Source organism: Ralstonia sp. UBA689, assembly GCF_002298975.1.
Lineage (GTDB): Bacteria > Pseudomonadota > Gammaproteobacteria > Burkholderiales > Burkholderiaceae > Ralstonia.
Genome location: NZ_DBMV01000008.1, coordinates 1 through 57,671, shown reverse-complemented (window position 1 = coordinate 57,671; position 57,671 = coordinate 1). Strand labels below are relative to the sequence as shown.

44 protein-coding genes and 3 pseudogenes (1 of these 47 running past the window's edge) are annotated in these 57,671 nt (G+C 62.7%); 27 read left to right on the top strand and 20 right to left on the bottom strand.

Going from position 1 to position 57,671, the window contains the following annotated elements; all coding sequences use genetic code 11:
• The 5 genes in view from B4F51_RS03700 to B4F51_RS03680 are tightly spaced (at most 31 nt apart) and all read left to right on the top strand, a layout consistent with a single transcriptional unit that may run on beyond the window.
• A protein-coding gene (locus tag B4F51_RS03700; RefSeq protein WP_296223736.1) for an enoyl-CoA hydratase family protein crosses the window boundary here: on the top strand, positions 1-804 show its 3' portion. Its footprint begins 48 nt before the window's first position; 804 of the gene's 852 nt are visible here — the last part of the coding sequence; its start codon lies beyond the left edge, outside the window; it ends in the stop codon at positions 802-804.
• A 1-nt stretch (position 805) separates the two neighbouring features.
• Positions 806-1,981: an acyl-CoA dehydrogenase family protein gene (locus tag B4F51_RS03695; RefSeq protein ID WP_296223735.1), complete on the top strand. Its 1,176-nt coding sequence runs from the start codon at positions 806-808 to the stop codon at positions 1,979-1,981.
• Positions 1,982-2,012: 31 nt separating this feature from the next.
• Positions 2,013-3,629, top strand: a complete 1,617-nt coding sequence (locus B4F51_RS03690) for an AMP-binding protein (RefSeq protein ID WP_296223734.1) — start codon at positions 2,013-2,015, stop codon at positions 3,627-3,629.
• Complete coding sequence (locus tag B4F51_RS03685; protein WP_296223733.1) at positions 3,626-4,042, top strand: acyl-CoA thioesterase; 417 nt, start codon at positions 3,626-3,628, stop codon at positions 4,040-4,042. The genes B4F51_RS03690 and B4F51_RS03685 overlap by 4 nt, the downstream gene beginning before the upstream one ends.
• 19 nt (positions 4,043-4,061) lie before the next feature.
• A complete protein-coding gene (locus B4F51_RS03680; RefSeq protein ID WP_296223732.1) occupies positions 4,062-4,454 on the top strand; it encodes a RidA family protein in 393 nt (130 codons plus the stop codon).
• Positions 4,455-4,517: 63 nt separating this feature from the next.
• On the opposite strand, the gene B4F51_RS03675 is transcribed toward B4F51_RS03680, so the two are convergent.
• The 4 genes from B4F51_RS03675 to B4F51_RS03660 all read right to left on the bottom strand — a co-directional run bounded on the left by B4F51_RS03675 (position 4,518) and on the right by B4F51_RS03660 (position 8,891).
• Positions 4,518-5,822, bottom strand: a complete 1,305-nt coding sequence (locus B4F51_RS03675) for an MFS family transporter (RefSeq protein WP_296223731.1) — start codon at positions 5,820-5,822, stop codon at positions 4,518-4,520.
• 211 nt (positions 5,823-6,033) lie between these two features.
• Positions 6,034-7,254, bottom strand: coding sequence for an MFS transporter (locus B4F51_RS03670; protein ID WP_296223730.1), 1,221 nt, complete (start codon positions 7,252-7,254; stop codon positions 6,034-6,036).
• Between the two features lie 101 nt (positions 7,255-7,355).
• The gene (locus B4F51_RS03665; RefSeq protein ID WP_296223729.1) at positions 7,356-8,189 is read right to left on the bottom strand and encodes a GntR family transcriptional regulator; all 834 of its coding nucleotides are present in this window, start codon (positions 8,187-8,189) and stop codon (positions 7,356-7,358) included.
• Positions 8,190-8,348: 159 nt separating this feature from the next.
• Complete coding sequence (locus B4F51_RS03660) at positions 8,349-8,891, bottom strand: winged helix-turn-helix transcriptional regulator (protein WP_296223728.1); 543 nt, start codon at positions 8,889-8,891, stop codon at positions 8,349-8,351.
• Between the two features lie 133 nt (positions 8,892-9,024).
• Here B4F51_RS03660 and B4F51_RS03655 point away from each other — a divergent pair, with 133 nt between their 5' ends.
• Positions 9,025-9,603: a GNAT family N-acetyltransferase gene (locus B4F51_RS03655; RefSeq protein ID WP_296223727.1), complete on the top strand. Its 579-nt coding sequence runs from the start codon at positions 9,025-9,027 to the stop codon at positions 9,601-9,603.
• Between the two features lie 100 nt (positions 9,604-9,703).
• Here the strand turns inward: B4F51_RS03655 and B4F51_RS03650 are convergent, their stop codons facing one another.
• The gene (locus B4F51_RS03650; RefSeq protein WP_296223726.1) at positions 9,704-10,180 is read right to left on the bottom strand and encodes an Lrp/AsnC family transcriptional regulator; all 477 of its coding nucleotides are present in this window, start codon (positions 10,178-10,180) and stop codon (positions 9,704-9,706) included.
• A 173-nt stretch (positions 10,181-10,353) separates the two neighbouring features.
• Between B4F51_RS03650 and B4F51_RS03645 the strand changes: the two genes are divergently transcribed.
• The 7 genes from B4F51_RS03645 (at position 10,354) to modA (ending at position 17,145) form a co-directional block, all read left to right on the top strand.
• Complete coding sequence (locus B4F51_RS03645) at positions 10,354-11,562, top strand: amino acid aminotransferase (protein ID WP_296223789.1); 1,209 nt, start codon at positions 10,354-10,356, stop codon at positions 11,560-11,562.
• A gap of 63 nt (positions 11,563-11,625) precedes the next feature.
• On the top strand, positions 11,626-12,018 hold the full coding sequence (locus B4F51_RS03640; RefSeq protein ID WP_296223725.1) for a RidA family protein: 393 nt from the start codon (positions 11,626-11,628) through the stop codon (positions 12,016-12,018).
• Between the two features lie 91 nt (positions 12,019-12,109).
• Entirely contained in the window at positions 12,110-13,180 is a 1,071-nt protein-coding gene (locus B4F51_RS03635; RefSeq protein WP_296223724.1) for a porin, read from the top strand.
• Between the two features lie 96 nt (positions 13,181-13,276).
• Positions 13,277-14,716: an amino acid permease gene (locus B4F51_RS03630; RefSeq protein WP_296223723.1), complete on the top strand. Its 1,440-nt coding sequence runs from the start codon at positions 13,277-13,279 to the stop codon at positions 14,714-14,716.
• A 187-nt stretch (positions 14,717-14,903) separates the two neighbouring features.
• Complete coding sequence (locus tag B4F51_RS03625) at positions 14,904-15,338, top strand: VOC family protein (protein WP_296223722.1); 435 nt, start codon at positions 14,904-14,906, stop codon at positions 15,336-15,338.
• 52 nt (positions 15,339-15,390) lie between these two features.
• The gene (locus tag B4F51_RS03620) at positions 15,391-16,257 is read left to right on the top strand and encodes a LysR family transcriptional regulator (RefSeq protein ID WP_296223721.1); all 867 of its coding nucleotides are present in this window, start codon (positions 15,391-15,393) and stop codon (positions 16,255-16,257) included.
• A 114-nt stretch (positions 16,258-16,371) separates the two neighbouring features.
• On the top strand, positions 16,372-17,145 hold the full coding sequence (modA, locus tag B4F51_RS03615; RefSeq protein WP_296223720.1) for a molybdate ABC transporter substrate-binding protein: 774 nt from the start codon (positions 16,372-16,374) through the stop codon (positions 17,143-17,145).
• On the opposite strand, the gene B4F51_RS03610 is transcribed toward modA, so the two are convergent.
• Positions 17,146-18,444: an MFS transporter gene (locus B4F51_RS03610; protein WP_296223719.1), complete on the bottom strand. Its 1,299-nt coding sequence runs from the start codon at positions 18,442-18,444 to the stop codon at positions 17,146-17,148.
• Positions 18,445-18,611: 167 nt separating this feature from the next.
• On the opposite strand from B4F51_RS03610, the gene B4F51_RS03605 reads away from it, so the two are divergent.
• The 6 genes from B4F51_RS03605 to B4F51_RS03580 all read left to right on the top strand — a co-directional run bounded on the left by B4F51_RS03605 (position 18,612) and on the right by B4F51_RS03580 (position 25,644).
• Positions 18,612-19,262 carry a TetR/AcrR family transcriptional regulator gene (locus B4F51_RS03605; protein WP_296223718.1) on the top strand — a complete coding sequence of 217 codons (651 nt, stop codon included), beginning with the start codon at positions 18,612-18,614 and terminating at the stop codon, positions 19,260-19,262.
• Between the two features lie 97 nt (positions 19,263-19,359).
• A complete protein-coding gene (locus tag B4F51_RS03600) occupies positions 19,360-20,340 on the top strand; it encodes an AAA family ATPase (RefSeq protein ID WP_296223717.1) in 981 nt (326 codons plus the stop codon).
• A gap of 9 nt (positions 20,341-20,349) precedes the next feature.
• Positions 20,350-21,435: a DUF58 domain-containing protein gene (locus B4F51_RS03595; RefSeq protein WP_296223716.1), complete on the top strand. Its 1,086-nt coding sequence runs from the start codon at positions 20,350-20,352 to the stop codon at positions 21,433-21,435.
• Positions 21,436-21,651: 216 nt separating this feature from the next.
• The gene (locus B4F51_RS03590; RefSeq protein WP_296223715.1) at positions 21,652-23,700 is read left to right on the top strand and encodes a transglutaminase TgpA family protein; all 2,049 of its coding nucleotides are present in this window, start codon (positions 21,652-21,654) and stop codon (positions 23,698-23,700) included.
• A 351-nt stretch (positions 23,701-24,051) separates the two neighbouring features.
• Positions 24,052-25,179, top strand: a complete 1,128-nt coding sequence (locus B4F51_RS03585; protein ID WP_296223714.1) for a collagen-like triple helix repeat-containing protein — start codon at positions 24,052-24,054, stop codon at positions 25,177-25,179.
• A gap of 156 nt (positions 25,180-25,335) precedes the next feature.
• Positions 25,336-25,644, top strand: a complete 309-nt coding sequence (locus B4F51_RS03580; RefSeq protein ID WP_296223713.1) for a putative quinol monooxygenase — start codon at positions 25,336-25,338, stop codon at positions 25,642-25,644.
• A gap of 80 nt (positions 25,645-25,724) precedes the next feature.
• Here B4F51_RS03580 and prpF read toward each other — a convergent pair whose 3' ends face one another.
• The 4 genes from prpF to prpB all read right to left on the bottom strand — a co-directional run bounded on the left by prpF (position 25,725) and on the right by prpB (position 31,915).
• Entirely contained in the window at positions 25,725-26,909 is a 1,185-nt protein-coding gene (gene prpF / locus B4F51_RS03575) for a 2-methylaconitate cis-trans isomerase PrpF (RefSeq protein WP_296223712.1), read from the bottom strand.
• A complete protein-coding gene (gene acnD / locus B4F51_RS03570) occupies positions 26,906-29,503 on the bottom strand; it encodes a Fe/S-dependent 2-methylisocitrate dehydratase AcnD (RefSeq protein WP_296223711.1) in 2,598 nt (865 codons plus the stop codon). The genes prpF and acnD overlap by 4 nt, the downstream gene beginning before the upstream one ends.
• A 309-nt stretch (positions 29,504-29,812) precedes the next feature.
• Complete coding sequence (prpC, locus tag B4F51_RS03565; RefSeq protein WP_296223710.1) at positions 29,813-30,982, bottom strand: bifunctional 2-methylcitrate synthase/citrate synthase; 1,170 nt, start codon at positions 30,980-30,982, stop codon at positions 29,813-29,815.
• Positions 30,983-31,018: 36 nt separating this feature from the next.
• Positions 31,019-31,915: a methylisocitrate lyase gene (gene prpB / locus B4F51_RS03560; protein WP_296223709.1), complete on the bottom strand. Its 897-nt coding sequence runs from the start codon at positions 31,913-31,915 to the stop codon at positions 31,019-31,021.
• 215 nt (positions 31,916-32,130) lie between these two features.
• Between prpB and prpR the strand changes: the two genes are divergently transcribed.
• Positions 32,131-34,113 carry a propionate catabolism operon regulatory protein PrpR gene (prpR, locus tag B4F51_RS03555; protein ID WP_296223708.1) on the top strand — a complete coding sequence of 661 codons (1,983 nt, stop codon included), beginning with the start codon at positions 32,131-32,133 and terminating at the stop codon, positions 34,111-34,113.
• 126 nt (positions 34,114-34,239) lie between these two features.
• On the opposite strand, the gene B4F51_RS03550 is transcribed toward prpR, so the two are convergent.
• The 4 genes from B4F51_RS03550 to panB all read right to left on the bottom strand — a co-directional run bounded on the left by B4F51_RS03550 (position 34,240) and on the right by panB (position 38,312).
• Positions 34,240-34,815 (bottom strand): isochorismatase family cysteine hydrolase, encoded by a 576-nt coding sequence (locus B4F51_RS03550; protein WP_414706666.1) that lies wholly within the window; start codon positions 34,813-34,815, stop codon positions 34,240-34,242.
• Positions 34,816-34,892: 77 nt separating this feature from the next.
• Positions 34,893-35,591 (bottom strand): YceH family protein, encoded by a 699-nt coding sequence (locus B4F51_RS03545; RefSeq protein WP_296223707.1) that lies wholly within the window; start codon positions 35,589-35,591, stop codon positions 34,893-34,895.
• 130 nt (positions 35,592-35,721) lie between these two features.
• Positions 35,722-37,245 (bottom strand): GGDEF domain-containing protein, encoded by a 1,524-nt coding sequence (locus B4F51_RS03540; RefSeq protein ID WP_296223706.1) that lies wholly within the window; start codon positions 37,243-37,245, stop codon positions 35,722-35,724.
• Positions 37,246-37,469: 224 nt separating this feature from the next.
• Positions 37,470-38,312 (bottom strand): 3-methyl-2-oxobutanoate hydroxymethyltransferase, encoded by an 843-nt coding sequence (gene panB / locus B4F51_RS03535; RefSeq protein WP_296223705.1) that lies wholly within the window; start codon positions 38,310-38,312, stop codon positions 37,470-37,472.
• An 84-nt stretch (positions 38,313-38,396) separates the two neighbouring features.
• Here panB and B4F51_RS03530 point away from each other — a divergent pair, with 84 nt between their 5' ends.
• Positions 38,397-39,230 carry a helix-turn-helix domain-containing protein gene (locus B4F51_RS03530; RefSeq protein WP_296223704.1) on the top strand — a complete coding sequence of 278 codons (834 nt, stop codon included), beginning with the start codon at positions 38,397-38,399 and terminating at the stop codon, positions 39,228-39,230.
• A gap of 142 nt (positions 39,231-39,372) precedes the next feature.
• On the opposite strand, the pseudogene B4F51_RS03525 reads toward B4F51_RS03530, so the two are convergent.
• The 3 genes and pseudogenes from B4F51_RS03525 to B4F51_RS03515 form a co-directional block, all read right to left on the bottom strand.
• A pseudogene (locus tag B4F51_RS03525) lies at positions 39,373-39,792 on the bottom strand (transposase); the annotation flags it as partial.
• Positions 39,793-39,917: 125 nt separating this feature from the next.
• A complete protein-coding gene (locus B4F51_RS03520; protein WP_296223703.1) occupies positions 39,918-40,694 on the bottom strand; it encodes a hypothetical protein in 777 nt (258 codons plus the stop codon).
• Positions 40,695-40,792: 98 nt separating this feature from the next.
• Positions 40,793-41,623, bottom strand: coding sequence for a DUF2242 domain-containing protein (locus B4F51_RS03515; RefSeq protein ID WP_296223787.1), 831 nt, complete (start codon positions 41,621-41,623; stop codon positions 40,793-40,795).
• A 737-nt stretch (positions 41,624-42,360) separates the two neighbouring features.
• Here B4F51_RS03515 and B4F51_RS03510 point away from each other — a divergent pair.
• Positions 42,361-43,722, top strand: a pseudogene (locus tag B4F51_RS03510) (S8 family peptidase); the annotation flags it as partial.
• Between the two features lie 111 nt (positions 43,723-43,833).
• On the opposite strand, the gene B4F51_RS03505 reads toward B4F51_RS03510, so the two are convergent.
• Positions 43,834-44,427: a metallophosphoesterase family protein gene (locus tag B4F51_RS03505; RefSeq protein WP_414706665.1), complete on the bottom strand. Its 594-nt coding sequence runs from the start codon at positions 44,425-44,427 to the stop codon at positions 43,834-43,836.
• 78 nt (positions 44,428-44,505) lie between these two features.
• Positions 44,506-45,762, bottom strand: coding sequence for a hypothetical protein (locus B4F51_RS03500; RefSeq protein ID WP_296223701.1), 1,257 nt, complete (start codon positions 45,760-45,762; stop codon positions 44,506-44,508).
• Positions 45,763-46,267: 505 nt separating this feature from the next.
• On the opposite strand from B4F51_RS03500, the gene B4F51_RS03495 reads away from it, so the two are divergent.
• The 5 genes from B4F51_RS03495 to B4F51_RS03475 all read left to right on the top strand — a co-directional run bounded on the left by B4F51_RS03495 (position 46,268) and on the right by B4F51_RS03475 (position 57,262).
• A complete protein-coding gene (locus tag B4F51_RS03495; protein WP_296223700.1) occupies positions 46,268-48,109 on the top strand; it encodes a DEAD/DEAH box helicase in 1,842 nt (613 codons plus the stop codon).
• A 220-nt stretch (positions 48,110-48,329) separates the two neighbouring features.
• A complete protein-coding gene (locus tag B4F51_RS03490; RefSeq protein WP_296223699.1) occupies positions 48,330-53,237 on the top strand; it encodes a hypothetical protein in 4,908 nt (1,635 codons plus the stop codon).
• Between the two features lie 612 nt (positions 53,238-53,849).
• On the top strand, positions 53,850-54,128 hold the full coding sequence (locus B4F51_RS03485) for a hypothetical protein (RefSeq protein WP_296223698.1): 279 nt from the start codon (positions 53,850-53,852) through the stop codon (positions 54,126-54,128).
• 354 nt (positions 54,129-54,482) lie between these two features.
• On the top strand, positions 54,483-56,081 hold the full coding sequence (gene acpA, locus B4F51_RS03480; protein ID WP_296223697.1) for an acid phosphatase: 1,599 nt from the start codon (positions 54,483-54,485) through the stop codon (positions 56,079-56,081).
• A 362-nt stretch (positions 56,082-56,443) separates the two neighbouring features.
• Complete coding sequence (locus B4F51_RS03475) at positions 56,444-57,262, top strand: FkbM family methyltransferase (RefSeq protein ID WP_296223786.1); 819 nt, start codon at positions 56,444-56,446, stop codon at positions 57,260-57,262.
• Positions 57,263-57,463: 201 nt separating this feature from the next.
• On the opposite strand, the pseudogene B4F51_RS03470 reads toward B4F51_RS03475, so the two are convergent.
• Positions 57,464-57,671 (bottom strand): annotated as a pseudogene (locus B4F51_RS03470) (hypothetical protein); the annotation flags it as partial.

Below are 57,671 nucleotides of genomic sequence, written 5' to 3'. Positions count from 1 at the left end.
CTCGCGGGCTATCAAGCCAAGCATTTTCTGTGGAGTGTGGAAGGCGGCGTTGCCACCATCACGCTCAACCGGCCGGAGCGCAAGAACCCGCTCACGTTTGATTCGTACGCCGAGCTGCGCGATCTGTTCCACCAGCTCAAGTGGGCCGATGACATCAACGTCATCGTTCTGGCCGGCGCGGGCGATAACTTCTGCTCCGGTGGTGACGTGCACGAAATCATCGGCCCGCTGGTGCACCTGAAGGCGCCGGAACTGCTGATGTTCACGCGCATGACCGGTGAGCTGGTGAAGACGATGCGCGCGTGCCCGCAGCCAATCGTCGCCGCCATTGATGGCGTGTGCGCCGGCGCTGGCGCCATTTTGGCGATGGCGTCCGACCTGCGCCTGGGCACCGCACGCAGCAAGACGGCTTTCCTCTTCAACCGCGTTGGCCTCGCTGGCTGCGATATGGGCGCATGCGCGATCCTGCCGCGCATCATCGGCCAGGGCCGCGCGAGCGAACTGCTCTACACAGGCCGCTCGATGGGTGGTGAGGAGGGCGAGCGCTGGGGCTTCTTCAACCGCCTGTGCGACCCCGCCGAGGTGCTGACGCAGGCGCAGGCCTTGGCCGCCGATCTGGCTGCCGGCCCGACCTTCGCCAACGGCATCACCAAGACCATGCTGCATCAGGAATGGACCATGACGATTGAACAGGCGCTGGAAGCCGAGGCTCAGGCGCAGGCGATCTGCATGCTGACCGAAGACTTCTCGCGTGCTTACCACGCGTTCGTCGCCAAGCAAAAACCGGTGTTTGAGGGCAACTGACATGAGCGACAAGGATTATCTGCAATGGCCGTTCTTTGACGACAAGCACCGCCAGCTCGAAGCGGAGTTGGACGCCTGGGCGACCCAACATATCCCGCACGACCACGGCCCCGATGTCGATGCCGAATGCCGCGCGTTGGTGAAATCGCTGGGACAGGCCGGCTGGCTGCGCCATGCGGTGGGCGGCACAGCAAATGGTGGCGCGGGCGAGACCATCGACACGCGCGCCATCTGCTTGATCCGCGAAACACTCGCGCGCCATTCCGGCTTGGCCGATTTCGCCTTTGCGATGCAGGGGCTGGGCTCGGGCGCCATTTCTTTGCATGGCACGCCCGAGCAGCGCGAGCGCTATCTGACCAAGGTTGCGCGCGGTGAGGCCATCTCCGCATTCGCGCTGTCCGAGCCTGATGCCGGTTCCGACGTGGCCGCCATGGCCTGCGCCGCGCGTGAAGATGGCGACAGCTATGTGCTCGACGGCGAGAAGACCTGGATCTCCAACGGCGGCATTGCGGATTTCTATGTCGTTTTCGCACGCACTGGCGAGGCGCCGGGCGCGCGCGGTATCAGTGCCTTCATCGTCGAGGCTGGCACGCCAGGTTTCGAGATTGCCGAGCGCATCGATGTGATTGCGCCGCACCCGCTCGCGCGCCTGCGCTTCACCAATTGCCGCATCCCGGCCAGCCAGCGCGTGGGCGCGGCGGGCGAGGGCTTCAAGGTGGCAATGCGCACGCTGGATGTGTTCCGCACGTCCGTGGCCGCCGCCGCGCTCGGTTTTGCGCGCCGTGCACTGGACGAGGCACTGACACGCGCCACCACGCGCAAGATGTTCAACGGCGTGCTGGCCGACTTCCAGCTCACGCAGGCCAAGCTCGCGCAAATGGCCACCGCCATCGACAGCGCCGCGCTGCTCACCTACCGTGCCGCATGGCAGCGCGACCAGGGCCGCACTGTCACGCGTGAAGCCGCCATGGCCAAGATGACCGCCACCGAAAACGCGCAACAGGTGATCGACGCCGCCGTGCAGATGTGGGGCGGCCTGGGCGTGGTGAGCGAGCAGCCGGTCGAGCGCCTTTACCGCGAGATTCGCGCGCTGCGCATCTACGAAGGTGCGACCGAAGTGCAGCAACTGATCATCGCGCGCGACCTGCTGCGCGCGGCAGCACCCACCAAGCCCTGAATACGCCAAAGCCAGAGACGGAGATCTCGCCATGCCCAGCGCCCATATCGACACCTTTGCTCGCGACCGCCTGCCCCCGGCGGAACTGCAGCCGGTCTACCGTTTCGACCTGCCGGCACTGCAGTTTCCAGCGCAGCTCAATTGCGCGACGGAACTGCTCGACCGCCGTGTCGCCGCAGGCGAGGGCGATCGTCTCTGCATCCAGGCCCCCGGCGTGCGCTGGACGTATGCCGATCTGCAGGAACACGCCAACCGCATCGCGAACGTGCTTGTGCACGAGTTGGGCGTGGTGCCGGGCAACCGCGTGCTGCTGCGCTCGCCCAACAGCCCCATGCTGGCGGCGTGCTGGTTTGCCGTGATGAAGGCAGGTGCGATTGCCGTGACGACCATGCCGCTGCTGCGCGCCAAGGAGCTTGGGCAGATTCTGGACAAGGGCGAGGTCGGTTTCGCGCTGTGCGATGCGCGGCTGATCGACGAGTTGCGTGATGCCGTAACTCAGTTGGCCAAGCCGATACACGTGCGCTGCTTTCACGATGACACCCCCGACGGCCTGGAAGCCGCGATGGCGCGGCAGCCGGCCACCTTCACCAACGTCAACACCGCAGCCGACGACACCTGCCTGCTCGCTTTCACCTCTGGTACCACCGGCGTGCCTAAGGCTACGATGCACTTTCATCGCGACATCATGGCCATCTGCGCCTGTTGGCCGCCGCACGTGCTGAAGGCCCGCGCCGACGATATCTTCATCGGCAGCCCGCCGATGGCGTTCACGTTCGGGTTGGGGGGGCTGCTGTTGTTTCCGATGAGCGTGGGTGCGTCAACGGTGCTGCTGGAAAAGGCTTCGCCCAACGATTTGGTGGATGGCATCCGTGCCTTCGGCGCCACGGTGTTGTTCACCGCGCCGACCACCTACCGCAACATTGCTGCGCGCGGAGAAGAACTGCGGGCCACGCCGCTGCGTCGCTGTGTGTCGGCCGGTGAAGCGTTGCCGGCCGCCACGCGCGCACTGTGGAAGCAGGCCACCGGCATCGAGCTGATCGACGGCATCGGTGCAACTGAGATGCTGCACATCTTCATCTCCGCCGCAGACGAGAACGTGCGCCCCGGCGCGACCGGCAAGGCCGTCCCTGGCTATGTCGCGCGCGTGGTGGACGACCAAGGCAACCCCGTGCCGCAGGGCACGGTCGGCCGCTTGGCCGTCCAGGGTCCGACCGGCTGCCGCTACCTCGCCGACGACCGCCAGCGCGCCTACGTCAAGAACGGCTGGAACCTTACCGGCGATGCCTACGTGATGGACGAGGAAGGCTATTTCCACTACCACTCGCGCACCGACGACATGATCATCTCGTCGGGCTACAACATCGCTTCCCCCGAGGTGGAAGATGCGCTGATGCTGCACCCGGCCGTGGCCGAGTGCGGCGTGATCGGCGTGCCGGATGAGGAGCGTGGCCAGATCGTCAAGGCCTTCGTGGTGCTGCGCCCGGGCCACGAGCCGGGGCCGGAGATGGTCAAGACGCTGCAGGACTTCGTCAAGCAGACGGTGGCACCGTACAAGTACCCGCGTGCCATCGAGTTTCGTCCGGCTCTCCCGCGCAGTGAAGTCGGTAAGCTGTTGCGCTACCGACTGCGCGAGAACGACAAACCATGAGTTACCACTTCGAGCGCGCCACGCGCATCCGCTTTGCCCACTGCGATCCGGCCGGCATCGTGTACTTTCCGCAGTACCTAGTGCTGTTCAACGGGCTGGTCGAAGACTGGTTTACCGATGGCCTGGGGATCTCGTATGCCAACATGCTCGGCCCGCGCCGCATCGGCCTGCCCATCGTCAAGCTGCACTGCGAGTTCAGCGCCATCAGCCGCATGGGCGACGACGTGCAGTTCAAGCTGAAGCTGGAGCGGTTGGGCAACGCGTCCTTGTCACTGGCGCTCGACTGTTGGGCCGGCGACGAGCAGCGCGTGCACTCGCAGCAGGTGCTGGTGTTTACCGATCTCAACACGCATCGCGCGATTGCGGTGCCGCCCGACGTGCGGGAGGCATTGGCCGCGAGCGTTCAACAATAAAAGCCAAAGGAACCAAACCATGCAAGCTCTTCTCCCTCCCGGCTGGCCACGTCCGAAAGGCTACGCCAACGGCGTGTCAGCACGCGGACGCATGATCTTCGTGGCTGGCATGATCGGCTGGGATGCGCAAAGCGTGTTCCACACCGATGACCTCGCAGGCCAGGTACGCCAGGCGCTGCAGAACATCGTCGAGGTGCTGGCCGAGGGCGGTGCCAAGCCTGAACATATCGTGCGCATGACCTGGTACGTGACCGACCGACGCGCCTATGTGGCCGCCTACCCCGAGATCGGCAAGGCATTCCGCGAGCTGATCGGCAATTTCAATATCGCCATGACGGCGGTGGAGGTGGCGGCGCTGGTGGAGGATCGCGCCAAGGTGGAGATTGAAGTAACGGCGGTGGTGCCGGACTGAAACAAAAACGGCGCTCCGCTATGAACGGAGCGCCGTCGGCCGACGCAAGACTTCAAGCTGCGCTCATGGTTCGTTCCGCAGATACCCTTCCTTGCTCGGATCGGGCATGAAGTACGTCACGATCAGCGACACCGCACACAGCGCAGTCACGTACCAGTAGAACGTCGGTTCGGTGCCGGCCTGCTTGAACCACAGGGCGACGTATTCGGCCGAGCCGCCGAACAACGCGTTGGCAATCGCATACGACAGGCCCACGCCCATGGCGCGTACTTCCGGCGGGAACATCTCGGCCTTGATCAGGCCGCTGATCGACGTGTAGAAGCTGACGATGGCCAGGGCCACCGTGATCAGACCGAACGCCGCATACGGGCTCGACACTGTGGCCAGCGCATGCATGAGCGGCACCGTGCCCAGCACCGAGAACACGCCGAACAGCAGCATCGAATTGCGGCGGCCAATGCGGTCGGACAGCGCACCGAAGGCCGGCTGCAACAGCATGTAGACGAACAGCGCCACCGTCATCACGTTGGAGGCCGTCTTGGTGTTCATGCCCGCCGTGTTGACGAGGTACTTCTGCATGTACGTCGTGAACGTGTAGAAGATCAGCGAACCGCCGGCGGTAAAGCCGATCACGCGCAGGAACGCCCCCTTGTGCTGCCAGGCGCCACGGATCGTGCCCGCGTGCTCTGCCTTGCGCGACGCGGTGGTCTGCGTTTCTTGCAGCGACCGGCGCAGGTACAGCGCGATCAGCGCCGTCAGCGCGCCCACCACGAACGGAATGCGCCAGCCCCATGCCTTCAGTTCGGCGGTGGTCAGCAACTGCTGCAGGATCACCAGCACGAGCAGCGCGCACAACTGGCCGCCGATCAGCGTCACGTACTGGAACGACGCGAAGAAGCCGCGCCGGCCCTTGAGCGCCACCTCGCTCATGTAGGTTGCGCTGGTACCGTATTCCCCGCCGACCGACAGGCCCTGGAAAAGGCGCGCAACCAGCAGCAGGAACGGCGCCAGCGCACCGATCTGCGCGTAGGTCGGTACCACGGCGATGACCAGCGAGCCGCCGCACATCATCAGCACCGAGATCATCATCGCGGTACGCCGGCCGCGCTTGTCGGCAATGCGGCCGAACAGCCAGCCGCCGATCGGCCGCATCAGGAAGCCCGCCGCAAACACGCCGGCCGTGTTCAGAAGCTGGGTCGTCTGGTTGCCGCTGGGGAAGAACGCCGGCGCGAAGTATAGCGAGCAGAATGCGTAGACGTAGAAGTCGAACCACTCGACCAGATTGCCCGACGACGCCCCAACGATGGCGAAGATGCGGCGTCGGGTGTCGTGCGGGTCGACCACTTGGCTGTTGGCGGTGATGTCCATGGAAGCGTCTCTGGGTTGAATGTTCTTGTTGAGCAGGGCGTGGCCTGATCCTCAAGATTGTAGCGACATGTGGCGCATTGCCACGCCCCGGAATTGCCCCGATGGCTGAGACGGATCGTTGCCGAGCGTACGTGTAGCCGGGCGCGACAGCGTGCTTTGGGTTACGCAGAAATGGGTACGCTCGCCCTTTGTGGTTGGGGGCAGCGTACAGTCAACGCGCCCCCAGTCGCATGTTGAACACCACCCGCAGCCCCAGCGCCACCAGCGACCCTGCCGTGCAGAACGCCATCAGCCCCGGCCAGCGCGCGGTGGTCCACGCCAGGCTTGCGCCATAGGCGCCCACCGACATGCCGATAAACAGCGCGGTCATGAACACCGCGTTGATGCGGCTGCGCGCTTCCGGTGCCAGCGCGTAGATGATGGTTTGGTGCGACACCAGCGCCGCCTGCACGCCCACGTCGAAGACCAGCGTGCCGATCACGATGGCGATGAGCGACTGCGGGGTTAGCGCCATTGCCGCAAACGTCACGGCCATCAGCAGCGCGCCGCCCACCACGATGTGGCCCGGTGCCACGCGGCCGGACAGGCGTCCGGCAATGCTCGCGCCCAGGGCCCCGGCTGCGCCTGCCAGCCCCAGCAGGCCGGCTTGCCCCGTCGACAACCCCAGCGAACTCGTCAGGTGCAGCGTCACTGTTGACCAGAAGCCCGAGAACGCAATACCGATGAATGCCTGCGTGACTGCCGCCGCCCGCAGCCGCGGATGCTGCATGAACAGCGTGCCCAGCGAGCGCAGCAGCGTGAAGTACGGCTGCCGCGTGGCCGGCGTCACGCCAAAGTGGGCCGCGCGCACGGCCACCGCCAACCCGACGATCGCCACCGCCGATACCCCGAATGCCGCGCGCCAGCCGAAGTGGTCTGCCACGATGCCGCTGAACACGCGCGAGCTGACGATGCCAATCAGCAGGCCCGTCATCACCGTGCCGATGTTGCGATTGCGGTTGGCGTCCGTGCTGATGGCCGCGGCGCTGGGCACAAAGTCCTGCGCGATGGTGGCCGACAGCCCGATCGCAAAACCTGACGCCGCCAGCAGCGCCAGGTTGGGCGCCAGGCAACTGCCGATGAGCGCCAGCGTGAGCAGCACCGCCTTCCAGAGAATGACCAGGCGGCGGTCGTAGCGGTCGCCCAGCGGGCCAAAGAAGAAGATGCCGCTGGCGTACCCGGCCGCCGTAAGTGTCGGCAGCACGCCCAGCGCATGCGGTGCGATGTTCAGGTCGCGGCTGATGAGCCCGAGCAGCGGGTGGTTCAGGTAGATGCACGCCACGCTGATGCCGGCACCGGCCGTCAGCAGGCGGATCAGTCCTTGCGAATCGCGCGTGGCGGTGGTTGGCGCAGCGGGTATGGAAGACGAGGGGGGCACAGGCGAGGCCGGCATGGGAACCTCTTGGAGGACGGTTGCTGCATCGCAACGAAGCGGCGATGCTAGCAACTTTCCTCTTGGCGCGCAGACGGCCAATAACCTTGTTGCCCGTGGTGTCAGGCGTGCTTGCTGGTCGGGGCAGGCGCCGGCGCGGGGGCTTCTTCCACGTCCTCGCTGTGGCCGCCTTGCACGTCGTGGCCGGCGTTATCGATCCACAGGCGGGCGCGGTCTTCGCCCACGCGTGAAAGCTCCATGCGGTATTCGTAGCGGTCGGGACGGTACAGGCCCTGCAGCAGTTGCACGGGGCGCCCGCTCATCTCGCGCACGATGCGCTGCACGGAAAGCAGCGGCGCCCCCACGGCCACATCGAGATATTGCGCCGTAGCCACATCTGCCAGCCGCGCCGATACCACCTGCGATGCCCGATCGATGCGCACACCCGACGCCTCGATCAGCCGCAGCAAAGACTGGTTCGCCAGTCGCTCCAGCGTGAGCTTGCTGGTCACGTCCAGCGGCAGCCACGTGGTGATGAGCGCCATCGGCGAGTCTTCCAGATGGCGCACGCGCACGAGCTTCTTGATGGGCGTGCCGGATGCGACCTCCAGGCATTTGGCCTCGTCGGGCGGGGCCAGCACGTCTTCAAATTCGACGACAACGGCGGAAGTGCGCTCGCCCACGTCGATGATGTTCTGCAGCAGCGTCTGGCCGCTGCCCATTGCCATCGGAACATCGGGCTTGACCACGAAGGTGCCCATGCCGCGGTGGCGGCGCACCAGGCCTTCCTTGACCAGATAGTCGAACACGCGCCGCATCGTGACGCGCGATGCCCCGAACTGCCGGGCAAGCTCGATCTCGCCCGGCATTGGCCCGTCTCCGAATTTGCCTTCGAGAATCTGCTGGCGCAGGACGACGTAGATCTGGTGGTAAAGCGGTACCACGGCATCGGGCATGGCGGTCGTGGGTCCGGGCGTATGCGGCGAGGTCGGAAAGGGTGGCCGTCAGGAGGGAGCGGCCAAGCGCAAGAAGACTTGAAATGGACGGCCGAAAGCCGGCGTTCGCCCATTCATCCGCGACGATAGGGGGTTTTGGCTAACGTGTAAAGTTGTGTGTTACCCGTTGACGGCGAGCGTATCGCCGTTATCCGTCGGCTGATCCTTGCCATGGCCATAACGCGGGTTCGGCTCGCGCATCGAGTTCTTGGGCGCCACCGGTTCGCCTAACGCATTCACCAGCGCCACGTGAATCGGCGTCCCGGTTTCGCGATCACGCAATAGGATCGGGCCTTCGCCGTCGGGCGTGAGGTAGCGGTCGCCCCATTGCATCAGGGCCACGATGGCGGGCAGCAGGTCGACGCCCGCGCGCGTCAGCCGATACGCATCGCGAACACGGTCACCCGGCTCCTGATAGGGCACGCGGCGCAGGATGCCGTACGCCACCAGCACCTTCAGCCGCGACGACAGGATCGCCGTCGAGCACCCCGTGCGGCGCAAAAACTCATCAAACCGCGTCACACCCGAAAACGCCTCGCGCAGCACGAGCAGCGTCCATTTCTCACCGACGATCGACACCGCTGCCGCAATTGAGCAGGGCTCGTCCATTGACGTGACCAGTTCGGAAGCCGGCGGAATGGGGAGAGGTTTGGGTGTCTTCATGTGAAACAGGATAGATCACTAACTTTATTTGCAAAAGCCAGGGTTTCTGCTAAGCTGGGTTCAAATTAAGAAGTCAGGCGGCGATCCCGTGCTGGCGGTCAACAATAACGATCCATCGCGTGAGGAGATCCCCATGCTGTACACCATCCACCATTACCCCGCCGAATGGATCGACCGCTGGACCATGCACGACGGCTCCGTTGCCACCGTGCGTCCGATTCTGCCGCAAGACGCCCCGCTGGAGGCTGCCCTGGTCGAGGGGTTGTCGTCGGAGTCGCGCTATGCGCGCTTCCTGGTGGGCGGCGGGCGGCTCTCCGATGAGATGCTCGCCGCCTACACGCAAATCGACTACGTGAACCACATGGCGTTGATTGTGAGCGTGGCCTGCGCTGATGGCTCGGGCGAAGTCCTGATCGCCGACGGCCGCTTCGTCATCGAAGACGGCGTGGCGGAGTTCGCCATGCTCGTGGCCGACGCGTGGCAGGGCAAGGGCGTCGGCCGGCGCCTGTTTGCCACGCTGGTGCGCGCTGCGCGTGCGTCCGGCGCGCGCGAAGTCTTTGGCGAAGTGCTCTCTACCAACCGCCGCATGATCGGCTTGGCGCGCGACGCGGGCTTTCGTGTCGCCACCGTGCCGGGCGACGCCACCGTGTGCACCGTGCGCCTGCCGATGGCCCAGGCTGAAATGGCCGTCACGCCGTTCGCCTTCGCCTGATAACCCTTTGCGCGCGCCTGCACCCATGCAGGCGCGCTTACCGTGTGTCTCTTTCGCCGCCGCTGTGCGGCTTTTTTTTTGTCTGGCGAAATTGCACCGGCTACGACGCCAACTCGACCAGATCGAGGATCGAGCCGTCGCGCTTGAGCGTACCGAGCACCACCCCCGAATTGATCGACATCACCCCGGTCGCCCGGTGCAGACGGTTGACGACGAAATCGGAGAAATGGTCCAGATCCCGGGCCCGGACCATCAGCACATAGTTGGCCGAGCCCGTGATGATGTGCGCTGAGACCACCTCCGGCCAAGCCTGAATGGCCTGTACGAATGTCTCGTGCCAATTCGCCTCGTCCGGGCGCATCGACACCTGAACCATGGCTTCGAACTTGACGCCTAGCCGCCTCGGGTCGACGACACAGCGGTAGCGGTCGATGACCCCTTCTTCCTCCAGCAACTTCACGCGCCTGAAACATGCCGACGGCGAAAGCGATACCGCGTTGGCTAGATCTTGATTGCTGATGCGCCCGTCGTTTTCCAAGTGATGGAGGATGCGCATGTCCGTGCGGTCGAGCTTCATGGCGAAGAAATATTCGATGTTGGTGTGATGATTGAAAGAATCTACCTTATGTGGCGCATATCGGTCGAAATTTCGACGCACATTTCATAACTCCGTCGATAAACTGCCGCGCAGTCCCCATCCCGGCTTGGCGCCGGGCATCGGCCCCCTCCCGTCCGACCTATTTGCGCGTCATGTTCAAACACATTCCAGCCTATCCGGGTGACCCGATCCTCTCCTTGTTCCAGGCATTCCAAGCCGATTCCGCGCCCAGGAAAGTGAACTTGAGCATCGGCCTTTACCACGACGAAACAGGCGCCTTGCCTATTCTGTCCAGCGTTCGGAAGGTGGCGGCCAAGCTTGCGCAGCAACCTACTCCGCACGGCTATCTGCCAATGGAGGGGCTCGCGTCCTATCGCCTTGCGTTGCAGCAACTGGTGTTCGGGCCAGACTGCATGGCGCTGCGCGATGGGCGCATTGCAACGCTGCAGAGCGTCGGCGGCTCGGGGGCATTGCGCATCGGCGCCGAATTCCTCAAGCGGTACTTTCCGGACAGCGGTATCTGGCTGAGCGATCCCACCTGGGATAACCACCGCACGCTGTTCGCGGCTGCCGGCCTGGATGTCCACACTTACCCGTACTACGACGCCCAGCTCAATCGCATCCGCTTCGACGCCATGCTGGCGACGCTGCAAACCTTGCCGGCGCGCAGCGTCGTGCTGCTGCAGCCAAGCTGCCACAACCCGACCGGCATGGACCTTTCTCATCCGCAATGGCAGCAACTCATCGAGCTGGCGACGCAGCGTGGGCTGATTCCATTCCTGGACATGGCTTATCAGGGCTTCGGTGATGGTCTTGACGACGACGCCTGGCCGATCCGCGCCATGGTCGAAGCCGGCTTGCCCGTCATCGTCAGCAATTCCTTCTCGAAGAATTTCTCGCTCTATGGCGAGCGGTGCGGCGGGCTGTCGATCGTCTGCGCCAGCAAGGCCGAGGCGGATGCTGTCTTGAGCCAGATGCAGGCGGCCGTGCGCAAGAATTATTCAAGCCCGCCGCTGCACGGCGCACGCCTGGTTGCCACGGTCCTGAACGACCCGGCGCTCATGCAGGAGTGGGAGCAGGAAATCGCAGCCATGCGCGACCGGATCCGGCGCATGCGCGGCGCGCTCCGGCAACGGCTCGAAGACGCCTTGCCCGGGACGTCGTTCGAGTACCTGACGACGCAGCGGGGCATGTTCAGTTTTACGGGCCTGTCACCTGCGGCGGTCGACCGGCTGCGCACCGAACGCGGCGTGTACCTGCTGCGCTCCGGGCGTGCCTGCATGGCGGGCCTGAACGACGCCAACCTCGATTACGTCGCGGATGCCATGTGCGATGTGCTCGCACCTGCGACGGCCGCATAACGGCCCGACCCGCTGCCACCCACCAACGACGAGGCGCAGGCTTATCCGCCCGAAGGACAACACATGCCGGAAACCATTTCGACGGGCTTGCCCGAGCCAGGCCAGCCGTTTTCATGGGCGACCCACGCCAACGGGATGATGTTCACCGCGCACGGACCGGTCGACTCGACCGGCGCCATTGCCGGTGAAGACATTGCGGCGCAGGCGCGGCTGACCCTCGAGAACCTCGCCTCGGCGGTGGCGGCTGCGGGGGCACGCCTGGACGACGTCACCCAGGTGCTGATCTACATGAGTGACGCGAGTGACATGCCCGCCATCGATACCGAATACCGCAAGGTCTTCAAACCGCCGTATCCCAATCGTGCGTGTGTGGCGGTGAAAGGCTTCGCACATCCGGCCATGCGCATCGAACTCGTGGCCTACGTTGCGCTCCGACAGCCTGCTTCAACCGGCTGACGACCAGATCCCAATCGCGCAGGGTCCACAGGGCACTGCGTGCAAAAACCATCCCTGATCAAAAAAGGGAATACCACCAGGAGGAGACTTTATGAACCCGTCATGGAAACACGTGCTGCCGTGCGCAATCGGCCTTGGTCTGTGCGGCGCGGCCTCTGCGCAGACGACGACCCTGTACGGCATCGTCGACCAGAGCATCCGGTACACGACGCATGCGAGCGCTGCAGACAATAGCCTGCTGCAGTTGACCAACGGCGCCATCACCAACAGCCGATGGGGCCTGAAGGGCTCGGAAGACCTGGGCGGCAATCTCAAGGCGATCTTCCGGCTGGAAAGCGGCTTCGACCCGCAGTCGGGCAAGCTCAACGGCGGCACGCTATTCGGCCGCTATGCCTATGCCGGTCTCTCGGGCGATTTCGGCACCATTAAGCTCGGCCGTCAGGCCACCGAGGGTTTCAACCTGTTTGGCGACCTCGATCCGCTCACGGTCGGCAACTACGCAGCCAACATGTGGCCCTATTTCCTGACCCAGGGCCGCGCAAGCAACGTGGTCAGCTATGACAAGTCGTTCTCGGGCCTGTCGGTTGGCGGCAGCTACGGCTTTGGGGAACAGCCGGGCAGCATCGCCCAGAACGCCTACTGGGGGGTGCGAGCGGCTTACACGCAGGGCGCGCTGATGGTCGGCGCGGTGTATCAGGAAACGCGTAACGCCCAGAGCAACCGGCAGCGCATGTGGGGAGCTGCCGGCCGCTACACGCTGGGGCAGGCGACATTGTTTCTCGGGTATCTGGGCGGCAGCGATGCGACCGGCATTGTCGATCAGGTCTTCCTGAACGATCCGGGTCGCACGGTGGCCTATGGCTCGTTCGTAGCCAATCCTCGCAAGGACGCCATCTTCTACACTGGCGCGGTCTATCAGTTGACCCAAGCCGTGAGCCTGACCGGCGCGGTCTACTACGACACGATCCACAACGTGAATGGCGTGGCCGGTAACGGCGGCAAGCGCTACACCGGCGTGCTGGAGGCCGAGTACGCGCTGTCCAAGCGCACGCAGCTCTACGGCACCGTTGACTACAACAAGGTCTCCGGTGGTGCGGTTACCGAATTGCCCGGCAGCAGCAATCAGACCGGCCTGGCCATCGGCCTGCGCCACGTGTTCTGAAGATACCCGGCCGTCGGGCGCCATAGGCCGTGACAGACCGCGTCCCGGCGGCCGGGCCGTGCAACAGAGACGAACGATTAAAACAAGGAGACAACCATGCGTCCAGCAACGCAATTCCAACAGATTGCCGCGCGCGAACAGGGGCTTCGACGCACCCTGAGCGCGCGCCAGATGGCCATGATCGCGATTGGCGGCGCGATTGGTACAGGCCTGTTTCTCGGCAGCGGATTCGCCATCGGTTTCGCGGGCCCAAGTGTTCTGATCAGCTATGCGATCGGCGCGCTGATCTCGCTGCTGCTGATGGGCTGCCTCGCGGAGATGACCGTGGCGCACCCGACCTCGGGCTCGTTCGGCGCATATGCCGAGCATTACGTAAGTCCCTGGGCGGGCTTTCTCGTGCGCTACGCCTACTGGATGTGCATCGTGCTGGCGGTTGGCACCGAAGTGACCGCGATCGCGCTCTACATGAAGTATTGGTTTCCCGATGTGCCGGGCTGGATGTGGATCGTGGGCTTTTCGGCGCTGCTGGTGCTCGTCAATGCATTGAGCGTCAACCTGTTCGGCACCGTGGAGTACTGGTTCTCGGCCATCAAGATCTTCGCCATCGTGGCGTTTATCGTGCTGGGAGCCTACGTCGTGTTCGTCAATCCCACGCTCGTGACCGGCTCCGGCGGGGCTGCGGGCTTCCATCACTATGTGGACCACGGCGGCTTCCTGCCTCATGGCCTATGGGGCATGTGGGTGGCCGTGATCATCTCGATCTTCAGCTATCTCAGCATCGAGATGATCGCGGTCGCGGCGGGCGAGGCGCAGGACCCGGAGCGGGCAGTCACGCAAGCCTTCCGCTCGACGGTCGTCCGGCTTGTGCTGTTCTACCTTGTGACGCTCGCGTTGATGTTGGCCATCGTGCCTTGGACAGTTGCGGGCCGGGACGAAAGCCCCTTCGTAAAAGTGCTGATCGCCGCTCACTTGCCGGGTGCCGCCGGCTTTATCAATTTCGTCGTGCTGATTGCCGCGTTGTCGGCCATGAACAGCCAGCTCTATATCACCAGCCGGATGATCTTCAGCCTGGCGCGCGCGGGCCATGCGCCGCGCCGTTTGGGCCAAGTCAACGCGCGCGGTGTGCCGCTGGGCGCGCTGTTGGTGTCGACGGGTGGCATCGCAGTGGCAACGGCCGCTTCCGTGCTTTATCCCGAAGGCGCCTTCACATTCATGATGGCCATCTCCATGTTCGGCGCGATGTTCACGTGGTTGATGATCTTCGTCACCCACTATCGCTTTCGGCGCCATTGGGAGGCCAGCGGGGCGGCGCTGCGCTTTCGCATGCCTGGGTTTCCGTTTCTCACGCTGCTCGGCGCGGGCCTGATGCTGGCCGTCATGATCACCACGCTGTTTACGCAGGAATTCCGTATGACGATGGTTTTTGGCGGGCTCTTCCTGCTCGTGCTGAGCGCGGCGTATTTCTTCCGGTATCGGAACGTGCGGGCTGTGCCGGCCGACGGCGGGGCGCTACCTTCTGCCGCTGCATCGGAGTAACCCCGCCTTTGGACGGGGCGAAATTCATCGAAATTGATGGTGCTCAGCGCAAAAAAAGATCGCTTTTATGGATGAATGGATGCGCTTAGACTCATCCGCGTGGCCTGGTGCGTGGGTGCCCCCCACCTGCGTGCCGGTGCCGCCTTATCCAATCTTTTGATAGCGATTGCCCCACTTCATGAGCGACATGAGCGACGTTCGGCCTGTGCTTGCCCCGTTCCATCTTGCCTTCCCCGTGCACGACATTGCCGCGGCGCGTGCCTTCTACGGCGACATCCTTGGCTGTCCGGAAGGCCGCAGCGCGCCGGAATGGGTGGACTTCAACTTCTATGGCCACCAGATCGTGGCGCACCTCGCGCCGGAAGAGGTCGGCCACCGCAAGACGAGCGCCGTCGACGGCGACAACGTGCCTGTGCGTCACTTCGGCGTGGTGCTCTCCATGCCCGAGTGGGAAGCGGCCGCCGACAAGCTGCGCGCCGCCGGCATCGACTTCATCATCGAGCCGCACATCCGCTTCAAGGGCGAGGTGGGCGAGCAGGCCACGATGTTCTTCCTCGATCCGTCGGGTAACGCGATGGAGATCAAGGCATTCGCCAACATGGCGTCGTTGTTTGCCAAGTAAGAATGGGTCGCGCACGCGTATCCTTGCGCATTCGCTCTGATCCGCGCGCCCCATGCTCCGAGAACTCAAGACCTTCATCGCCGTCGCCCGCCACGGCACCTTTGCGGGCGCGGGCGAGCACATCGGCCTCACGCAATCGGCCGTGAGCGCACAAATCCAGCGGCTGGAAGCGTCGCTCGGCTTCCAGTTGTTCGACCGTACCGGCCGTTCGGCCACGCTCAACGTGGCCGGGCGCGACGCGCTGGCGCTGGCCGAGCATATCGTCACGCTGTACGACCGTCTGGCTGAACAGGCGGGCGGTAGCGAGCAGCGCGGTCTCGTGCGCATCGGCGCGATTGCTTCGGCACAGGCGTCGTTCCTGATCGATGCGCTGGTGCAGTTTCGGCTGGAGTTTCCGCATTGCCGCACGCGCATCGTGCCGGGCGTGTCACTGGACCTGCTCGGGCTGGTGGACGCCGGCGAGATCGACTTGGCCGTGCTGATCCGCCCGCCGTTTGCCGTGCCGGCCGATCTGGAATGGCGCACGTTGGTGGCCGAGCCTTTCGTGCTGCTTGTGCCGGCCGACATGCCCGGCCATGACTGGCGCCTCTTGCTGGAGCTCCAGCCGTTCATCCGCTACGACCGCCGCTCGTTCGGCGGGCGCCGCGTCGAGCAGTTCCTGCGCGAGCAGCGCATCACCGTGCATGACGTGATCGAACTGGACGAGCTGCAGGGCATGACGCAGCTCGTGGCGCGCGGACAGGGTGTGGCGCTCGCCCCGCAGACCGCCGCGCAAGGTGCGTGGCCGCCCGGTGTGCGATCCATCGGCCTGGGCGACGACACCTTCTATCGCGAGATCGGCCTCATCGAGCGCCCGCGCCACAGCCGCCAGCCTATCGCCGGGCACCTGGCGGATTGCATCGACGAGGCCGCGCGCTGAACGGTCGAAGCACGGCGGATGTGTGATACCCAGCATGAGCGGCGACACGTTGACCCAGCGTTATATCGGCTCGTATATTACGGGCGATCTTCCCACCACTTATCCGGGTTTCCTATGCAACGTCTTTCGCTTCGGGCGCACGTGCGCGCCATCGGTCTGGTTGCGGCGCTATCGCTGGGTCTGGCTGCGCCGGCCCATGCGGCCGACCTGGTTGTCTCGGCGGCGGCCAGCCTGACCAACGCTTTCAAGACGATCGCGCAGCAGTACGAGGCGCAGCATCCGGACACCAAGGTCGTGCTGAATTTCGGCGCGTCGGACGTGCTCATGCAGCAGATCGTGAAGGGTGCTCCGGCCGATGTGTTTGCTTCCGCCGATCAGCAAGCGATGGACAGGGCCGTGGCCGAGAAGGTCATCAAGGCGGAAACGCGCCGCGATTTTGTCGCCAACCAGCTCGTGCTCATCGTGCCGACCACGGGCACGGTGCCCGTGCATGCGCTGTCAGATCTGACCAAGCCCGAGGTGAAACGCGTGTCGATCGGCAATCCGGCTTCGGTGCCGGTGGGGCGCTACGCCAAGCGTGCGCTGGAAGCCGCCAAGCTGTGGGAGCCGGTGTCGGCCAAGGCGGTACTGGCGCAGAACGTGCGCCAGGCGCTGGACTATGTGTCGCGCGGCGAGGTCGAGGCCGGCCTGGTGTTCTCCACCGATGCGGCCATCGCCGCGGACAAGGTGAAGGTGGCCAGCCCCGTGCCGCTGGATGTGCCGCTCACGTACCCGATTGCCGTGACCTCCGGCACGAAGCAGCCGCAGCAGGCGGCCGACTTCGTGGCCTTTGTAATATCACCGGCTGGCCAGACGGTGCTGGCCAAGTACGGTTTTTTGAAGCCCTGATTACGCGGTAGCCGGTTGCCCCGCACGCTCGGCGTCCTGCTTGGGCGTGCGGTGGATGCGCAGCACCAGGAAGGCGCCCACCACGCACAGCCCACCCGAGATCATCGAGGAGAGCGTGTAGTTGCCCAGCGAGGCGCGCATCATGCCCGCGCCCAGCGTGGCGAATGCCGCTCCCAACTGGTGCCCCGCCACGATCCAGCCGAACACGATGGGTGCCGCCGCCTTGCCGAACACATCGTTGGTCAGGCGTACGGTGGGCGGCACGGTGGCGATCCAGTCCAGCCCGTAGAAGATCGCGAACACCGGCAGGCCGAAGAACTCGAAGCCGAACGCATACGGCAGATAGATCAGCGACAGCCCGCGCAGGCCGTAATACCAGAACAGCAGCACGCGGCTGTTGTAGCGGTCGGACAGCCAGCCCGACAGCGTGGTCCCAATCAAATCGAAGATCCCCATCGCTGCCAGCAGGCTTGCACCCTTGACCTCGGTCAGGCCGTGGTCTGCGCACATGGCGATGAAGTGCGTGCCGATATAGCCGTTGGTGCTGGCACCGCAGACGAAGAAGCTGGCAAATAGCAGCCAGAAGTCGCGTTTGCGCATGGCTTGCACGAGCGTGTTCATGGCCAGCGTGATCGGGTTGGCGCGCGGGCCGTGGTCGGCTTCTGGCGCGTCGGCGGGTTCGCCGTAGGTGCGCAGGCCAACGCTCTTGGGCGATTCCGGCAGCAGCAGCGCAACGATCGGCAGCAGCAGCGTTAGCGCGCCCGCCACGATCAGCACCACCGGGCGCCAGCCGTAATGCTCGACCACCGCAGCCATCATCGGCAGGAAGACAAGCTGGCCCGTGGCGGAACTGGCCGTCAGGATGCCCATCGCCAGCCCACGGTGCGAGGTGAACCAGCGGTTGACCACCGTCGCGCCCAGCGTGATGGCCGCCACGCCCGTACCGCCGCCCACCATCACGCCCCACAGCAGCACCATCTGCCACGGCTCATGCATCATCGCCGAGAGCGCCGTACCCGAAATCAACACGGCAAGCGCACCGAGCACCGTCGGGCGGATGCCGAAATACTGCATCGACGCTGCCGCAAACGGCCCCGTCAATCCATACAGCGCAATGCCGATCGAGATGGCCAGCGAGATCGTGCCGCGGCTCCAGCCGAACTCGTGCTCGAGCGGCAGCATCATCACGCTGGGCGTGGCGCGCGTGCCGGCTGCGCACAGCAGGATCAGGAACACGACGGCCAGAGCGATCCAGCTGTAGTGGAAACGGGGGGCGATAAGGCGGGCGAGTCGCTGCATGAGAGGGGTGTCCGATTCTTGTTGGGGCGACAATGCGCCATTCGTGACCGACCGGTAACAACGTGGTTGCGATAGTAGGTACCGATCGGTAACATGTCAAGCAGCAATCGAATGTCATCGGTGCGGCTGGGGGTTTATTCCCTCGCCGCGCCTGCAGGAGTCTCATCATGGCAGCACGCGGTCCACGCACCGTTTCCACCGCCGAACAACCGAAGCCGGGCCCACGCCGCATCAGCGGTGAAGATGCGCACGCCAGCCTGCTCGAAGCGGCACGTCAACTGTTCTACTACGAAGGCGTGCGCGCCGTGGGCGTGGAAGCGGTGGTCGAGAAGGCCGGCGTCAACAAGATGAGCCTATACCGCCAGTTCAAGTCGAAGGACGACCTCGTCCTCGCTTACTTGGAGCGCAGCGACGAGAGCTTCTGGGGCTACTTCAACGCCAGCATGGCCAAGCACCCGGACGATGCACGCGCGCAACTGCTGCAGTTCTTCATCGATGTGTCCGAACGTGCATCGCGCCCCGGCTATCGGGGTTGCCCGTTCGTGAACGTGGCGGCGGAGTTTCCGGACCCGTCGCACGCAGCGCGGCAGTTCGTCCAGCGCAACAAGGCGCTGCTGCTTTCTCGCCTGCGTGACCGTGCCGAGGCCGCCGGCGCCGCCGATCCCGAAGCGCTGGCCGATGATCTTGCCTTCCTGATTGAAGGCGCCTATACCGCCAGCCAGACCTTCGGCAGCGACGCCCCGCGCCTTATCAAGAGCCTGCCGCGCACCGCGCGCGTGCTGCTCGACGCCGCGATCCCGCCACGCAAATCGCGTTGATGTTGTAACGGCTGCACAGGGCGGAAACACGGTTGCGCCGATACAGCACGATGCCGCTACACTCGCTGGCATTGTTGCTTCGGCTGCACCTGCCTCAATGACGCCCAACCAAGTCTCGCTCTCTCCCGTTCGTACGACGCAAACTGGCCCGGCCGTGCCGCTGACGTTGCCGGCTGCGCTGTCGCAGGCGCAACGCGCGCTTGATCGCATCGTGCTCGGCAAACCGCTGCAGATTCGCCTGGCGCTGGCATGCCTGCTCGCGCGCGGGCACTTGCTGCTCGAAGACCTGCCGGGCGTGGGCAAGACCACGCTCGCGCACGCGCTGGCCCGCACGCTCGGCCTGCAATACCAGCGCGTGCAGTTCACCAGCGACTTGCTGCCGGCTGATCTAATCGGCGTGTCGATCTACGTGAAGGAGAAGGGCGCGTTCGCGTTCCATCCGGGCCCGCTGTTCGCGCAGGTGGTGCTGGCCGACGAGATCAACCGCGCCACGCCCAAGGCGCAGAGCGCGCTGCTTGAGGCCATGGCCGAAGGGCAGGTCACGCACGACGGCGCGACGTATCGGCTGCCCGAGCCGTTCTTCGTGATCGCCACGCAGAACCCGCTGAACCAGATCGGCACGCACCCGCTGCCGGAGTCGCAACTGGATCGCTTCACGATGCGGCTGTCGCTCGGTTATCCCGATCAAAGCTCCGAGCGCGCGCTGTACCTGGGCGGTGGTGCGCCGCAGAACATCGAGCCCGTGCTGGGCGCCGCGCAGGTCGTTGCGCTGCAGGCCGCCGCCGATGCCGTACACGTGGCGCCCGCGCTGGTCGATTACGTGCTCGCGCTGGTGAACGCCACGCGCACTGACGCGCAGGTGCAGATGGGTTTGTCACCGCGCGCGGGGCTGGCGCTGCTGGCCGCCGCGCGCGCCTGGGCACTGATCGATGGCCGCGATGCGGTGCAGCCCGAAGACGTGCAGGCTGTGTTCAAGGCCGTGGCCGCGCACCGGCTGCTGCCTACGGGGCAGATGGGTGGCGGGCTGTCGGCCACGGCGCTGGCGCAGCGGCTGCTCGAAACGGTCGCGATTCCGTAACGCTGCGCCATGGCGCGTTTGACTTCCTTGCTGGCAGTGCCGTTGCGCGCGCTGTTCCGCGTGTTGGGCGCGGGCCTGGCGGCGCTGCCCGGCGTCCGCTTCGCGCGCGCTCGCGTGCAGCGCTTTCTGCAACGGCCGCGCTTGCCGCGCGAAGGTCGCATCCGCCTGGACCGTAATCACCTCTACATCCTGCCCACCGTTGCCGGCGCCGGCTTTATGCTGCTGCTGATGGTGATGCTGGTGACATCGCTCAACTACAACGTGAGCCTGGGCTTTTTGCTGACCTTCGTGCTGGCCGGCGTGCTGGCTTCGGCCATGTGGCAGACGCATCGCAACCTTGTCGACCTGGAAGTGCGCGGCGCGGCGGGGGAGTCTGTGTTTGCCGGGCACGCGCTCAACGTGAGCGTGGCGCTATGCAACGTCACGCAGTGGGCGCGGGTGGGCGTGGACGTCAGTGCACGCGAGGCCGCAGCGGTGGAAACCTCGCTCGACGCACAGGATGCCACCGTGGTTGCGCTCTCGTTTGCCGCGCAGCCGCGCGGCTGGTTTCGGCTGCCGCGCCTGACGGTGGCGACACGTTTTCCGCTCGGCCTGTTCCGCGCCTGGAGCTATGCCGATGCGCCGCTCACGGTGCTGGTCTATCCCGCGCCCGAGCCTGCCGCGCCGCCGCTGCCTGCCAGCTTCGTACCCGACCCCGGCGAAGAAAACGAGATGCGCGCCACCCGTACCCAGGTCGAGGAGGCCGCTGACCAGTTGCGCGCCTACCGCCCCGGTGATCCATTGCGCAGCATCGCCTGGAAACACAGCGCGCGGCTCGACACGTGGATGAGCCGCACCGGCCAGCAGATGCACCACGCGCAATGCGTGCTCGCGTGGGACGCCCTGCCGCCGTCGATGGACGCAGAGGCACGCCTCTCACGCCTATGCGCGTGGGTACTGGCCGCCGAGCACGGAAGCGCCGGTGAAGAACCCGAATACACGCTGACCCTGCCCGGCATCTCGATCGGCCCCGCCCGTGGGCTGGCGCATCGCGATGCATGCCTGCGTGCGCTGGCGCTGTGGGGCAAGCCGGCCATGCCGGAGGCGGCAGCATGAGCAGTAAGCAGGGGCCCCGCTTTGCGGGGATGCGCACGACCGCGAATGCTGCCGGCCGCCGACACCAAAAGCCGCAGCAGACCTACAAGCGTCGGGAGGCGGCAGCATGAGCAGTAAGCAGGGGCCCCGCTTTGCGGGGATGCGCACGGCCGCGAATGCTGCCGGCCGCCGACACCAAAAGCCGCAGCAGACCTACCTGCATCAGGAGGCGGCGTCATGAGCACCGCCGCTAACGGCTCCGAAGCCGCCATCTTCGGCTCTGCCCGCGCGCTCACGCACCGTGAGCACGGCTGGCTGATCGCCCAGCTCGCCATCGTGCTTGCGCCGCTGCTGCGTGTGCTGCCGCTGGTGACGTGCGCCGTGTTCGGCGTGCTGCTGCTCTGGCGCACGCTTCTGTGGGTGCGCCGCGCACCGCTGCCCGGCAAGTGGGTACTGGGGCTGACGGGTATCACCACGCTGCTTGTCACGCTGGCGCTGGCCATGCGCACCGGCGGCAACATCGGCCGCGACCTGTCGGTGGCGTTGCTGGGGGCATTCCTGGTGCTCAAGCTGATGGAATCGCACACCGTGCGCAACGGCATCCTGGTCACGCAGTTGTGTTGCTTCCTGCTGCTCTCGCAGACGCTGTTCGATCAGCCGCCGTGGCTGGCCGCCACCCTGCTGGCGACGGTAGCGCTGCTGCTGCGCAACTGGCTGCTGCTGTTGCATCCGCAGGCGCGCACGCGTGTCTCGCCGGTGCGTGTGCTGGTGCGATTGGTGGCGATGGGCCTGCCGTGCGCTGCGGTGCTTTTCCTGCTGTTCCCACGCCTGGACCACCCGCTTTGGAGCTTGCCGCGATCCGCCGAGACCGGCACCAGCGGCATCACCGACCGCATGGCACCCGGTTCGATCGGCCAGTTGATCCTGTCGGACGATCTCGCCTTCCGCGCCGACTTTGCAGGTACACCGCCCCCGCTCGACACGCTCTATTGGCGCGGCATGGTGCTGTGGCGTTTTGACGGCCAGGCATGGACGGCTGCGTCGATGCGGCAGCGCCCCGCGCCCGGGAGCGTACCCAATTCTGCGAGCGCCGCGCAGGACATGATCGGCGGTCTGCCCGGCATGATCGACTACAACATCACGCTCGAAACGACGCACCAGCGCTGGCTTTTCGCGCTCGATCGTGGTGTGTCGATCGACGCGCGCGACGACATTGGCCGCAGTGTCGACGCGGAGTTCATCAGCAGGCAGCCGCTCGACCAGCGGATGCGTTATCACGCGCGTTCGCGCCTGCCTGATCGCAATCGTGTGGACGACGCTCAGCCGCTCGATCCGCTCACCCAGCAATTGGCCTTGGCACTGCCGCCGGGCAATCCGCAGACGCGCGCGTTGGCCGCGCAGTGGGCTGGACTGCCGCCGGCCGAGCGCGTATCGGCTGCGCTCAGGCTGTTCGGCAGTGCGCCATTCGCCTACACGCTCGAACCCGAACCGCTGCAGGGTCAGCAGATCGACGATTTCCTCTTCCGTACGCGCCGCGGCTTCTGTGAGCACTACGCGGGCAGCTTTGTCTTTCTGATGCGCGCGGCGAGCGTGCCGGCGCGCGTGGTGGTGGGCTACCTCGGCGGCGAGGTGAACGCCGTGAGCGGTGACATCATCGTGCGCCAGTCCGACGCGCATGCCTGGGCTGAGGTGTGGCTGGCCGGGCGCGGCTGGGAGCGCGTGGACCCGACCGCCGCCGTCGCGCCACAGCGTGTGGAGCGCGGCCTGGCTGCCGCCGTGCCCGCCAGCGAATTCCGCTCGCGCCGCGTGGAAGAACCCACTTGGCTGCGCAGCGTGCGCTGGGGGCTGGATGGCCTCATCAGCGGCTGGAACCGCTGGGTGCTCGGCTACGACCGCAACCGGCAGGCGCAGCTCTTCGCATGGCTCGGGCTGGATGCCGCCGACCCGCGCGCGGTGCTGTGGGGCGTGTCGGCCATCTTCCTGCTGGCCGCGCTGCCGCTGCTATGGCAGCAGCGCAAGCCCAAGCCCGACCCCGTGCAAGCCCAGTGGCAGCGTGTGTGCGATCGCCTTGCGCGGCACGGTTGCCCGCGTGGTCCGGCCGAAGGGCCGATGGCCTACGCCGAGCGCGCCGCCGCGCAGTTTCCGCAGGTGGCGGAGGCATTGCGTCGCGTGGCCACGGGTTATGTCGCGCTGCGCTACGGCCGCGACGATGACGATGCGCAGGTGCGCGCACAGCGGTTTGCGCGCTGGAAGGAAGACGTGGCCGCGCTGCGTGTGTCGACATAATCCGCTACGCCATGCAGTCATGATTCTGGCGCGACATTCCGTAGCGCGAAAATATCACTCACATTAGGTAGTTTTTGGATTGGCCGCCCAAACATAATCCTGTCTTCATCGCTTCGATCGCGAACGTTTGCGCCCTTGCAGCGCCTGGGGCTTGCGAGTTTTTCCGGGATCCTGTTCGACCACCAGCAAGGCCTTGTGGCGCTTAACAATGTTTGCAATCAAACAGGACGTCGCTGAATAGACTGAATTTCACGCCGAGATCAAATTAATGACGCGGCGCATTTTGAGAAGCATTGAGTGGGGCGGGGAAGCGCATTTATCAAGCGCATTTTCAAAAAACGGGAGGCTGAAATGAAGAGGACATACCGAGGGACGCTGGTTTCGGCCGCCGTTACCGGGTTGCTGATCCTGGGCGGCTGCGCGAGCTCGGGTTCGGGTGACATGAGCGGAACCACGGGTAGCGATGGCAGTACCGCCAGTGGCGGAAGTGGCTCGAATGGCTCGAATGGCTCGGGTGGTTCCGCTACCACGGCCTCGACCACGCCCACGGGCGACGTCGCCTACAAGAGCGGTGGCGTGCTGACGACCACCGGTGGTGCCATCAGCATCTTGGGCACGACCATTGGCGGCTCCAACGTGCCGAGCGCTTCTGCGCTGGGCAACGTGGTCGACAACCTGGGCAATACCGTGTCCGCACTCGGCACGGGCGTGCAGTCTGGCCTGGGCAGCCTGGGCACGAACCCGAACCCTGTCGGCACCACGGTGTCCAGCACCGGCAACGTCGTCACACAGGTCGGCAACACCGTGGATGCCACGGGCGGGCTGGTCAGCAGCCTTGGCACGGGCCCGTTGCAGCCGCTGTCTCCGGTGACCACGCCGGTGGGCGGTGCGGTGTCGCAGGTGGGGCAGGCGGTGGCCGGCGCAGGCAGTACGCTGGGCACGGCCTTGTCGACCGGGCCGGTTGAACAAGTCACGCAGCAGCTCAGCTCGGCCGTGGTGCCACTCACCTCGCAAGTCACGACGGCCACGCAAACGCTGGGCAATACCACAGGCCTGGGCGCGCCGGCAACGAATCTGCTGCAGACGGTGGGTGGCGCGGCGGCGAACGTCGGCCCCTCGCTTACCGCCACGAATACACCGGTCGTCTCCGGTGTCGGTGGCGTAGTGACGGCCACGGGCAATACGGTGGCGGCATTGGGTGGTGCGGTTTCCACGCCGGGTGGCAGCGCCTCTGGCAGCCCGCTGGCGCCGATCACCAGTGCGCTGGGCGGGGCCACGGGCGGCAGCAATCCGCTGGGGGCGGTGACAGGTGCCCTGGGTGGCGCCAGCCCCGCTGCCGGTGCAACGGCGCCGGTCGGCACGCTGGTGACCACCGTGGGCACGTCGCTCACCTCCACTGGCGCGACCACGCCGCTGGCGCCGGTCACTGGCGCTGTGGGTGGCGCGCTGACGACGGTGGGCGGCGCGTTGCCCCACTGAGCGCGCGCAACCCAACGGGCCAGCGAGAATGGCCCATCATCGAGCCGTTCACGCCTCGCGCTGAACGGCTCGTTCGTTTGATGGGGCACGCAGCTTTCGGCTTAAAGTACGCCTGACCGCGCAGGTTCCCTCCTGCACGGTATCAGGAGACCCAAGATGATCAAGCACGCACTATTTGCCCGCCTCGTCGCCAAGCCGGGCAAGGAGCAAGCAGTGGCCGACTTTCTCGCGGCTGGCCTGCAGATGGCCAATCAGGAAGCCACCACCCCCATCTGGTTTGCGTTGCGCATAGCGCCCAACGTGTTCGGCATTTTCGATGCGTTTGCCAGCGAGCAGGACCGCCAGGCCCATCTGGACGGCCCCATCGCCAAGGCGCTGATGGCCAACGCGGCCGAGCTGCTGGCCACGCCGCCCGAGATTGCACCGATCGAGGTGCTGGGCATGAAGAACGCCGGCGCAAACTGATCACTGAAAAACAACAAAACCGCCGCATCCAGGCCTCAGCCGGATGCGGCGGTTTCATTTTGCGTGCGCCTTCAGCGAGTTCAGCCCGGCACGCGCACCCAGCCTTCCATCAGCACACGCGCACTGCGGCTCATGATGGCCTTGGTGACCGTCCATTCGCCGTCCACCAGCTTGGCCTCGGCGCCCACCCGCAGCGTGCCGGACGGATGTCCGAAGCGCACTGCGTTGCGCTCGCCGCCACCGGCCGCGAGGTTGACCAGCGTGCCCGGAATGGCCGCCGCCGTGCCGATAGCGACAGCCGCCGTGCCCATCATCGCGTGGTGCAGCTTGCCCATGGAGAGCGCGCGCACCAGCAGGTCCACATCGCCTGTGCCAACCTTCTTGCCACTCGACGCAACGTAGTCCTTCGGTGGCGCCACAAACGCCACCTTGGGCGTGTGCTGCCGCGTGGCGGCCTCGTCGATGTTCTTGATCAGGCCCATGCGCACGGCGCCGTGCGCGCGGATGGTCTCGAACATCGCCAGCGCCTTGGCATCGCCGTTGATGGCGTCCTGCAGTTCGGTGCCGGTGTAGCCGACGGCATCCGCGTTGATGAAGATCGTCGGAATGCCCGCGTTGATCATCGTCGCCTTGAGCGTGCCAACGCCGGGCACGTCCAGATCGTCGACGAGGTTGCCGGTGGGGAACATCGCGCCGCCGCCGTCACCGTCTTCTTCGGCCGCCGGGTCAAGGAATTCGAGCTGCACTTCGGCAGCCGGGAAGGTCACGCCGTCCAGTTCAAAGTCGCCCGTTTCCTGCACCGCACCGTTGGTGATCGGCACGTGCGCAATGATGGTCTTGCCGATGTTGGCCTGCCAGATGCGGACGACGGCAACGCCGTTTTGCGGCACCCGGCTGGCGTCCACCAAACCATTGCTGATGGCGAACGGGCCAACGGCGGCCGACAGGTTGCCGCAGTTTCCCGACCAGTCCACAAAAGGCTTGTCGATGGAGACCTGGCCGAACAGGTAATCCACGTCATGATCGGCCCGCGTGCTCTTGCTGATGATGACGGTCTTGCTCGTGCTCGACGTGGCGCCGCCCATGCCGTCGATCTGCTTGCCGTACGGGTCGGGGCTGCCGATCACGCGCATGAGCAGCGCATCACGGGCTGCACCGGGCTCCCGCGCAGCCAGCGGCAGGTCCTGCAGACGGAAGAACACGCCCTTGCTGGTACCGCCACGGATATACGTGGCGGGAATCTTGATTTGTGCAGGATGGCTCATGCTGCTTCCTTGTTCGATTCCAAAAAGTCCTGCGCAAAGCGCTGCAGCACGCCGCCCGCTTCGTAGATCAAGACTTCCTCATCGCTGTCCAGGCGGCACGTGACGGGCACTTCCACGCGCTCACCGTTCTTGCGATGAATGACGAGCGTGAGGTCCGTGCGCGGTTTGCGCTCGCCGATCACGTCAAAGGTTTCGGTGCCGTCAATGCCAAGCGTCAGGCGCGTCGTGCCCGGCTTGAACTCCAGCGGCAGCACGCCCATGCCGATCAGGTTGGTGCGGTGGATGCGCTCGAAGCCTTCTGCCACGATGGCTTCCACGCCAGCCAGGCGCACGCCCTTGGCGGCCCAGTCGCGCGAGCTGCCCTGGCCGTAGTCGGCACCGGCAATCACGATCAGCGGCTGCTTGCGCTCCATGTAGGTTTCAATCGCTTCCCACATGCGCGTGACCTTGCCTTCGGGCTCGATGCGCGCCAGCGACCCCTTCTTCACCACACCATCCACCACGGCCATCTCGTTGATGAGCGTGGGGTTGGCAAACGTCGCGCGCTGCGCGGTCAGGTGGTCGCCGCGGTGCGTGGCGTACGAGTTGAAGTCCTCTTCCGGCAGGCCCATCTTGGTGAGGTATTCGCCGGCGGCGCTGCTGGCCAGGATGGCGTTGGACGGCGAGAGGTGGTCGGTCGTGATGTTGTCGCCCAGCACCGCCAGCGGGCGCAGACCCTTGAGAGTGCGCTCGCCGGCCAGCGCGCCTTCCCAGTACGGCGGGCGGCGGATGTAGGTGCTCTGCGGGCGCCAGTTGTACAGCGGGCTCACCTTGGCGGTGTTTTCGCTGCGCTGCTCGAACATCGGGATGTACACCTGGCGGAACTGCTCCGGCTTGACCGATGCGCGCACGATGGCGTCGATCTCTTCATCGGTCGGCCACAGATCCTTGAGCAGGATCGGCTTGCCGTTGGCGTCGGTGCCGAAGCTGTCGCGCTCGATGTCGAAGCGCACCGTGCCCGCAATCGCATACGCCACCACCAGCGGCGGCGATGCCAGGAACGCCTGCTTGGCATACGGGTGGATGCGGCCATCAAAGTTGCGGTTGCCCGACAGCACGGCCGTGGCGTACAGGTCGCGGTCGATGATCTCCTGCTGGATCTTCGGGTCCAGCGCACCGCTCATGCCGTTGCACGTGGTGCACGCAAACGCGACGATGCCGAAACCGAGCTTTTCCAGCTCTTCCTTCAGTCCCGCTTCCTTCAGATACAGCTCCACCGCCTTGGAGCCGGGCGCCAGCGAGCTCTTCACCCACGGCTTGCGCGTCAGGCCCAGTCGATTGGCATTGCGTGCCAGCAGCGCGGCGGCAATCACGTTGCGCGGATTGCTCGTGTTGGTGCAGCTCGTGATGGCCGCGATGATGACGGCGCCATCCGGCATCTGGCCCGGCGTTTCTTCCCACTTGCCGGCGATGCCCTTGGCGGCCAGGTCGGTCGTTGCCACACGTGCGTGCGGGTTGGACGGGCCGGCCATGTTGCGCACCACGCTCGACAGGTCGAAACGCAGTACGCGCTCGTATTCAGCGTGCTTGAGCGTGTCGGACCACAGGCCAGCGGCCTTGGCATACGTCTCGACCAGCTTGACCTGCTCGTCGCTGCGGCCGGTCAGGCGCAGATACTCCAGCGTTTGTTGGTCGATCGAGAACATCGCCGCCGTGGCACCGTACTCGGGCGCCATGTTGGAGATGGTGGCGCGGTCGCCCAGCGTCAGCTTGGATGCGCCTTCGCCGTAGAACTCCAGGTACGCGCCCACGACCTTCTGCTTGCGCAGGAATTCGGTCAGCGCCAGCACGATGTCGGTGGCGGTAATGCCGGGCTGGCGTTGGCCCGTCAGCTCCACGCCCACGATGTCGGGCAGGCGCATCCACGACGCGCGGCCGAGCATCACGTTTTCGGCTTCCAGCCCGCCCACGCCGATGGCGATCACGCCCAGCGCGTCCACGTGCGGCGTGTGGCTGTCGGTGCCAACGCAGGTGTCGGGGTAGGCCACGCCGTCTTGCGCCTGAATGACCGGCGACATCTTCTCCAGGTTGATCTGGTGCATGATGCCGTTGCCCGCCGGGATCACGTCGACGTTCTTGAACGCGAGCTTGGTCCAGTCGATGAAGTGGAAGCGGTCTTCGTTGCGGCGGTCTTCAATGGCGCGGTTCTTGGCGAAGGCATCGGGGTCGAAGCCGCCGCATTCCACCGCCAGCGAGTGGTCGACAATCAACTGCACCGGCACCACCGGGTTGACCTTGGCCGGGTCGCCGCCCTGGTCGGCAATCGCGTCGCGCAGGCCTGCGAGGTCAACCAGCGCGGTCTGGCCCAGGATGTCGTGGCACACCACGCGCGCCGGGAACCACGGGAAATCCAGGTCGCGCTTGCGCTCGATCAACTGCTTGAGTGAAGCGGTGAGCGCGGCGGGGTCGCAGCGGCGTACCAGATTCTCGGCGAGCACGCGCGAGGTGTACGGCAGCTTGTCGTAGGCGCCCGGGGCGATGGCCTCGACGGCTTCGCGGGCGTCGAAGTAGTCCAGCTTGGTGCCGGGGAGGGGTTTGCGGTGGGCGGTGTTCATGGTGCTTTTGCGTGGTGTTTGGTCGTCGATTGATGCTATCGGTGCATCCCTCGTTTCGCCCCCTGCCGGGGCCGACTCACTTTTCTTTGTCTTGCCAAAGAAAAGTAAGCAAAAGAAAGGCGCGCCCGGGATGGCGACTACCCCTTGAATTTCTGTCGCAGGGAGGGAAGGGAGGCAAACTCGCTGCGCTCAGACAAGCCTCCCTTCTTTTCCCTCCCTGCAACACAAATTCAAGGCGCCATCCAGGGCAGGAACGTCAACGGCCAAACCGTCGGTGGGCTTGGGGTTGACGTTCCTCTTCTTGCTTTCTTACGGACGCTTGCTGATCGGCACGAACTTCAGGTCTTCCGGGCCGGTGTAGTTCGCGCTCGGGCGGATGATCTTGTTGTCGATGCGCTGCTCGATGATGTGTGCTGCCCAGCCCGACGTGCGCGCAATCACGAACAACGGCGTGAACATCGCCGTCGGTACGCCCATCATGTGATACGACACGGCGCTGAACCAGTCCAGGTTCGGGAACATCTTCTTGATGTCCCACATGACGGTTTCCAGGCGCTCGGCAATGTCGAACATCTTGGTGTTGCTGGCTTCCTTCGACAGCTTCTTCGCCACTTCCTTGATGACCTTGTTGCGCGGGTCGGACACCGTGTACACCGGGTGGCCGAAGCCGATCACGACTTCCTTGGCTTCGACGCGGCGGCGGATGTCGGCCTCGGCCTCGTCCGGGGTGTCGTAGCGCTTCTGGATTTCGAACGCGACTTCATTGGCACCGCCGTGCTTCGGACCGCGCAGCGCGCCGATGGCGCCGGTGATGGCGGAGTAGATGTCCGAACCCGTGCCGGCAATCACACGGCCCGTGAACGTCGAGGCGTTGAACTCGTGCTCGGCATACAGGTTGAGCGACACGTGCATCGCGTCGACCCACGACTTGGACGGCTCCACGCCGTGCAGCAGGTGCAGGAAGTGGCCGCCGATGGAGTCGTCATCGGTTTCGACTTCGATGCGCTTGCCGTTGTGGCTGTAGTGGTACCAGTACAGCAGCATCGAGCCGAGGCTGGCCATCAGGCGGTCGGCAATGTCGCGCGCGCCGGGGGTGGCGTGGTCGTCCTTCTCGGGCAGCACGGTGCCCAGCACCGAGACGCCCGTGCGCATCACATCCATCGGGTGGGCGGAGGCGGGCACCCATTCCAGTGCGGCCTTCACGTTGGCGGGCAGGCCGCGCAGCGCCTTCAGCTTGGCCTTGTAGGCGGCCAGTTCGGCCTTGTTGGGCAGCTTGCCGTGCACCAGCAGGTGCGCGACTTCTTCAAATTCGCAGGCGGCGGCCAGGTCGAGAATGTCGTAGCCGCGGTAGTGCAGGTCGTTGCCGGTGCGGCCAACGGTGCACAGCGCGGTGTTGCCCGCCGTCACGCCCGACAGGGCCACCGACTTCTTCGGCTTGAAAGCGCCGGTGTTCGGCGTGCTGTTGTCTGCTTCGCTCATGAGTGGTCTCCTTGGATTCGTTGCGTGTGGTGGGCGTTATTTCTTGGCGGCGAACAATGCGTCGAGCTTGTCTTCGTACGCGTGATAGCCGAGATATTGGTACAGGTCTGCGCGCGACTGCATGGTTTCCACGGCGGCCTTTTGCGTGCCGTCGCGCATGACCGTCTGGTAGAAGTTGAGCGCGGCTGCGTTCATCGCGCGATACGCGCCGCAGCAGTACAGCGCAATATCCACGTTGGCGCTGCGCAGCTCGTCGGTGGTGAACAGCGGCGTGCTGCCGAACTCGGTCAGGTTGGCCAGGATGGGCACCTTCACGGCGGCCTTGAAGCGGCGGTAGTCGTCCAGCGTCTTCATCGCTTCAGGGAAGATCATGTCCGCGCCCGCTTCCACATAGGCCACGGCGCGCTCGATGGCGGCGTCGATGCCCTCGACGGCGGCCGCGTCGGTGCGGGCCATGATGACGAAGTCGTCATCGGTGCGGGCATCCACAGCGGCCTTCACGCGGTCGACCATCTCGTCGGTCGGCACCACTTCCTTGCCTGGGCGATGGCCGCAGCGCTTCTGGCCGACCTGGTCTTCCAGATGCACGGCCGCCACGCCCGCCTTGATGAACGAGCGGATGGTGCGCGCGATGTTGAAGGCGCCGCCCCAGCCGGTGTCGATGTCCACCATCAGCGGGATCTGCACGGCGTCGGTAATGCGGCGGGCGTCGATCAGCACATCTTCCATCGTGCTGATGCCCAGGTCCGGAATGCCCAGCGAATTGGCAGCCACGCCGCCGCCCGACAGGTACACGGCCTTGAAGCCGGTCTGCTCGGCCATCTTGGCGGCATAGGCGGTAATGGCGCCCACCACCTGCAGCGGTTGGGACTCGGCCACCGCCTGACGGAACTTGGCGCCGGCGCTGGTGGGTTGTCGTTTGGTTGTGCTCATGCGTGCTCCAGAGGGCTCCAGAAAGATTGGCCGGATAGAGCAGGAAGCGGGCCAACCCGGGGCCAGGCGGGCAGCCTCGTCTAAGCCTTTGATTTGTATGGATGTGACGTCGCCGCCCAAGTGCGCGTAATTTCATTTATGAAATTTCAATTTCAAAAAAGGAAATACGCGGCGCATAATGACCGGACTGCCGTTCCTGCCACCCTGGCCACGCCATGAGCCCCACCCCCGCCGATTCCGTCGATCTTGCTGGCCGCCCCCGCATTTGGGCCTGCGGCATCAGCCGCCTGAGCGACCTGTTCCTCGACATTGCCGCCGAGTACAACGACCGCGCCGAGCTGCGCGTCATCACGCGCGGCTTTGAAGACATCGTGCGCGAGATCGACGCCGCCGGCCCCGAGCGCCCCGACGTGGTGGTCGCGGGCGGCTCCAATGGCGCGTATTTGAAGCCGCGCCTGTCGTTGCCGGTGGTTGTCATCAACCCCACCGGCTTTGACGTGATGCACGCGCTGGCCCGCGCGCGGCGCACGTCGTCGGGCACGGTGCAATCGGTGGCGCTCGTCACCCACGGCGAGACGCCCGACGAGGTGCGCCGCTTTGTCGCCGCGTATGGCATGGACGTGATGTTTGCCTCCTACGTATCGCGCCAGGATGCAGAGAGCTGCGTGCTCGATCTGCGTGACCGTGGCGTGGGCGCCGTGGTTGGCCCCGGCCTGGTCACGGACCTGGCCGCGCAGGCCGGCATGAACGCGGTGTTCCTGTATTCACGCGACTCGGTGCGCGCGGCTTTCGACACCGCGCTGGAAGTCGTGCAGGCCACGCGCCGTGAAACGCTGCGCCGCCAGCGCCTGGACAACCTGCTGCAGCATCTGCGCGACGGCGTGGTCGCGCTCGACGCGCAAGGCCGCGTGGAGGCGATCAACCAGCGGTTGGCGACTGCCCTGGGCATCGACGCCAAGCAGGCCGCCGGGCGGCCGTTGCTCGACATCGCTCCCAACCTGATGGGCCTGCTGCCTGATGCCGATGGCGACACGCTGGGCACCGTGCGCGGCGTGAACTACGTCATCCACCGTGGCCCGCTGGCAAGCACAGGCACCGGCGCCGCGAACGGCACCGTGTTCACCTTCCAGGAATCCCGTGCGGTGGAGCGGCTGGACCGCACGCTGCGTTCACGCCAGCGTCCGCAGCAGTTCAGCGCGCGCTATCGGCTCGATGATCTGGTGGGCGAATCGCCACCCATCGAGCGCGTGCGCACGCTGGTGCGGCGCTATGCCAAATCCGACGCCACCGTACTCGTGCTGGGCGAGTCCGGCACCGGCAAGGAGATGGTCGCGCAGAGCATGCACGAGCTGAGCGCCCGGCGGGACTTTCCCTTCGTGGCCATCAACTGCGGCGCCTTTCCCGAGGCGCTGCTGGAGAGCGAACTGTTCGGTTACGAAGAAGGCGCCTTCACTGGCGCGCGCAAGGGCGGCAAGACCGGGCTGATCGAAGCCGCGCACCGCGGCACGCTGTTCCTCGACGAGATTGGCGAGATGCCGCAGCCGCTGCAAAGCCGCCTGCTGCGCGTGTTGCAAGAGCGCGAGGTGGTGCGGCTGGGCTCCACCGAGCCAACGCGCGTCGACATCCGCGTGGTGGCCGCCACGCACCGCGCGCTGACGGATGCGGTGGAGGCCGGCACCTTCCGCGCAGACCTTTATTACCGCCTCAACATCCTGAGCATCGCGCTGCCGCCGCTGCGTGAACGCCCCGACGACGTGATGCCCCTGGCCGCCGAACTGCTGGTGCAGGCTGCGCGTCGCGAGCCGCGCCTGCTGTTGCGCATTCCCGGCGCCGAGGTCGCCGCCCGCGTGTTGGCAGGCATTGCTGAGCCGCTGCGGCGCTATACCTGGGCCGGCAACGTGCGCGAGTTGCAGAGCGTGATCGAGCGGATTGCCGTGGAGCTGGCCGATACCGATGTGTTGGACACCGAGGGCACCGGCGCCATCACACAAGACGTGCTGCGCATGATCGCGCCCGAGGTATTCGCGCAGGCCACGCGCGGCAAGACGGCCGCATTGACGCTGCGCGAACGCAGCCGGGGCGTGGAGGCGGAGGAGATTCGCGCCGCGCTGGCGGCGCATGATGGGGATCGCGAAGCGGTGTGCGCCGCGTTGGGGATCAGCAAGACGACGTTGTGGAGGCGCTTGCAGGCGGGGTAGGTAGTTGTGCTCGGTTGGCAATCCGGTTTCCGAATTTCTTCAAGGGTTTGGCCAGCCGCACAGCGCGTGGTGCAACGATTGCCTCGCTCCCCAAACGATCGCATTGCCGGGAAATGCCGCCAAACGCTAGCCAAGCAACCGCAACGCCTCCGCGAGCGACAGCACCGTTGTGCGCGAATCGAACGCCGTTGAAAAAAGATGCTCATGCACGACCTGATCCGGGTCGTAGCAGCAATCCTTGACTGTGAACAAGCGGAAGTCCGCATCGCTCGCGTGTGCGACCGACGACAGCATCACACCGGTCGACGCAATGCCAACCATGAGCAAGGTATCGACGCCCTGGGCGGAAAGCCGCACCTGCAGGTCGGTGCCAAAGAACACGCTGGCACGATGCGCGATGATCAGCGGCTCATTGGCCTGCCGGCCGAGCTCCGGCGAGATCCTGTCGTTCACGAAAAGACCAAGCTGTTTCATTCCCTGCCCGTTCTTGTTCAACGGACTGACCTCCGGATAGCTGGGGCTGAAGTGGATCTTGGCGAAATAGACGCTGACGCCCGCGGCCCGCGCAGCGTCACACAGCTTGCGTGTATTGGAGAGCAACGTCGGCGCGACTGATGGAAACAACTCCAGGATGTCGGTCTGATAATGCATGACCAATAGAGCGGTTTTCGCCGGAACGATCGAGGGAATCTGCATGGTCATAGGGTGCGCATCAGACGCGCTTTTTCATGCTCTGTTGATGATGAGGCTGTCTCCCAAACCGGCGTGGCCGCGTGCGGCTACTGCATCGTCGTGTCGATGGAGATACCCAGTTCGCCTGCCATCTTTTCGACAAGCACCTGAAGTCTAGTCACCTTGTCAGCCAATTGCCTGTGTTCAGCTTTCAGCATTTCGAACTCTGAGGGGGCGATGGCCTCGTCGACACCCCCGCGTTGCGGCATTTCGGTCGGCGTGATTTCACCGCACAACAAATGCATCCAGCGGCTTTCACGCTCCCCCGCCATTCGTGGCAGCTTCACGACGTACGGCGGATTGTTCGCGGCGAGCTCGTCCAGAAACGCTTCCACCGATGAGATATCAGCAAAGGCGTGCAGCCTTGCCGCGTTCAGTCGCAACTCGGCGGCCGTCTGCGGGCCGCGCAGGAGCAGGGTGGTGAGCAACGCGATGGATTGACTCGGGATGCCGAACACACGATTCATGTTGTGCTCGAAGCGTGTCACCCGGCTGCTGCTGCCTTCCATGACCAGGCTCAACGATTTCAGTCCGTCGATGGCAGCCAGAATCTCGGCTTCGGTAACGGCCATCACCGGAGAACGTGCGGTTTTCTGGTTGCAGCCGGAAGCCAGCGCATTGAGCGACAACGGGTAGGTATCCGGCACCGTTTTCTGCTTCTCGACCAAGACGCCCAGCACGCGACCTTCAAGGGCGGTGAGGGCTCGGATGGCGCGGCTCTGAGAGCCGTCAGGATTGATGTTCATGATGGTTGGCGACTGGAAGCGACCTGGGATCTTCGCATGATATCCGGCCGCCGAATCGTGAGATCGGACGGCTCCCGCCCAAGCCGCGAAGGGGTCGAACGCGGCGCGTTGGCCACCGACCCACAACGCATCATGCACCGACGACCTTGTTCTTTCCGGTCCGCTTGGCTTGATACATGCCGCGATCCGCTCGCTGGATCGCGGCCATTGGCGCTTCATCTTTGCCAAGTTCTGCCACGCCGGCAGAAAACGTAATAAAGAGCCGGGTATCGCCGGCCGCAAAGAAACGCTGCGTGAGCGCGCGCTGAAGCCGGACGATTACCTGTACTCCATCTTCCAGGCACGTGTCGGGCATCAGGATCACGAATTCCTCGCCGCCAAAGCGCGCGAGCGTGTCTTGCGGGCGCATGGATTCGCGCGCGACCTGGGCCAGATGTGAAAGTGCATCGTCACCGAAGCTGTGCCCATGAACATCGTTGATCGACTTGAAGTTGTCGATGTCCAGGAAAGCGATGGAAAGCGCGGAATGTTGATGTGCCGCGCGGGCGACTTCTCGCTCCAAGGCCTCCTCCAGGCCTTTGCGGTTCAGCGCGCCAGTCAGGAGGTCATGACGCGCCGAAGCCGACGCCATGTCGAGCGCCTTGCGAAGCCTCGCGACCTCGGTAGAAGTTTCTTCAGCCTTGCGCTTCATTGCCGAGAGTTCGTCGCGATTTCGGGCGGCCTCCAACGACATCCATCGGGTGGCCGATAGCGCATCCTGAATTGCCGGTGCAATCTCGGAGATCGTCTTGGCCGACTCGATCTTCTTGGCGCACGCTTCCATCTGGAGGTGGAGTTCGCCCGAGGTTTCCGCCGCCGCGGACAGCCGCTCCATGAAAGACGCCAGGAGCCGCTTCATTTCTTCCTGCGCCTCGATCGACTTCGCCTTCAGTGACCCCTGCTTGTGGATCACTTCTTTGAGGCGGCGTCGCACGTCGTCAAGCCGGCGCAGGCTCACCGGAGATTCGCTGGCCTTCATCAAGGCCTCGATCTGGCCGCGCAGCCAGTGGTCGTCCAGTGACAGCTCGCCGATGTTTTCAAAGACAAGCTGCAGCAGGCTCAGCAGCGATCTGCGAATCTCGTTTTGGTCTTCTGCCGCGAGTCGCAGCCGATGGTTGAACGTCGATAGCGTTGCATTCAGATGTGCGAGGGTTTCAGACTCCGAACGGCAGGCATGGATGAGCGCCCTTGCAGCGGGCCCGATTGTGGAGTCGTCCTCGCCCAGGGCCGGCAGGCAGCACTCGATCATGCGTGCGAGCTGTTCGCGCAACTCCCGCACCAGGGCCATTCGCTCCGAACGTTCCGCGCCATCGTCGTCTGCGAAGGCGTAAGCGTTCGATTGCCTGACGCGGTTCTGAGCCAGGCGCAGTGCCCCAAAGAGCTTGTCCCACTTGCCGTCTTGAATCCATTGCGACATCCGGCTCGCCTCTTGCCGGTCCAGAAACTCCGTTCCTGAAAAGCTGGCGGTGAAAGCGTCCTGGGCATCCTCGTTCGGCTTACTTCCGGCGATCTCGTGGTAGATCGCGGCAAAGTTGTCAGGCGTGGGAGCCTGTCTGCGTGAGGCCAACAGCCTTAGGGCATGTCGTGCGGTCTCCGAGGGATTGGTTTCTGTCATACCTAACCAGAGGATGGCGAGCCGGGGTGGAGCGCAATTTTCCTCGGTTCTGGGCGTACCGCAAAGTCGATCAGAAGGTTGTGTGGGCGCCGCGCCGCATGCGTGCAAGGCGCCGTACTTGCTGACAAGGCAAGTATCAAGGCGATCTTCGTTATTGGGCTTGGAACTGGCCTATTCAGCGGCGCTTGCTGCCTAAGCGATATTCCGTGGCCGTCAGACGCGCATCAGGCCGCCGTCAACTGCAGCGGCTTGCCATACCCGAAACAGTGCTGCGCCTGCGGGAAGGTGCCCCGCCGCACTTCGTCGGCGTACTGCGCAACGGCCTCGCGCATGACGGCGTTGATGTCGGCATAACGTTTGACGAAGCGCGGCGTGTAAGCGTCGAAGCCGCCCACCATGTCTTCGGTCACCAGCACCTGGCCGTCGCACGCGGCGGAGGCGCCGATGCCGATGGTCGGGATCGTGAGCGTTTCCGTGATGTGCCGCGCCAAGGCCTCGGCGGTGCCTTCGATAACGACCGAGAACGCGCCGGCCTGTTCCACCGCCTGCGCGGCTTCGAAGATGCGCGCGGCCGAGCGTGCCTCCAGCCCTTGCGCCTTGAAGCCGCCCGTGGCGTTGGCCTGCTGCGGCATCAGCCCGATGTGAGCCATGACCGGCACACCGCGCTCGGTCAGGAAGCGGATGGTGTCGGCCATCTCCACGCCGCCTTCCAGCTTGACCGCCTGCGCGCCGGTCTCGCTCAGCAGGCGCGCCGCGTTGCGGAACGCCTGCGCGGGCGATTCCTGATACGTCCCAAACGGCAAGTCGACCACCACGCAGGCCTGTGCCGCCCCGCGCACCACCGCCGCCCCATGCGCAATCATCATGTCCAGCGTCACACCCAGCGTGCTCGGCATGCCGTACACGACCATGCCCAGTGAATCGCCGACGATGATCACATCGGCATGCGCGTCGACCAGGCGGGCCATGGGGGTGGAGTAGGCAGTGAGCGAGACCAGGCTGCCCGCACCTTTGCGCGTGCGCAGGGCGGTGACGGTGTGGCGGGTGACGGAGGCGTGCGTGCTCATGGAATGGGAACGATTGGTGACCAGTGAAGGAGGCGCCACGGTATCATCCGCGCCGCACGCGCGATTGCGCGCGGAGGACGCCTTATGCTGCTCGCAGGACAAGCCCGCAACGTCTACGTAGTGCCGCCCATGGCCGTGCTGCCGCGGCCGTTGTTTGTGCGGGCCTTCGAGATTCCGGGCAACGGTTGGGTGGAGGCGCACAGCCACCCCTGGGCACAGTTCACCTACGCCACCGCCGGCGTGATCGAGATCGATACCCCGCTGGGCCGCCACCTGCTGCCGCCGCACTACGCCATGTGGATTCCGCCCGACATGCCGCACGCGGTCTCCACGCGGGAGTGCGTTGCTTTCCACAGCCTGTATCTCGACCCGGCCGCGTTTGGCGCCCATGCCCCGCGCGCGGGCGACATGTTGTGCGTGACACCGCTGCTGCGCGAGCTGGTGGCCGCAACCGCCGAGCTACCGGTCAACTACGACATGAGCGGCCCCGACGGCGCCCTGGTGTGCCTGATCGTCGACCGCATCCGGCGCCTGCGCGCCGCGCCCCTCTCGGTGCCGATGCCGCGCGATGCCCGCCTGCACAAGATCGCCCGCGCCTTGCACGCAGACCCTGGCGACCCGCGCAGTCTGGACGATTGGGGCCAGCAGGTGGGCGCCACCCGCCGCACGCTTTCGCGCCTGTTCCGGCATGACACCGGGTTGTCATTCATTGAATGGCGGCAGGGGTTGCGCCTGCTCGCAGCGCTGCCTTTGCTGGAAGCCGGCACGGCCGTAGGCCTGGTGGCCGAACGGCTGGGCTATGCGTCGGTGTCAGCCTTCATTGCCGTGTTTCAGGCGCGCTTCCAGGTCACGCCTGGGGTGTTCGCCCGCACCCGGCAACTTGGGGGCGGGGCGGGTGACGCGTGGGATGGAGATTGATGGCGCGCCATGCGCCGCTGGCTGGCTGATTGGCTGATTGGCTGTTTGGTGCGCGTAGCATCTCGGTCACGGCCGTGGAATCGACGCAGGAAATCAGCGCAAGGAGTGAGCGATGAAACGAAACCTGTTTGCGGAATTGAAAGAGGGGACGTCCGCGCTTTCCGCGAATGGGGGAAATCGCCTCGACCAGCGCATCGAGCTGCGTGATGTCGTTGCGATTCGCGCCGGTCCGTTGGGTTCGGGCCAGTTTTTTTCCCGCCAACATGGCGCGAACCGAAGAACTGTCGACAATGGCGCGCGCCATGTTGAGTTGGCCGCGACGGCGCAATTCCGCAAGCAGTGTCTCGTGCATGCGTTGGCAGACGCCAGCCTCTTGCCACGCAACCAGTCGTCGCCAGCAAGCAGTGCCCGAGCCGCAGCTCATCTCTTGCGGTAGCAGATTCCAGGCGATGCCTGAGCGCAGCACAAACACGATGCCTGTCAACACCGCGCGGTCCGGCGTCGGCTTGCGCCCCGCATATCGGCGGCTGCGCGGCGCTCGTGCTGGCAGCAACGGTTCGATGAGTGACTACAGTTCGTCGTCTATCAGTTCTCTGGGTATCGCTTCCTGTCAGGCAAAACAAGACAGGAAGTCAAAACCCGCCCGAAGAAGTCAACAGGCCCTATGGGTAATTTCGCAACAGCTTCTTAGCCCTTGGGCTCGAAGTGCAGCCAGCTCATCAGCTTTGCACGGCCTTCTGAGCACAGCAGCCAACGGTCGTTGTCGTTCCAGTGGTCTGCAATGAGCGGGATGCTGGACAGATCGCGCGCACCGGCCTTGTATTCATGGATATGGAAGAACTCGCCCGCACGCTCAATCAATTCACGCAGTTGCTGCGGCCCCGAGCCATCAACAACGCAGAAGTCGTGCACCTCAATGATGATGTGGGCATCCTTCATGTCTGCCAGGCAGTTGCGGGTCAGCACCTGGAATTCATATCCCTCAATGTCGCAAAGCACGACGGCATCGGAAAACTGAACGCCCGCCGCCGTCAGTTCAGCCGTAAAGTTGCTCGTCGCCTCACCGAAGATATGGACACGATCACCAACGCCAGCTTGCTCGGCAATCTGCTTTAGGTTCTCCCGGCTCTCGGGCACCACCTCGTAGCAATACGATTGCTGGAAGTGGTTTGTCGCAATCAGGCCCACGCCGTAAAAACCGTCGGCAGCGCCAAGATCTACCAGCGTGCTGCGGTTGCCCTTGATGCGGGCAATCAGATCGCAAACCTCTTGCTCATAGAGGCCCAGCAGCTTGGCCCCATTGTCTGCGGTCCGCCAGGTTGCACGATCACCAAGGTAGTAGCCGGTCAGCAGGCCATGCTGCACGACACCGCCAGTCGCATCCCACAGGCGTTGCCCGTTGTGGATGCGGCGTAACTCCATTGCCTGCATTGTGGCGTGATAAAACAGCTCGGACGTGTCCATCTTTTTATTCTCCAACCTTTACTTCAAAAGGTAGACGTCGTGCGGACCGTCCATCAAAGCTGTGCAGCAAGAAAGCGCACAGCCGTCCAACTGCATATTTAACTTGGTGGCAGCTTTTCAGGCGTAGGCGACGGTGCGGGCGACGTGGCTGCAGGCGCGGATGCAGGTGCCGCAGCAGGTGCTGGTGCTAACGGGGCCGAGGCCGGGACAGCAACCGGAGCCGACGCAGGCACCACCGTGGGCGGTTCCACCGCCACAGGCGGCGCGGGCGGTGTCGGCACCACGGGCGTCGTCATCTTCATCGGCTCGCCCTGCTGCGTGGGTGCGGGCTCGGGCAGCGGCGCCACGTGTTCCTTCTCTGCGGCCTTGACGGTGGCGCGGTCGCGCCGCACCGGGTCCACCTTCAGGAAGTGCTCCACCAGATTGAAATAGCGCTCGTAAAACACGCCTGCCGGAATCGTCTCGCTCGCCACCTTCACCATCGAATCGTCACCCGAGCCGATCGGCAGCGACAGCGAACCCAGCACGCTCAAGCCCACGCTGGCCGACGTGCTCGTCTTCTTGAGCGAGTAGCGGTCTTGCACCGCGTTCACATAGGCCGTGCTCGACGTGCCGTCTGCATTGGCATCGGCACAGACCACATGGAAGGCGATCACCACGTGCGAATCATTGCTCGGCTGGAAATTCTTGCTGCCGTCGATCGTGTCTGCGCGCGGCGAGCTTGACACATACCCCTGGCTCAGCAGTGCGCGGCGTGCGGCCTCGCACGTTGCCTCAGACTTGGCGTGGAACGTGCGCGCGTAGGGGCTGGCCGTCGCGTCAAACTGCTCCTGCTGGTAGAGCGGCGTGGGTGTCGAACCCAAGCCGCACGCCGACAGAAGGATTGCGGCTGCGCATGAGACGGATAGCTGACGGAAGCGGTTGAGCATGGTGTCGGGAAAAAGGGCTTGGCCGGGCAGTGTGTTGCCGGACGAGCCAATCGCATGTGCGGGGCAAGTCTTGTGCGTGCCCAACCGGATGCGGCGGCTCGGGCCTGCTCGGCCGGGCGTCATTATAAGTTTGTTGAGTGACAAAGCGGCCGGCATGTTTGCATTTGCAGCCTCCTACCTAAATGCGTTTTGGAAGATCAACTTGATCTGCCGCCCGCCACGTTGAGAAGCCTTCCGTCGCCCTCGCCTGTCAGGGCCGTCGAGCCAGCAATCCAGCAACACAACGCAGCATCGGTAGGGGGCGTTCCTTCGATACTGGCATCACAACCGGCGTGAACGGTATTGGTGGTATTGGGCAGTACACCCAAACAGCGGCGGGTGGCGGCGCAGGTCCGCCGGATGACCAAAAGCCTCTTCAACACTCAGTGCCTTTTTCGCGTTCTGCGGCTGAAAAGACGTCAGTGAACCCACGGCACGCATTGCTTACAAGCCTCTTCCGTAAGTCATTGATCGAAAACGCGGGTTTACGCGAAAGCCCCTCGGCCGGAGGGGTTTCGCTTCAGGATCGTTTGCATTCAGTGGCGGTGATCTCAGATAGGCTGAATCAATGCACGGATGCGCCGGGCAAGGTCGTGGCGAGCGGCATGGTTTTGTCAAACCTGTCGCAGTCATACCGACGTGCTTCGGGATCGCGACAAAGCGAATGAGATGGGGAGTTGCCTCGGTTAGGAGGGGCTATGCAATTCATCAGACCAATCCTCCAGTCGGCCGTCATTGCGCGCGCGCGCCATACGTTTCGGCTGTGCTTCTGTGTCATTGCCGGACTGCTGCTCCACGTCACGCCTGCAGCCGCAGCGACCCAATACACAGGCGATCTGATCATCAAGTGGCGCAGTGGTGCAGGCACGCAAACATCGTCATTAACCTGCAACCTGGCCAGCAGCACGATTCAGTTGGTCCAGAGTCTTGGCGCCAGCCTTCAGCTCAAGCGTGTGATGTCGGGTGGGTTGCAATTGCTGCAGACAGGCCTGGTTGAAGCGGATGCCATCTTAGCTGTTGCTGCCAGCGTCGCGCTGGACGGGTGCGTGGCCTATGCCGTACCGGACCAGCAGATGACGCTGCTGGCCACGCCCAACGACCCCCGTTTTCCCAATCAGAACAACTTGCAGGGCTCGCAGTATGTGTCGGGTGGGGCGAATGCGCCCGCAGCATGGGACGTCTCCAAGGGCGCCGCCAGCGTCGTGGTCGCGGTGGTGGATACGGGCTATACCGACCATCCGGACTTATCGAGGAAGATCCTCCCGGGCTATAACTTCATCTCTGATCCCATGCGCTCCGGTGACGGCGATGGCCGCGACGCGGATGCGCACGACCTTGGTGACGGCGTGACCAGCACGGAAGCCGCGTCGCTTGGCGGCGACTGCACCGCCAGGCCCAGTAGCTGGCACGGCACCCAGGTCATGAGCGTGCTGGCCGCCGACACCAACAATGGTCTAGGCATGGCCGGTGTGAGCTGGAACACGCAGATCGTGCCAGTGCGTGCCGTGGGCAAATGCGGAGGCCTGATGTCTGACGTGGTGGACGGGATGCTCTGGGCGGGCGGGTTTTCGGTGCCGGGGGTGCCGGCCAATGCCAACCCGGCGCGAGTCATCAATATGAGCGTGGGCGCCGACGGAAACTGTACGGCAGCGGAGCAGGATGCCGTCGACCAATTGACGGCGGCAGGGGTCACTGTGGTGGCGGCAGCGGGCAATCAAGCCGGCCAGGTCCAAGCGCCTGCAAACTGCAACGGCGTTATCGCCGTCACCGCCCACACCGACAGCGGCGAGATCGCGAGCTACGCCAATGTGGGGCCGCAGGTGGCATTGAGCGCGCCGGGTGGCGGGTGCCCGAAATCCAAGGCGGACAGCCGTGGCAATTGCACCGGCTCGCCTTCCGTCATCTTGACGGAATCCAACGCAGGGCAAATGGGCCCTGGCATGCCCATGGATTCCACCGGAGCAGGTACCAGCTTCGCAGCGCCCGAGGTGGCTGGCACGGTTGCGCTGATGCTCTCGATACAACCAAGGCTGTCGAACGCGCAAATCGTGAGCGCCTTGAAGCAGTCGGCACGCCCCCATCCGGCGGGCAGCTATTGTGCCGCCTATGCCGGGCAATGCGGTGCGGGGTTACTCGATATGGCAGGGGCAGTGGCACAAGCGCAAGCTGCACTACCAAGCAATGCCGCGGTGGATACCGCTAAAAGTGTTGCTGGCAGCGGGGGAGGAGGGGGCGCATTTGACCCGGTTGATGCAGCCCTGCTGCTCCTGGCCAGCCTCGCGACTGCGTTCCGAAAGAAGCAATAACATCTGACAGTACGCAGCCGCGCTGCTACTCGCGTGACGCGAGAGGCCTTCATCATGTGTGGCCGCGCGGCATCCCTCTTCCCAGAGCGTTTCCATAAAGTAGGTCAGGTCGCTCTCTGCAGACCCATGCACGAGCAGCACATCGTCTTCAACGTAACGGCGTGCCGGCAGGCTCGCAAACCACGCAAGCTGGTCTGGCCGCAACTCATCAAATGCGTATTGATCCGACAGCCCCATGCGCGATCGATCCTCTTCCAGAAGCTGCCTTTCGTGATTGCCGCGAATGGTTGGCAGGTTAAGTGCCATTAACTGGTCGACGGTCTCGCTGGGTTGCAGCGGGCCGGAGGCAATATCGCCAAGGTTCACGATCAAATCGACGCCTTGGCTGCGGATGTCTTCCAGCACCGCATTGAGCGCGGCCAAGTTGCCGTGAATATCGGAGAGGGCGGCGATTCGCATCTTGTGGATTTGGATGGGCGATCAGCCGGCAATCGTACCGTGTCGCCCTGCGCTGGGGTATTGCCCATGCTTCAGGGGTCAGGCAATCGACGTAATTGCGCGCCGCGACTCGTACAGCGTGACACCTGCCAGCACCATGCCCCCACACGCGATGCCTGCGGCTGCGCTGAGCCACGCCCCCGCATGCCAGCCCAGCAGCGGTTGCAGGCAGAGCGCCGCCAGTGCGCTGGTGAAGCCTGCAGCCATGGCCCATGCGCAACCGCGTCCGCTGCCGTAACCAACGAGCGTGGCAGCCAGAGGCACCGCCACCGTTGTGAGGAACAGCGTGTTGATGGACACGATCAGCCCGACCATGCTTGTGCCGATCTGCGCAATGGCAATGCCGCCGAGCACCACTGCCAATGAAACAACGCTGTCCGGCACGCGCTTCCACGACAGCGCTTGCCGTGTGGCGTGCGCCGCCGCCATGGCAACGGCGGCGCCGGAGCCGAGCGCCGCCAGCAACAGCACGCACAGAATGCCCTGGCCAATAGCGCCATGGCGGCCCCCGAAGGGCTCTACCACCAGAAATGGAATCGTCTCCTTAGCAGCCAAGGCCGGTGCCAGATGACCAGACTGCATGGCCGCCAATACCGCTGTGGACGGCAGCGTGCTGATCAGCATGACGGCCACTCCCGCCAGCACACACCCCATCACCGCAGCTTGCCGTGAGCGCGCAAGGATGACGAACTGCTGGTAGTCCGCCCCCAGTATCACCAGCGCAATCGTGCTCACCACGGTGACGCCGATATCCGTTGGCGACAGATAACGTGCTGCATCTGTCGCCACCATGGCCCACGAGCGGGCATACAACCCAATGCCGCCGTTCAAGACGATCACCACCACAAGAGATGCCGATGCGGCGGCAAGGAACACCGTGAAAACGGCGCCCATCCGGCCGGGGCGCAGCCGGCCCAGCAGCCACACCAGCGCACCGGCAATCGTGTGCTGCCATGCCGGCGCAAGGCCAAAGTTCAGGCCCAGCACCGCCGCTGCACCTTGCAGTTGTACGGAAAAAATCCCCAGTAGCCACACCGACGACAACAACGCCACGCCCGCTTCCAGCGCACGATGCTTTTCTCGGAAAAGGCCCCATACCGGCGCACCCAGCCGCCAGAACGTGCCCGCCACCGCAGCAAGAAACACCATGCCGATGCCGGTGGCCGCCGCATAGAGGCTCGACGCCATGCCAATCGTTCGCGCCAGTTCACCTGTACCAAACACAAAGCCGATGCCGTAGCTGGCGGAAATCAGCAGGATCGCCACATTCCATGGCCCCAATGTCCGTTCAGTCATGACCGTAACCGCGTTTGACCCAGCAGTTCACGGCGGACTGGTTTCCGGTGAGGTAACTCGTGCAAAGACATGCCTGCTCGTGAATTGCGCTATCAGCTTGCGCAGAGCGTGGGGGCGCGTGGATGGAGTGGGCGGCAGACACCAGCCCGTGCAGGGACAACTGCGTCATGACTTCCTCTTGGGGAGACAGTAAGCGCCACCGCCGGCCGCTGATGGCGGCCGACGGAAATTGCACGCGATCTTAGGAAGAGGTGCGCCCGGCTGCCTCCCCAAAAGGTGAATTCTGTAATTCCGTATTTTTAATTCAGATATGCGCTAAATATAAATCTGGCGCCCGGCTTCGATCTTTATCAACCGCAGATCAGTCAATCTCAAAAAAACCCCACCAACGGGGGCAGCGCAATCCGGGTCAATCGCCTATGCTGTTTTGCTATAAAAAACGGGCGCCGCAATTTGAGTCGGATTATCGGAGAAAGCGCCTAATCCAAAATGTTTAAGGGGCGGTATGGCAACACTCATCCCCAGCCTGAATAGCTGCCTGGGGCGCATGACCTCGGGCGAGAAACGCTTTGCCCGTCGGCTCGAAGCGTTTCTTGAGGACGATTATCTGTGCTGGTACGACGTGACGGTCGGCATTATGCGCAGGCGGCCGGATTTCCTGATCTTGAACCCGCGCCGGGGTTTGCTGGCGCTGGAGGTCAAGGACTGGAAAATCAGCAGCATTATTCGGCTCGACCCGCAACTGGTGGACGTGGAATTTGAGGGGCAGCTCAAGAAGGATGTGAACCCGCTGCTCAAATCGCGGGATTTCATTACGACCACTGTCGACATGCTCAAGCGCGATCCGCTGCTGGTCGAGCCCGCCACTAGCAAATACGCCGGCAAGCTGTGCATGCCGTACGGCCACGGGCTGGTGCTGCCCAATATCTCGCGCCAGGAGTTTGAAACCTCCGGCATGCAAGACGTCATGCCCGGCCGCCTCGTCATCTGCAAAGACGAGATGACCGAATCGGCCGACGCTGAAGCCTTTCAGCAACGGCTGTGGGACATGTTCACCCAGCCCTTCCGCTGCCTGCTTGAACTGCCGCAGATCGACCGCATCCGCTGGCACCTCTTTCCCGATGTGCGCATCGTTAGCCGGCAAGGCAGCCTGTTCGAGGCGGATGACGAACCGGCCGAGCAAGGCGCCCGGCCCGCCATTCCCGATCTCATCCGCGTCATGGATTTGCAGCAGGAGCAACTTGCCCGCAGCCTGGGTGATGGGCACCGCGTCATCCACGGCGTGGCCGGCTCCGGCAAGACGATGATCCTCGGCTACCGCGCCGAATACCTCGCGCAAGCGTCCGCCAAGCCCGTGCTTGTGCTGTGCTTTAACCGTGCGCTCGCGCAAAAGCTGACCGGGTGGATGGAGCACAAAGGGCTGTCGCAAAAGGTGCATGTGCGCACCTTCCATAGTTGGTGCTCGGACATGGCAACGACCTACCAACTCGACAAGCCTGCAGCCCTGTGGCGCGATGAAGACTTTGCAGCGCTGGCGCAAAACGTGATCGACGGCGTGAACCGGGGCCAAGTGCCAGCCGGGCAATACAGCGCGCTATTGATCGATGAAGGCCACGACTTCGACCCCGCATGGCTGCGGCTCGTCGTGCAGATGGTGGACCCGGAAACCAACTCCGTGCTCGTCATGTACGACAGCGCGCAAGACATCTATCAGAAGTCTCGCAAGCTCAAGTTCAGTTTTTCCAGCGTCGGCATTCAGGCGCGCGGGCGCACCACCATCCTCAAGCTCAACTACCGCAACAGCGCCGAAGTGCTGGCCGTGGCCTATGCGTTTGCCAACGACCTGCTGACCGCCGAAGAGGCGGAAGAAGACGGCGCGCCGCTCATCCCGCCGCAAACGGCGGGGCGGCATGGCAAGGCGCCGGAGTTTGTTCGCCTGCCCACCTTCAAGGCCGAACTGGATTACGTGGCCGACCGCCTGCGCGCGGCCAACGAAGCCGGCACGCCGTGGCGCGATATGGCGGTGCTCACTTACCTCAAGGCGCAGAGGGAAGAAGTGGTCCGCCATCTGGCGGCGGCCAAGGTTCCCGCCAGCGCTGGCTTGAGCAAGCACGACAACGACAGCGTGAATGTGCTCACGCTACACGGCAGCAAGGGGCTGGAGTTTCCGGTGGTGGCGATTCCCGGCCTGGGGCGATTGCCGCTTGATAGCCACGACGCCAATGAACAGGCGCGCGTGCTGTATGTGGGGATGACGCGGGCGATGAATGAGCTGGTGATGACGGCGGATCGGGATTCCGAGTTTGCAGTCAGGGTGGGGGAGGCTTGTGGGAGGTTGGTGGCATGAGGGCGACGGTAATCATCGCGCGCAATCGACGGCGTTGAATATGCGGTAGCGCCTCAAATCGGAAAAATTGATATTCCTAAGTGGGTGTTGAAAAAAATTTAGAAGAAATTCTGCATCTTGATTGCCGAAAATGATTTTATCAGTAATTAAAGCAAAATCGCTGATTGTAAAGATAAATATTTGATTGTTGTGGATTAAGAAATCGTTTGGGGGTGATGCTATGACAGAAAGCAAGGTAGATATTGTCGAAAACTGGAATTTTGTAGCGGATTTCCCGGAAACTCCTTCGCCCCTAATTGAGAGACCACATCTGCTTAGGTCGATTGTGGAGGTCCTCAACGCGGACGCACCGGTTTTATTCATTGAGGGTGAGCCTGGAGATGGGGCGACTTGCACATTGGCCCAGTTTTGCAGATCTTATCCGGATCAAACTTTTTCTCTGTTTATCAAGCCAGCTAGCAAATTGACGTATAGCTTGGATTATCTTCGACTCTCGCTGGCTGAGCAATTCCATTGGTACGTCTACGGCGAGGCTCTTCGCAAGGACCGGCTGACAGGTAGTGAATATCAAGATCTAGTCATCAAATTATCTAGGAAAGATAAGGGAAAGGAGCTCTACTTTGTTGTGGACGGTCTTCATCAGATCCCAGTCGAGGACCGATCAGTTATAGGGCAAGTGTTTTCTGAATTGCTTCCTACGGGTGTCCGAAAATGTAGATTTATTGTCGCTGGCCTTCAGTCCGGGCTTGGTGAATATGTTCACGCTAGTGTCAGATCAAGGTACTACGGGCTTTTAAAATTTAGTTTGGATGAGTGCAAAAAATTCCTGGCTGAAACAGGGATTGGTGAGGCAGACTGCGAGAGGGTTTACGAATTATGCAAGGGCGGAAGCCCAGGCCGCCTTGCAGTTGTGCGTCGTCTTCTGATCGGAGGGACGCCTCTATCTGAGATATTGGAGAAGGATCCAACTAAATATCTTGAGTTCGTCAAATTGGAGTTTGATTCGCTGAAGAGCTTAAGCGAAGATCAGCGATTACTAGTTGCCAACGTTGCTTTTTCCAAGGTTGCACAAACGCTCTCTGATCTTTGTGAAATAGGTCAAGTGGATTTGGGCGTCCTCGAGCATCTAATTGAGAAATGTCATTTCCTTCGTATATCTTCAGCTGGCCACGTCGAATTCATTTCGGAGACGCATAGGCAGTTCGCCTGCAAGAATCTCGAGCAACAGAAGCGAAACGCGTTAGAGAGTCAGCTTAAGTTCTTTGAGAGTCATCCAAAAAGCGAAGCGGCGCTGAGATTTTTGCCGACATATTTGGAAACACTAAATAGACAAGAGGCTCTTTTCGAGTTGCTCTCTAAAGAGCATTACGGCGATCTATTGGAAACTACTCAGTCGTTCTCTGCCTTGATGAATCAAGCGGAGATGGCTGCGAAGAGTGCTTATGCGTTGCAGAGAACCCAAGAGGTTTTCAAATTTTCACTTCATAAATCAATATTCTCTAGTGCTACTTCTGCAGAAGGTTCATCTTCAAGGGTCAAAGCTCTCGTCGCACTCGGAAAAACAAATGCTGCAATGGCACTTGCAAACACAGAGGCGACTAAAGAGGATCGGCTGCGCCTGTTAAGTGCTTTTGCCCGTCGCCTGACGGAGAGGAATGGGACGCTGGAGCCTGAGTTGCTCTCATACATAAATCGTTTAATTGATGAGGTTGACTTCAGCGCGCTAGGTGATAAAGCGGTCAATATCGCCGCTGATGTGCTGATGTTTGATCCGGATAGTGCTATTGGGATCATTGAGTCCGCGGTAAAGGGGGCAACTGCTGCCGCTAAAGATGCGGCATTCGCTGAGCTTTCTCTTTCCGCATCATTAGCAAAAATAAAGAACAAGGCGAAGATTGAGGATAAGGCTAGGCAGCGTATATCTGACGAGGCTCTGCAACAGATCGCACATTCATTCGAGTTGATAGCGGAAAAGCTCGACTCATCAGAGTTGATAAATATTCTTTCGAAAATGCCAGCTGCTCGCCAGATTCACTTCTTGCGATCAGTTGTCAACATGAAGCGCAAAGACCCTCGGATTTTGGACCTAGTGGAGCTTGGTCTCGATATCATAATAAAGGAAGCAGAATATACACCGCGCGCGAAGGATCTGGCTGAGTTGTGCTCACCACTTCTGTTTCCCATAAAGGATCATGGTCGACTGAAAACGCTCGTAACTCGGATTCAGAGTCAGCTTGGCTTAGTAGGGAAAGCAGCTCAATCTCGAGATATGACCATGCTGCAAATGCGTCTCGCCGCAGGTGAATATCAATATGACAGAGCTGCGGCGCGAGATCGGATCAGAGAAGCTTGCTATGCAGCCATGGATATCAAGGCTCCAGAAACACAGATGGAATGCCTTGCGGTTATGCTGGGGATTCTCGCCAAAATAGATAGGGATGGAGAGCTTGAGAACGCCGATGGCTTTCGTGCTGTGATCAGATGTGAGCTCAATCAACTCTTAGATCATGTCCTCAGAGATACTGCAGATCATATAGGTACGGTACTTCCTTTGCTGAAAGTGCTCGCTGCGGATGACTGCCAGAACGCTCTTGTACTTGCGAAGCGTCTGAATGTCGAGAGCAGACGCGATGTGGCTTATCAGACTGTCGCTGAAATTTTTGTAACGCAGCCGTACTCGCATAAATTGCATAGTGCTATCGAAACTGCACTGTCTTCTATTAGTAGCGAGGATTCACGCTCGCGAGCTACCGAAAGTTTGTTGAGCTATCTAGATGCAAATCCAGAGAAGTCTGGCTGGGTGGCTCACCTTGATAGTTTTCGTCGATATTTGCAGCGTGGATATCAATTGAATCGTTGGGATTGCTGGATGTTTAAATCTTCCAGCGCCGCAGGTTGCGAATATGACAAGGGTCTTTTTGTTGAAAGAACTAAAGAGGCTCTTCAACGTATTGCCTCCGGATTGGAAGAGGCGAAACTAAATTTCAGGGCGGCAGAGGCGCTTGCCGATGTTGACGTTGAATTAGCCGAAAAATATTACGCTGATGGACTCAGGGTGAGCGCGGAAACTCCGTTTGCGAGCGAATCCAAAGCGCAGTTGTTTGAACTTTGTTTGTCCCTAGTTGGTAGATCGATGGCATCGCTTGCACGTGTACGGACCCTGGATGACGACAAGTTGAGCCGTCATGATGCTCTTGTGGAGCGCCTTCCGGGAATTCTGCGGAAAGTACGGGTGCTAAATGAATTTGCTGAGCGGCTATGGTGTGTCGATCGGGATGATTTGACAAAGAAAGTAGTGACTGAGCAGTTGCGACCGCTTTTGGAACAGGCACGCAGCGCACATCCGGCTGTGGGGCGGGCAGCTGTGCTTATCGCATTTCCATCCATTTGTTCCGCGCACCAGCGGCTAGCACTCGATCTGCTGAAGGAGTTACCTGATGCGGATGCCGACGCTGCTTTGCATAACGCTGCTATGCTGAAGATGCGGCATTTGGCGGGACAGGAGCCTGATAACAACGGTAGGTTCGATCAAACAAAGCTTAGGCCTGAAGATGTTTACGATGTGATTGATTTGCTTGAGAATATGAGAACGGATTCGATCATATTTACTGTTATGAATAATCTGGTCGAATCGGTAAATGATAAGTCAAATAGAACTAAATTTACGGCAACACAGAAGGCTGATTGGTCAGCAAGGCTGGCATCTATTGCAGCCAGTAAGATGCCGGACAAGAAGAACATCCAGCATGAGGGTTATAGGATTGTGTCTACAGCTTTGGCCTACTCTTTGAGGGATGTGCAATGGTCAAGCTGGGAGTCATTGATAAAACAAGCAGAAAATGTTCCGAATGCAGCGGATCGCGGATACATCTACCTTATGCTCGGGGCCGCACTTCCTAGTAAATATTCTGGTAATCACAGAAAGCAATTGCTTGATAGATCGATCGAGGAAATCAATAAAATTCCGTCCCCTGTTGATCGCTTATCACATTTGCAAGACTACGCGGAAAAACTGCACGCCAGCGATGCCGTTGCAGCAGCAAAAGAGTGTTTGAAAATTGCTATGAAGCTATCGCTCGGCCTCGAAAATCAGGCCAGAATTGCCAACCACAGGCGTGAGCTTATCGACATTGCAGATCAAATCGATCCCGGATTCGCGGATGAGCTAATTGAGTTGGTTGACGATGATCCTGCGCGGGCACAGCTGAAATCTGACGCAAAGAAGGCCGTGGCGTTGGCGAAAGCCAAACGGAGCATGGCGAATGCCAAACAATTGAAAGACGCAGCAAGTTGCGATATCGATTTGTTGCCAACAGCTGCTTGGAAAAACCTAGCTGCGCTAGAAGCCGGACGATTGGAGGTGAAGCCTATCGACGTGATGACACAGTACGTAACGATGGCTGCCTCTGGAACTCTCTACCAGGCTTATCCAGTTTTGTCGTGGCATATCACCAATATGGAGCGTAAGTACGTCCAGATAAATGACGTCAAGTCACAGTTGGAGCCACTATGTGAGGCACTTCTGCTGTCAACAGAACTTACGGAAGCAATTTTACGTCGCGTTGCCGGACGCGGGGCGGACGTTCGCGAGGAAGTAAACGATGAGGGATTTCTGGTCAGGCGCCGCGAACGTGCCGCAGCTTTACAATTTATTGAGAATTGGCTGCAGACAAATGCTGAGGAGGAGATTGTTTACTGTGATCCATATTTCTCCACAAAAGACATATCTTTCTTGCGACTTTGTCTAGCCAATGCTCCTGAATGCAGGATAAAGATAATTGCAAGTAAGCCGCAGCTAATCAAGCAGAATGAGTTAAGCGAGGAGCCATTTCTTAGGGAGTGGCGCGCCCAGAGTGATCAATCTCCTCCGGAAACCGAAATCATAGCTCCGGCGTACGTAGAAAACCCTGAAAAGCACGTCATTCATGATAGATGGCTTTTAACAAAAGGTGCGGGGCTCAGAATTGGAACATCCTTTAATTCTCTGGGGGATGGGAAACTCTCTGAGATTTCAGAGATCGACCCAGGTCGCGTTTCGGATATTGCTGCGCAACTTGATCAGTATATTTCTAGGCAACGAGTCGTAGACGCTGCGCGGATACAGTACAGTACTTTCACTTTGTACTAGTCTTTCTGCTGCCACTTGTTCGAGTTTGGGGAAGAGTTGCGCACGAGTGCCATCTCGTCCTCTTTTCCTTTCGCGCGCCTTCAATTCATGAAGGAGGGCTGAAGGCAGGAGTACGGACTGAATGAGGATTTCGATAGGAGACGGCTGCTTCAAAATCAAAAATAGCGCGGTTTGATGAAATTGGCTGGTGTCCAATACTTGCGTTGACGCAGATTTTGGGTCATGTGGTCCTTCACAGTGACGCCGCTCGAGGTGTTGAACTTGCGGCACTCGTCTGGAGTTCGCTAAACTCCCCCTCGCTGCGCAAAAAACGTAGCCGGGACTGCAATCCCGATCGAGATAACCGGAGAAACTTCTCAAGTTTCCTCCGCTGCTGTCGTTCGCCCTACGGGCGGGCCCGGCAGGGAGGGCTCCGGCCCTGCCGTCTTGTTATCTCGTCGGTATTGCAGACCTTGTCGTGTGCCCGCCCACCCTCACAGGTGGGTGGCTCCCTACTCAACCAGAGGGCAAGACAATGGATCAACCGACCCAAGCAGTACCCACCGCACGCGGGCATTGCCCCGCAATTTCTCCGGTCTGCATCGCGCAACATCCTCCGTCCGGAGGTGCCCGATGAGCCTACAAACCAACCGCAGCTATCTGAAAGGCGCCCTGGCCGGGCGAGACTTTCTGCGCCGCACGCAGTCGGGCCTGAAGCTGCATCGGCACTTCGAGCCCAAATCGCTGCGCTGGGAATACCAGATCAACATCCAGGACAAGCCCGCCGAATATCAGGCCGGGTTTCTGGATGCGATTGGCGCGTACCTGCTGACCACGCTTGAGGGGGTGCTGGTCGATCTATACCGATGGGAAATCCTGCGCGTGCTGGAGAGCGCGAACGACAAGAAATAAGAAAAACAGCAGTAAGCAGTACGCGACCCCGGGCACGGGCGGGGGCGCCATCAGGCAGCCGTTCGGCCAGCCCAACAATTCCACAAGCACTTCAGCAGCATTCACAGGCTGCCATCTCTGCCTTGCGTCGCTTCGCGCCACGCAGCACGGCATGCATTTGTTTCACGTCGATGACATTAGCCGCAACACGAGCGCGTGCCCTCTGAACGCAGCTTCTGGGTCTTGCGATGAACCTGTCACAACCGGCGCATAACCTCGCCGCCGCTACCAATTCGTTCGCTACAAGGTTGTTTGGGGGAGGCGGTGGCCCTGCATCTCATCGAGCCTAAATTTAAAAATAACCGAGCTGAATCAATGGAAAAGAAAACCCTGCAACCTATTCCCATTGCCTTGGCCGTGCGCAGCATCTTCGCTGCGTCGGTCATGCTGGTCTCCCTTGCCGGCTGCAACGGCTCCGGCAATGACGCGCCCGTCGCCACGCCCGCTGCCGCAAGCGATATCAACAAAGTCCAGAACGTGGTGGTCATCTATCTGGAAAACCGTTCGTTCGACAACCTGTTTGGCAACTTCCCCGGGGCAAACGGCATCGGCAATGTCACGGCGGCCAACGCGCAGGTCGATTTCGACGGCAAGACCCTGCTCACGACCCTGCCCTCCGTCTGGGGCAGCGAGACCGATCCTTCGTTGGGCAAGGTCAGCAGCTTGCCCAATGCGCCTTTCCGTCTGGATGCGGCGCCCGTCAACAGCACCATGAGCGTGGTCGGGCCGGATCTCGTGCATCGGTTCTATCAAAACCAGATGCAGATCAACGGCGGCGCCAACAACATGTTTGCGGCGTACTCCAACCGTGGCGGTTACGTCATGGGCTACTACGACGGTTCGGGCCTGAGCCTGTACAAGCTCGCCCAGCAATACACGCTGGCTGACAACTTCTTCCAGGGTGCGTTTGGCGGCTCGTTCCTGAACCACCAATATCTGGTCTGCGCGTGCGCCCCGACCTACCCCAACGCACCGGCCAGCGAGATCGCAACCGTAGACGCCACCGGCAAGGCGTTGACGATCGACCCGACCTCGCCCACCAACGCCAACAAGGGCGCGGTCAAGTTTGTGCACGATGGTTCGGTCACGCCCGACGGTTACGCGGTCAACACCATCCTGCCGCCGTATCAGCCGAGCGCAGCGCCTTCTGCGCCGGGCCAGGACGTGCGTCTGGCCAACCCCGCTGGCGATGCCTACGAAGGCTCCGCCGTGCTGCCCCCGATTGATTCCACCAAGTTCACGACCATCGGCGACACGCTCACCGCTGCAGGCGTCAACTGGAAGTGGTATGCGGGCCAATGGAACAACGCGCTGGTCGAAGGCCTGACCGTGCGCGACAGCAAGAACTACAAGCTGATCTGGACAGAAAACGCGGGCCAGCCGGATTTCGAGCCGCATCATCAGCCGTTCAACTACTACACGCGCTTCGACCCGACCACCGCCCAGGGGCAGGCCGAGCGTGCAAACCACCTGCAGGACGCCACCAACCTGCTGGCCGATGCCGCCAACGGCACCTTGCCCGCGGTGTCGTTCTACAAGCCCGCTGGCAACCTGAATGCCCACCCTGGTTACTCCGACGTGCAAAGCGCCGATGCCGACCTGGCCAACGTGATCAGCACGCTGCAGAAGAGCCCGCAATGGGGGCATATGGCAATCGTCGTGACGACCGACGAGTTCGGCGGCTTCTTTGACCATGTTGCGCCGCCCACTGGTGACCGCTGGGGCCCCGGCTCGCGGATTCCCGCCGTCGTGATCTCGCCGTACGCGAGGAAGGGCTACGTCGACCACACTTACTACGATACGGCGTCGATCCTGAAATTCATCACCAAGCGCTTCAACCTGAAGCCGCTCGCGGGTTTCCGCTCGGCCACGGGCGATCTGACCAACGCGTTTGACTTTACGCAGGCGCCTTGAGCCTGAGTTGAGAGCCGATCCGCCGCCAGCCGGCGGTTCAGACTGTTGACGGCCCCCACGCTTCTCGGAGTGTGGGGGCCGGTCCATCTGTACCGGTGGAAGAGCCTGCGCGTGCCATCACGCGGTTGTGACAGGCATCACGGCGTTGATATCGCAAATCCTGATGGTGGAATCGGCAGGCGGCATGACATGATGCTTCCACGCTGAACCTGCCGTACGAAAAGGGTACGCACGCATGCCTATCTCAAGCCCCTCAGCCATCAGAGGGGCACGACAAGCGGCGTGCGGTCTCACGCTTTCCGTACCTCATGTCCGTGTCGTTGGACCATCGGAACCTTCCACCTGAAAGGGCTCACTGCTTCATGTCATTTCCCCATCGCCCCATCGCATTCATACTCGCGGCTTCGAATCACGGCATGATGATCGTCAATCGCAACGACTACAACGTTGCCGCCTCCGGCGGCGCCTACGGTGTCGGGCATCAGATCCTGCAACAGTCGAGCTACGACGCGAATGAAATTGCCTTTGCGCTTGCGCTGCTCAACCGGCGGCGGGAGTATTTTGGCGATGGCGTTGTTGCGATCGATGGCGGTGCCAACATCGGCGTGCATACGGTCGAATGGGCGCGTCACATGCACGGCTGGGGGCGCGTGCTCAGTTTTGAAGCGCAGGAGATCGTCTTCTATGCGCTGGCGGGCAACATTACCCTCAACAATTGCCTGAATGCACGCGCAAAGCTGGCCGCACTGGGCAAGCACAACGGCGAATTGATCGTTCCGCAGCCGGACTATTTCGCGCACGCCAGCTTTGGCAGCCTTGAATTGCGCCAGCAAGGCAATACCGAAGATATCGGGCAGCGCATTTCGTATGACCCGGCACACGGGGCGAGCGTGCCGATGCTCACCATCGATTCGCTTGGGCTCGATCGTGCCGATCTCTTCAAGCTTGACGTCGAAGGGATGGAACTCGACGTACTGTACGGAGCCCGAAACACGCTGCGCACGCTCAAGCCTGTACTGGTGATCGAGATCATCAAATCCGATCAGGCAGCGATCAAAGGTGTGCTCGACGAACTGGGATACCGCTATTTCCCTGCCGGAATGAATATCGTCGCGGCCCACACGGATGACCCCGTGCTGCAGCACCTGAGTCATCAGGATGGGGTGACCACGCTAGATTGAGCAGGGTGTGAGCTGTGAAAACGTCACCTGGTCGATTCGGCTGAGAACAACCCAGGCACCGTAGTGTGGACAAGGTTCTTCTTTTGCATCTGTCGATTCAAGGTGGGGTGCCAGGGCGCTGACGTATGTCGCGCCTGTGACCTGCTCGATCACCCACTTTCCAGCCCTCGCGGATCGGAAAGTGGGTGCGCGTCGATACGGTTAGTGCTTGACCATCAGGGACACATGCGCATCGGCGCTCAGAGACGCGCCGCCCAACGAGTTGGCGCCTTGCGACAGTGCGCTGCCAAGGACCGGGATGCTATGCAGCGTCGCGGGGCCATTGGCAAGCGCACTGGTGATCGGGGCCAGCGGGTTGCCACCGGCTGCCGCGCCACCGAGCGCACTCGTCGCTTGCGAAACGACGCCA

Coding starts and splice junctions, on each gene's coding strand:
- B4F51_RS03685 (WP_296223733.1), top strand. CDS start 3,626: ATGAGTTACCACTTCGAGCGCGCCACGCGCATCCGCTTTGCCCACTGC.
- B4F51_RS03600 (WP_296223717.1), top strand. CDS start 19,360: ATGACGCCCAACCAAGTCTCGCTCTCTCCCGTTCGTACGACGCAAACT.
- B4F51_RS03635 (WP_296223724.1), top strand. CDS start 12,110: ATGAACCCGTCATGGAAACACGTGCTGCCGTGCGCAATCGGCCTTGGT.
- B4F51_RS03550 (WP_414706666.1), bottom strand. CDS start 34,815: ATGACCATGCAGATTCCCTCGATCGTTCCGGCGAAAACCGCTCTATTG.
- panB (WP_296223705.1), bottom strand. CDS start 38,312: ATGAGCACGCACGCCTCCGTCACCCGCCACACCGTCACCGCCCTGCGC.
- acnD (WP_296223711.1), bottom strand. CDS start 29,503: ATGAACACCGCCCACCGCAAACCCCTCCCCGGCACCAAGCTGGACTAC.
- B4F51_RS03505 (WP_414706665.1), bottom strand. CDS start 44,427: ATGCGAATCGCCGCCCTCTCCGATATTCACGGCAACTTGGCCGCGCTC.
- B4F51_RS03545 (WP_296223707.1), bottom strand. CDS start 35,591: ATGAACATCAATCCTGACGGCTCTCAGAGCCGCGCCATCCGAGCCCTC.
- B4F51_RS03625 (WP_296223722.1), top strand. CDS start 14,904: ATGAGCGACGTTCGGCCTGTGCTTGCCCCGTTCCATCTTGCCTTCCCC.
- B4F51_RS03655 (WP_296223727.1), top strand. CDS start 9,025: ATGCTGTACACCATCCACCATTACCCCGCCGAATGGATCGACCGCTGG.
- B4F51_RS03670 (WP_296223730.1), bottom strand. CDS start 7,254: ATGCCGGCCTCGCCTGTGCCCCCCTCGTCTTCCATACCCGCTGCGCCA.
- B4F51_RS03690 (WP_296223734.1), top strand. CDS start 2,013: ATGCCCAGCGCCCATATCGACACCTTTGCTCGCGACCGCCTGCCCCCG.
- prpR (WP_296223708.1), top strand. CDS start 32,131: ATGAGCCCCACCCCCGCCGATTCCGTCGATCTTGCTGGCCGCCCCCGC.
- B4F51_RS03520 (WP_296223703.1), bottom strand. CDS start 40,694: ATGGACACGTCCGAGCTGTTTTATCACGCCACAATGCAGGCAATGGAG.
- B4F51_RS03675 (WP_296223731.1), bottom strand. CDS start 5,822: ATGGACATCACCGCCAACAGCCAAGTGGTCGACCCGCACGACACCCGA.
- B4F51_RS03580 (WP_296223713.1), top strand. CDS start 25,336: ATGATCAAGCACGCACTATTTGCCCGCCTCGTCGCCAAGCCGGGCAAG.
- B4F51_RS03620 (WP_296223721.1), top strand. CDS start 15,391: ATGCTCCGAGAACTCAAGACCTTCATCGCCGTCGCCCGCCACGGCACC.
- B4F51_RS03590 (WP_296223715.1), top strand. CDS start 21,652: ATGAGCACCGCCGCTAACGGCTCCGAAGCCGCCATCTTCGGCTCTGCC.
- B4F51_RS03495 (WP_296223700.1), top strand. CDS start 46,268: ATGGCAACACTCATCCCCAGCCTGAATAGCTGCCTGGGGCGCATGACC.
- B4F51_RS03695 (WP_296223735.1), top strand. CDS start 806: ATGAGCGACAAGGATTATCTGCAATGGCCGTTCTTTGACGACAAGCAC.
- B4F51_RS03650 (WP_296223726.1), bottom strand. CDS start 10,180: ATGAAGCTCGACCGCACGGACATGCGCATCCTCCATCACTTGGAAAAC.
- B4F51_RS03490 (WP_296223699.1), top strand. CDS start 48,330: ATGACAGAAAGCAAGGTAGATATTGTCGAAAACTGGAATTTTGTAGCG.
- B4F51_RS03665 (WP_296223729.1), bottom strand. CDS start 8,189: ATGCCCGATGCCGTGGTACCGCTTTACCACCAGATCTACGTCGTCCTG.
- B4F51_RS03500 (WP_296223701.1), bottom strand. CDS start 45,762: ATGACTGAACGGACATTGGGGCCATGGAATGTGGCGATCCTGCTGATT.
- B4F51_RS03530 (WP_296223704.1), top strand. CDS start 38,397: ATGCTGCTCGCAGGACAAGCCCGCAACGTCTACGTAGTGCCGCCCATG.
- prpB (WP_296223709.1), bottom strand. CDS start 31,915: ATGAGCACAACCAAACGACAACCCACCAGCGCCGGCGCCAAGTTCCGT.
- B4F51_RS03515 (WP_296223787.1), bottom strand. CDS start 41,623: ATGCTCAACCGCTTCCGTCAGCTATCCGTCTCATGCGCAGCCGCAATC.
- B4F51_RS03585 (WP_296223714.1), top strand. CDS start 24,052: ATGAAGAGGACATACCGAGGGACGCTGGTTTCGGCCGCCGTTACCGGG.
- B4F51_RS03485 (WP_296223698.1), top strand. CDS start 53,850: ATGAGCCTACAAACCAACCGCAGCTATCTGAAAGGCGCCCTGGCCGGG.
- B4F51_RS03595 (WP_296223716.1), top strand. CDS start 20,350: ATGGCGCGTTTGACTTCCTTGCTGGCAGTGCCGTTGCGCGCGCTGTTC.
- B4F51_RS03660 (WP_296223728.1), bottom strand. CDS start 8,891: ATGAAGACACCCAAACCTCTCCCCATTCCGCCGGCTTCCGAACTGGTC.
- B4F51_RS03540 (WP_296223706.1), bottom strand. CDS start 37,245: ATGACAGAAACCAATCCCTCGGAGACCGCACGACATGCCCTAAGGCTG.
- B4F51_RS03475 (WP_296223786.1), top strand. CDS start 56,444: ATGTCATTTCCCCATCGCCCCATCGCATTCATACTCGCGGCTTCGAAT.
- B4F51_RS03610 (WP_296223719.1), bottom strand. CDS start 18,444: ATGCAGCGACTCGCCCGCCTTATCGCCCCCCGTTTCCACTACAGCTGG.
- acpA (WP_296223697.1), top strand. CDS start 54,483: ATGGAAAAGAAAACCCTGCAACCTATTCCCATTGCCTTGGCCGTGCGC.
- prpC (WP_296223710.1), bottom strand. CDS start 30,982: ATGAGCGAAGCAGACAACAGCACGCCGAACACCGGCGCTTTCAAGCCG.
- B4F51_RS03680 (WP_296223732.1), top strand. CDS start 4,062: ATGCAAGCTCTTCTCCCTCCCGGCTGGCCACGTCCGAAAGGCTACGCC.
- prpF (WP_296223712.1), bottom strand. CDS start 26,909: ATGAGCCATCCTGCACAAATCAAGATTCCCGCCACGTATATCCGTGGC.
- B4F51_RS03645 (WP_296223789.1), top strand. CDS start 10,354: ATGTTCAAACACATTCCAGCCTATCCGGGTGACCCGATCCTCTCCTTG.
- B4F51_RS03640 (WP_296223725.1), top strand. CDS start 11,626: ATGCCGGAAACCATTTCGACGGGCTTGCCCGAGCCAGGCCAGCCGTTT.
- modA (WP_296223720.1), top strand. CDS start 16,372: ATGCAACGTCTTTCGCTTCGGGCGCACGTGCGCGCCATCGGTCTGGTT.
- B4F51_RS03630 (WP_296223723.1), top strand. CDS start 13,277: ATGCGTCCAGCAACGCAATTCCAACAGATTGCCGCGCGCGAACAGGGG.
- B4F51_RS03605 (WP_296223718.1), top strand. CDS start 18,612: ATGGCAGCACGCGGTCCACGCACCGTTTCCACCGCCGAACAACCGAAG.